At 37.9% G+C, this 57,671-nt stretch carries 57 protein-coding genes and 2 pseudogenes (1 of these 59 running past the window's edge); 11 read left to right on the top strand and 48 right to left on the bottom strand.

From position 1 onward, the window contains the following. On the top strand, positions 1 to 2,265 hold the 3' portion of the coding sequence (locus COE49_RS02155) for a putative bifunctional diguanylate cyclase/phosphodiesterase (RefSeq protein WP_098945678.1). 465 nt of this gene lie to the left of the window's left edge; only the last 2,265 of its 2,730 coding nucleotides appear in the window; the start codon falls outside the window, past its left edge; the stop codon is at positions 2,263 to 2,265. Positions 2,266 to 2,345: 80 nt separating this feature from the next. On the opposite strand, the gene COE49_RS02150 is transcribed toward COE49_RS02155, so the two are convergent. The 19 genes from COE49_RS02150 to COE49_RS02055 form a co-directional block, all read right to left on the bottom strand. Further along, positions 2,346 to 2,999: a DUF975 family protein gene (locus COE49_RS02150; RefSeq protein ID WP_088231985.1), complete on the bottom strand. Its 654-nt coding sequence runs from the start codon at positions 2,997 to 2,999 to the stop codon at positions 2,346 to 2,348. A 44-nt stretch (positions 3,000 to 3,043) separates the two neighbouring features. Continuing rightward, positions 3,044 to 3,829, bottom strand: coding sequence for a DUF975 family protein (locus COE49_RS02145; RefSeq protein ID WP_098252368.1), 786 nt, complete (start codon positions 3,827 to 3,829; stop codon positions 3,044 to 3,046). 131 nt (positions 3,830 to 3,960) lie between these two features. After that, a complete protein-coding gene (gene atpC, locus COE49_RS02140; protein ID WP_000847215.1) occupies positions 3,961 to 4,362 on the bottom strand; it encodes a F0F1 ATP synthase subunit epsilon in 402 nt (133 codons plus the stop codon). Positions 4,363 to 4,382: 20 nt separating this feature from the next. Beyond that, positions 4,383 to 5,792, bottom strand: a complete 1,410-nt coding sequence (gene atpD, locus COE49_RS02135) for a F0F1 ATP synthase subunit beta (RefSeq protein ID WP_001032589.1) — start codon at positions 5,790 to 5,792, stop codon at positions 4,383 to 4,385. A gap of 239 nt (positions 5,793 to 6,031) precedes the next feature. Continuing rightward, the gene (gene atpG, locus COE49_RS02130; RefSeq protein WP_088231983.1) at positions 6,032 to 6,892 is read right to left on the bottom strand and encodes a F0F1 ATP synthase subunit gamma; all 861 of its coding nucleotides are present in this window, start codon (positions 6,890 to 6,892) and stop codon (positions 6,032 to 6,034) included. Positions 6,893 to 7,182: 290 nt separating this feature from the next. Beyond that, positions 7,183 to 8,691, bottom strand: a complete 1,509-nt coding sequence (gene atpA, locus COE49_RS02125; RefSeq protein ID WP_000027521.1) for a F0F1 ATP synthase subunit alpha — start codon at positions 8,689 to 8,691, stop codon at positions 7,183 to 7,185. Positions 8,692 to 8,702: 11 nt separating this feature from the next. Further along, positions 8,703 to 9,245, bottom strand: a complete 543-nt coding sequence (atpH, locus tag COE49_RS02120) for a F0F1 ATP synthase subunit delta (RefSeq protein ID WP_088231982.1) — start codon at positions 9,243 to 9,245, stop codon at positions 8,703 to 8,705. Beyond that, the gene (gene atpF / locus COE49_RS02115; protein ID WP_001142625.1) at positions 9,242 to 9,748 is read right to left on the bottom strand and encodes a F0F1 ATP synthase subunit B; all 507 of its coding nucleotides are present in this window, start codon (positions 9,746 to 9,748) and stop codon (positions 9,242 to 9,244) included. Before atpF ends, atpH begins: the two co-directional genes overlap by 4 nt. 128 nt (positions 9,749 to 9,876) lie before the next feature. Beyond that, entirely contained in the window at positions 9,877 to 10,095 is a 219-nt protein-coding gene (gene atpE / locus COE49_RS02110) for a F0F1 ATP synthase subunit C (RefSeq protein WP_000052064.1), read from the bottom strand. 56 nt (positions 10,096 to 10,151) lie between these two features. Then, a complete protein-coding gene (gene atpB, locus COE49_RS02105; protein WP_088231980.1) occupies positions 10,152 to 10,871 on the bottom strand; it encodes a F0F1 ATP synthase subunit A in 720 nt (239 codons plus the stop codon). Between the two features lie 7 nt (positions 10,872 to 10,878). After that, on the bottom strand, positions 10,879 to 11,271 hold the full coding sequence (locus COE49_RS02100; RefSeq protein ID WP_000567600.1) for an ATP synthase subunit I: 393 nt from the start codon (positions 11,269 to 11,271) through the stop codon (positions 10,879 to 10,881). After that, positions 11,271 to 11,495, bottom strand: a complete 225-nt coding sequence (locus tag COE49_RS02095; RefSeq protein ID WP_140417439.1) for an AtpZ/AtpI family protein — start codon at positions 11,493 to 11,495, stop codon at positions 11,271 to 11,273. Before COE49_RS02095 ends, COE49_RS02100 begins: the two co-directional genes overlap by 1 nt. A 26-nt stretch (positions 11,496 to 11,521) precedes the next feature. Beyond that, a complete protein-coding gene (locus COE49_RS02090; RefSeq protein ID WP_000232963.1) occupies positions 11,522 to 11,635 on the bottom strand; it encodes a DUF4024 domain-containing protein in 114 nt (37 codons plus the stop codon). A gap of 379 nt (positions 11,636 to 12,014) precedes the next feature. After that, positions 12,015 to 12,644 carry a uracil phosphoribosyltransferase gene (gene upp / locus COE49_RS02085; RefSeq protein WP_000517536.1) on the bottom strand — a complete coding sequence of 210 codons (630 nt, stop codon included), beginning with the start codon at positions 12,642 to 12,644 and terminating at the stop codon, positions 12,015 to 12,017. Positions 12,645 to 12,916: 272 nt separating this feature from the next. Then, positions 12,917 to 14,158 carry a serine hydroxymethyltransferase gene (glyA, locus tag COE49_RS02080; RefSeq protein WP_140417438.1) on the bottom strand — a complete coding sequence of 414 codons (1,242 nt, stop codon included), beginning with the start codon at positions 14,156 to 14,158 and terminating at the stop codon, positions 12,917 to 12,919. A gap of 215 nt (positions 14,159 to 14,373) precedes the next feature. Further along, positions 14,374 to 14,964: a TIGR01440 family protein gene (locus COE49_RS02075; RefSeq protein ID WP_098252369.1), complete on the bottom strand. Its 591-nt coding sequence runs from the start codon at positions 14,962 to 14,964 to the stop codon at positions 14,374 to 14,376. 48 nt (positions 14,965 to 15,012) lie between these two features. Further along, a complete protein-coding gene (gene rpiB / locus COE49_RS02070) occupies positions 15,013 to 15,456 on the bottom strand; it encodes a ribose 5-phosphate isomerase B (protein WP_000869917.1) in 444 nt (147 codons plus the stop codon). A 97-nt stretch (positions 15,457 to 15,553) separates the two neighbouring features. After that, positions 15,554 to 15,994 (bottom strand): low molecular weight protein arginine phosphatase, encoded by a 441-nt coding sequence (locus COE49_RS02065; RefSeq protein ID WP_088231976.1) that lies wholly within the window; start codon positions 15,992 to 15,994, stop codon positions 15,554 to 15,556. A 237-nt stretch (positions 15,995 to 16,231) separates the two neighbouring features. Then, positions 16,232 to 16,729 carry a PTS sugar transporter subunit IIA gene (locus COE49_RS02055; RefSeq protein WP_000473664.1) on the bottom strand — a complete coding sequence of 166 codons (498 nt, stop codon included), beginning with the start codon at positions 16,727 to 16,729 and terminating at the stop codon, positions 16,232 to 16,234. A 386-nt stretch (positions 16,730 to 17,115) separates the two neighbouring features. On the opposite strand from COE49_RS02055, the gene COE49_RS02050 reads away from it, so the two are divergent. Beyond that, entirely contained in the window at positions 17,116 to 17,502 is a 387-nt protein-coding gene (locus tag COE49_RS02050) for a DoxX family protein (RefSeq protein WP_088231975.1), read from the top strand. A gap of 159 nt (positions 17,503 to 17,661) precedes the next feature. Beyond that, positions 17,662 to 18,273, top strand: coding sequence for a flavin reductase family protein (locus COE49_RS02045; RefSeq protein WP_088231974.1), 612 nt, complete (start codon positions 17,662 to 17,664; stop codon positions 18,271 to 18,273). A 275-nt stretch (positions 18,274 to 18,548) separates the two neighbouring features. Here COE49_RS02045 and COE49_RS02035 read toward each other — a convergent pair whose 3' ends face one another. The 14 genes from COE49_RS02035 to spo0F form a co-directional block, all read right to left on the bottom strand. Next, positions 18,549 to 18,824, bottom strand: a complete 276-nt coding sequence (locus COE49_RS02035; protein ID WP_088231972.1) for a DUF3935 domain-containing protein — start codon at positions 18,822 to 18,824, stop codon at positions 18,549 to 18,551. A gap of 165 nt (positions 18,825 to 18,989) precedes the next feature. Further along, complete coding sequence (locus COE49_RS02030) at positions 18,990 to 19,538, bottom strand: manganese efflux pump MntP (protein ID WP_088231971.1); 549 nt, start codon at positions 19,536 to 19,538, stop codon at positions 18,990 to 18,992. A gap of 77 nt (positions 19,539 to 19,615) precedes the next feature. Further along, complete coding sequence (locus COE49_RS02025) at positions 19,616 to 20,656, bottom strand: L-threonylcarbamoyladenylate synthase (RefSeq protein WP_088231970.1); 1,041 nt, start codon at positions 20,654 to 20,656, stop codon at positions 19,616 to 19,618. Between the two features lie 108 nt (positions 20,657 to 20,764). Beyond that, positions 20,765 to 21,223 carry a GNAT family N-acetyltransferase gene (locus tag COE49_RS02020; protein ID WP_088231969.1) on the bottom strand — a complete coding sequence of 153 codons (459 nt, stop codon included), beginning with the start codon at positions 21,221 to 21,223 and terminating at the stop codon, positions 20,765 to 20,767. Between the two features lie 49 nt (positions 21,224 to 21,272). After that, complete coding sequence (gene spoIIR / locus COE49_RS02015; protein WP_088232020.1) at positions 21,273 to 22,136, bottom strand: stage II sporulation protein R; 864 nt, start codon at positions 22,134 to 22,136, stop codon at positions 21,273 to 21,275. Between the two features lie 111 nt (positions 22,137 to 22,247). After that, on the bottom strand, positions 22,248 to 23,099 hold the full coding sequence (gene prmC, locus COE49_RS02010) for a peptide chain release factor N(5)-glutamine methyltransferase (protein WP_098252374.1): 852 nt from the start codon (positions 23,097 to 23,099) through the stop codon (positions 22,248 to 22,250). Continuing rightward, positions 23,099 to 24,166 carry a peptide chain release factor 1 gene (prfA, locus tag COE49_RS02005; protein WP_140417442.1) on the bottom strand — a complete coding sequence of 356 codons (1,068 nt, stop codon included), beginning with the start codon at positions 24,164 to 24,166 and terminating at the stop codon, positions 23,099 to 23,101. Before prfA ends, prmC begins: the two co-directional genes overlap by 1 nt. 644 nt (positions 24,167 to 24,810) lie before the next feature. Next, positions 24,811 to 25,398, bottom strand: coding sequence for a thymidine kinase (locus COE49_RS02000; protein WP_088231965.1), 588 nt, complete (start codon positions 25,396 to 25,398; stop codon positions 24,811 to 24,813). A 108-nt stretch (positions 25,399 to 25,506) separates the two neighbouring features. Continuing rightward, positions 25,507 to 25,752, bottom strand: coding sequence for a type B 50S ribosomal protein L31 (locus COE49_RS01995; protein ID WP_000643433.1), 246 nt, complete (start codon positions 25,750 to 25,752; stop codon positions 25,507 to 25,509). Between the two features lie 564 nt (positions 25,753 to 26,316). Beyond that, entirely contained in the window at positions 26,317 to 27,588 is a 1,272-nt protein-coding gene (gene rho, locus COE49_RS01985; protein WP_001053898.1) for a transcription termination factor Rho, read from the bottom strand. A gap of 528 nt (positions 27,589 to 28,116) precedes the next feature. Continuing rightward, complete coding sequence (gene glpX / locus COE49_RS01980) at positions 28,117 to 29,082, bottom strand: class II fructose-bisphosphatase (RefSeq protein WP_098252376.1); 966 nt, start codon at positions 29,080 to 29,082, stop codon at positions 28,117 to 28,119. A 122-nt stretch (positions 29,083 to 29,204) separates the two neighbouring features. Continuing rightward, the gene (gene murA / locus COE49_RS01975; RefSeq protein WP_088231962.1) at positions 29,205 to 30,494 is read right to left on the bottom strand and encodes a UDP-N-acetylglucosamine 1-carboxyvinyltransferase; all 1,290 of its coding nucleotides are present in this window, start codon (positions 30,492 to 30,494) and stop codon (positions 29,205 to 29,207) included. A 315-nt stretch (positions 30,495 to 30,809) separates the two neighbouring features. Then, positions 30,810 to 31,667 carry a class II fructose-bisphosphate aldolase gene (locus COE49_RS01970; RefSeq protein WP_088231961.1) on the bottom strand — a complete coding sequence of 286 codons (858 nt, stop codon included), beginning with the start codon at positions 31,665 to 31,667 and terminating at the stop codon, positions 30,810 to 30,812. A gap of 210 nt (positions 31,668 to 31,877) precedes the next feature. After that, a complete protein-coding gene (spo0F, locus tag COE49_RS01965; RefSeq protein WP_000398594.1) occupies positions 31,878 to 32,246 on the bottom strand; it encodes a sporulation initiation phosphotransferase Spo0F in 369 nt (122 codons plus the stop codon). A 201-nt stretch (positions 32,247 to 32,447) separates the two neighbouring features. On the opposite strand from spo0F, the gene COE49_RS01960 reads away from it, so the two are divergent. Continuing rightward, complete coding sequence (locus tag COE49_RS01960) at positions 32,448 to 32,972, top strand: DUF2529 domain-containing protein (RefSeq protein ID WP_098252377.1); 525 nt, start codon at positions 32,448 to 32,450, stop codon at positions 32,970 to 32,972. Between the two features lie 32 nt (positions 32,973 to 33,004). On the opposite strand, the gene pyrG is transcribed toward COE49_RS01960, so the two are convergent. The 8 genes from pyrG to COE49_RS01920 form a co-directional block, all read right to left on the bottom strand. Continuing rightward, on the bottom strand, positions 33,005 to 34,612 hold the full coding sequence (pyrG, locus tag COE49_RS01955) for a CTP synthase (protein WP_088231959.1): 1,608 nt from the start codon (positions 34,610 to 34,612) through the stop codon (positions 33,005 to 33,007). Positions 34,613 to 34,869: 257 nt separating this feature from the next. Beyond that, a complete protein-coding gene (gene rpoE / locus COE49_RS01950) occupies positions 34,870 to 35,406 on the bottom strand; it encodes a DNA-directed RNA polymerase subunit delta (protein WP_088231958.1) in 537 nt (178 codons plus the stop codon). A 300-nt stretch (positions 35,407 to 35,706) separates the two neighbouring features. Next, on the bottom strand, positions 35,707 to 36,336 hold the full coding sequence (locus COE49_RS01945) for a TetR/AcrR family transcriptional regulator (RefSeq protein ID WP_088231957.1): 630 nt from the start codon (positions 36,334 to 36,336) through the stop codon (positions 35,707 to 35,709). Between the two features lie 66 nt (positions 36,337 to 36,402). Continuing rightward, positions 36,403 to 37,542: an acyl-CoA dehydrogenase AcdA gene (acdA, locus tag COE49_RS01940; protein ID WP_088231956.1), complete on the bottom strand. Its 1,140-nt coding sequence runs from the start codon at positions 37,540 to 37,542 to the stop codon at positions 36,403 to 36,405. A 21-nt stretch (positions 37,543 to 37,563) separates the two neighbouring features. After that, positions 37,564 to 38,694 carry an acyl-CoA dehydrogenase gene (locus COE49_RS01935; RefSeq protein ID WP_088231955.1) on the bottom strand — a complete coding sequence of 377 codons (1,131 nt, stop codon included), beginning with the start codon at positions 38,692 to 38,694 and terminating at the stop codon, positions 37,564 to 37,566. 72 nt (positions 38,695 to 38,766) lie between these two features. Beyond that, positions 38,767 to 39,618 carry a 3-hydroxybutyryl-CoA dehydrogenase gene (locus COE49_RS01930; RefSeq protein WP_071710803.1) on the bottom strand — a complete coding sequence of 284 codons (852 nt, stop codon included), beginning with the start codon at positions 39,616 to 39,618 and terminating at the stop codon, positions 38,767 to 38,769. Between the two features lie 46 nt (positions 39,619 to 39,664). Then, positions 39,665 to 40,948: an acetyl-CoA C-acetyltransferase gene (locus COE49_RS01925; RefSeq protein WP_098945677.1), complete on the bottom strand. Its 1,284-nt coding sequence runs from the start codon at positions 40,946 to 40,948 to the stop codon at positions 39,665 to 39,667. Positions 40,949 to 40,957: 9 nt separating this feature from the next. Continuing rightward, complete coding sequence (locus COE49_RS01920) at positions 40,958 to 43,069, bottom strand: (Fe-S)-binding protein (RefSeq protein WP_098252379.1); 2,112 nt, start codon at positions 43,067 to 43,069, stop codon at positions 40,958 to 40,960. Positions 43,070 to 43,419: 350 nt separating this feature from the next. On the opposite strand from COE49_RS01920, the gene cls reads away from it, so the two are divergent. From cls to COE49_RS01905, 3 genes are all read left to right on the top strand, one after another. Then, on the top strand, positions 43,420 to 44,613 hold the full coding sequence (gene cls / locus COE49_RS01915) for a cardiolipin synthase (protein WP_098945676.1): 1,194 nt from the start codon (positions 43,420 to 43,422) through the stop codon (positions 44,611 to 44,613). 32 nt (positions 44,614 to 44,645) lie between these two features. Then, complete coding sequence (gene uvsE / locus COE49_RS01910; RefSeq protein WP_088231951.1) at positions 44,646 to 45,599, top strand: UV DNA damage repair endonuclease UvsE; 954 nt, start codon at positions 44,646 to 44,648, stop codon at positions 45,597 to 45,599. A gap of 129 nt (positions 45,600 to 45,728) precedes the next feature. After that, positions 45,729 to 48,407 carry a DUF4084 domain-containing protein gene (locus COE49_RS01905; protein WP_098252380.1) on the top strand — a complete coding sequence of 893 codons (2,679 nt, stop codon included), beginning with the start codon at positions 45,729 to 45,731 and terminating at the stop codon, positions 48,405 to 48,407. 16 nt (positions 48,408 to 48,423) lie between these two features. Here COE49_RS01905 and COE49_RS01900 read toward each other — a convergent pair whose 3' ends face one another. Further along, a complete protein-coding gene (locus COE49_RS01900; RefSeq protein WP_088231949.1) occupies positions 48,424 to 48,570 on the bottom strand; it encodes a quorum-sensing peptide PapR in 147 nt (48 codons plus the stop codon). Between the two features lie 88 nt (positions 48,571 to 48,658). Then, positions 48,659 to 49,516, bottom strand: a complete 858-nt coding sequence (locus COE49_RS01895) for a helix-turn-helix domain-containing protein (RefSeq protein ID WP_088231948.1) — start codon at positions 49,514 to 49,516, stop codon at positions 48,659 to 48,661. Positions 49,517 to 49,708: 192 nt separating this feature from the next. Here COE49_RS01895 and COE49_RS01890 point away from each other — a divergent pair. Then, a pseudogene (locus COE49_RS01890) lies at positions 49,709 to 49,905 on the top strand (bacillolysin); the annotation flags it as partial. 104 nt (positions 49,906 to 50,009) lie between these two features. On the opposite strand, the gene COE49_RS01885 reads toward COE49_RS01890, so the two are convergent. From COE49_RS01885 to COE49_RS01870, 4 genes are read right to left on the bottom strand one after another with little or no spacing between them, the layout of a single operon-like run. Then, complete coding sequence (locus COE49_RS01885; RefSeq protein WP_000619248.1) at positions 50,010 to 50,612, bottom strand: response regulator transcription factor; 603 nt, start codon at positions 50,610 to 50,612, stop codon at positions 50,010 to 50,012. Then, the gene (locus tag COE49_RS01880; protein ID WP_098357073.1) at positions 50,609 to 51,739 is read right to left on the bottom strand and encodes a sensor histidine kinase; all 1,131 of its coding nucleotides are present in this window, start codon (positions 51,737 to 51,739) and stop codon (positions 50,609 to 50,611) included. The genes COE49_RS01885 and COE49_RS01880 overlap by 4 nt, the downstream gene beginning before the upstream one ends. Continuing rightward, entirely contained in the window at positions 51,740 to 52,474 is a 735-nt protein-coding gene (locus COE49_RS01875; RefSeq protein WP_098357074.1) for an ABC transporter permease, read from the bottom strand. Further along, positions 52,471 to 53,373: an ABC transporter ATP-binding protein gene (locus COE49_RS01870; RefSeq protein WP_098357075.1), complete on the bottom strand. Its 903-nt coding sequence runs from the start codon at positions 53,371 to 53,373 to the stop codon at positions 52,471 to 52,473. The genes COE49_RS01875 and COE49_RS01870 overlap by 4 nt, the downstream gene beginning before the upstream one ends. Before the next feature lie 205 nt (positions 53,374 to 53,578). On the opposite strand from COE49_RS01870, the gene map reads away from it, so the two are divergent. The 3 genes and pseudogenes from map to COE49_RS27890 form a co-directional block, all read left to right on the top strand. Then, the gene (map, locus tag COE49_RS01865) at positions 53,579 to 54,325 is read left to right on the top strand and encodes a type I methionyl aminopeptidase (RefSeq protein ID WP_088231944.1); all 747 of its coding nucleotides are present in this window, start codon (positions 53,579 to 53,581) and stop codon (positions 54,323 to 54,325) included. 518 nt (positions 54,326 to 54,843) lie between these two features. After that, entirely contained in the window at positions 54,844 to 56,241 is a 1,398-nt protein-coding gene (locus COE49_RS01855) for a M28 family metallopeptidase (RefSeq protein ID WP_098357076.1), read from the top strand. 380 nt (positions 56,242 to 56,621) lie between these two features. Next, positions 56,622 to 56,800: pseudogene (locus COE49_RS27890) on the top strand (type I methionyl aminopeptidase); the annotation flags it as partial. 187 nt (positions 56,801 to 56,987) lie between these two features. On the opposite strand, the gene COE49_RS01850 reads toward COE49_RS27890, so the two are convergent. Next, positions 56,988 to 57,671: Cna B-type domain-containing protein (locus COE49_RS01850; RefSeq protein ID WP_141556603.1), on the bottom strand; the 684-nt coding region annotated here is incomplete at its 5' end.

The raw sequence follows: 57,671 nt of genomic DNA, 5'->3' as shown, positions 1-57,671 counted from the left end.
CGAACCATTCACATTTTTACAACATCCTATATCGATATATTCGTTCAACTTACCTATCCAATGGTTGATTTACTCTTTCTTTTAATAGGAATCAATCTTTTATTTAGACCATTATCCTTATTACCAAAACGGGTTGGTGCACTTCTTGGCAGTGCTTTAATTTTATATGCTACTACCGATGCTATTTATGCTTATATAAAATATTTCACACCAGAGTATTCTATGTTTATAGTTACTCCACTCTATCAAGTGATCTTAGTGCTAGTAGCAATCTCCTGTATTCTTCATACAAAAGAGCCTGAAGAACAAGAACAAGTATTACTAACACCTAGAATTGGTGAATCCATCCGATTATCATTACCTTATGTTTCAGTGGTAATGCTTATTGTTTTTATATTGGTCGAAAATGTTTTTGCACCTATTGTAGTAATCGGGCTTATGATTACTTTCTCTTTCGTTCTCATACGCCATAGTTTAGTTCGAAAACAAAATAAAATATTATTACTATATCAAATGCAATTTAACTTAGAACTCGAGAAACAAATTGAACTACGCACAGAAGATTTAGTGAAACAAAAAAACGAGTTATACCATAACCAACAAATGTTTAAATCTTTATACGAGCATCATCCAGATCCAATCTTCACACTAGATTTGTACGGTAATTTTCTCAAAGTGAATAACGCTGGTACTACGTTACTCGGTTATCAAACGAATGAATTATTAAATCAGCCCTATTACTCACTCATATACGAGGGAGATTTAGAAAAAATTATTAATGCTTTTCATCATGTGAAAAATGGAAGTTCTATTTCTTTAGAAATACGGGCATATCACAAAAACAGAGATATTTACTACTTGCATGTTACAGCTGTTCCCATCTTTTTAAAGGAGCACATTTCTGGAGTCTATTTAATGATTAAAGATATTACGGAAAGCAAACAGCAACAAGAACAAATTAATTTCCTGGCATATCATGATACGTTAACGGAGCTGGCAAATCGCCGTTCCTTTCATCAATATTTAGAAGAAGCGATTGCACAAGCAAAAATAACGAAAAGACCTTTTGCTGTTATGTTTCTCGACCTAGACCGCTTTAAAGTAATTAATGATACCCTCGGCCACCGGGTAGGAGATCTCCTTTTAATTGCAGTAGCAAGAAGGCTCGAACAAGTATCAACACCAAATATGAAACTTGCTCGACTAGCCGGGGATGAATTCACAATCCTCATCGAAAATTATAAAAAAAAGCCAGATGTACAAAAAATAGCTGATATGATTGTAGCTGCCATGAACAAACCATTTGAAATCGAAAATCAACATTTACAAATTTCACCGAGTATCGGAATTGCGATATATCCTGAAGCAGGTGAAGATCCTTTGTCTATTTTGCAGCATGCTGATATGGCCATGTACGAAGCAAAAAACAGAGGGAAAAATAGGAGCTCTCTTTACACGAAAGAACTGTATAAAAAAATAGAACGAAAAGCTCGAATCGAAAAAGATTTGCCACTCGCTTTAGTAAATAAAGAGTTCTATCTCGTGTATCAACCACAAATTGATATTACAACAAAAAAAATTATTGGTGCTGAAGCATTAATACGTTGGAAACACCCACTACTAGGCGACATTCCGCCACATGAGTTCATTCCTATTGTAGAAGAGACTCCTCAAGTCATCCCGCTTGGACACTGGGTGCTAAAAGAGTCCTGTTACCAATTAAAAATATGGCACATGCTTGGTTACACAGATTTAAAAATGAGTGTGAATTTATCAGCAAAAGAGTTTCAGCAAAATCAGTTAATCGAAAATATTTCCCAAATACTACAAGAAGTCAATGTTCATCCTAAATCTGTAACACTCGAGCTAACCGAGAGAATTGCGATGATCAATGAACAGGAAACATTATTGAGACTCAAACAATTAAAAGAATATGGTATTCACACATCTATTGACGACTTCGGTACCGGTTACTCTTCTCTTGCATATTTGTCAATTTTCCCTATCGATACATTAAAAATACCGAGGGAATTCACACAACTAGCCGATCATCGACCTGAAGAAAGAGCCATCGTTTCAACCATTCTTTCTCTTGCAAATACTTTAAATCTTTCAGTCGTTGCCGAAGGAATTGAAACAGAAAAACAGCTGAAATTTTTACAAAAAAACAACTGTAAATATATGCAAGGTTACTATTTCAGTAAACCTCTAACAAGTAAACAATTTATAAGATTTCTACAAAAAACACCCAGTATGAACAAATAGTTCACACTGGGTGTTTTTATCCCGCTATTTACGGGCAGTAAATAGCGGGGGGATGGCTCTAGACTGATTACAATTTCACTTTATATTGTTGGAATTTTTTTCTCATAATATTCTTCTGCAATCTCTTCGTAAAAAGCTGCAGCTGTTGTATAGAAATATGGAATTAACCATAGGAATCCAATCCCGAGTGTAATACAACTTAATATGAACCAACCAATAAAGCTTAAACATAAAAGGAAATACTCCATTTTATGCCCATCCATCATACGACGGCTTTCTGTAATAGCTTGGTTCAATGAATACTCAGGATGATCGTTTATAATAAAATATGTCATCGCATAAGAAAACGATTTAATAATGCCTGGAATAATGAGAAGTAACGTCCATAAAAAAAGATAAAGATTCACTAATAAATATACTAAAAATGATTTTAGAAATCTTTTCCCAGCCGTAAACCAAATAAATATATTACCGATGCTAGCTTGTTTTTCACGAATGATATTTAAAGCAAGATAATATCCACCTAAAGTTAATGGTCCAGTAACAAAAAATGTAAGAAAATTCACTGAAAGTGAACCCCCTATTTCTTGTCGATCTAAAACAGCAGAAACTCCCCAATCAACACTAAAACTAAAAGCCGTAATAAGAATGGAAATGAGTAGTGTTGCCCCAACTGCTAAGCCCCATTTTCCTTCAAGCGAGTCTAGCGCTTCTCCTTTTAAATCACTAATCATAACTTTCCTCCTATACGTAATAATTCTATTAGTATAGCATGTTCCTACTGCAATTCACCTTTTGAAATGTAGCGATAAAAATGTGCTGTCGTTGTATTCATATACGGACTAACCCAAAGGAAGCCTATTCCGAGTGTAAGAAGTGCTAAAATAGCCCACCCTATAAAACTAAGCCATAAAAGAAACAAATCTAACTTATGTCCCTTCATAAGATGCTTACTTTCTTTCATTGCCTGTGAAACACTATATTCTGGATTTTCAATCATCACATAGTACGTCATCGTATAAGAAAAATACATCACAATTATACCAACAATTGAAATAGCTAATAGTACGAAGAAAGCAATTGTAAACGACGTATTCCCTTCTTCACCTAAGAATATGAATAAACCTGTTAACAATATCGGAATCCATGTACCTGTATATAATAAAATCGCAAGCATTGCCCACATTGTTTTCATCATTCTCTTAAAGCCACGAAATCCTTCGAATAAGTGATCTATTTTAGCACCTTCTCGTTTACTAACCTGTAGAAACACATTCGTATAACCATATGACGTAATACCATAAGATGCATTACTCAAAATGATCATTATGCAATACAAAATTCCAAATGTAATACCTGCTCCAATTGACATTGTTTCCTCTTCAATTGAACCTGTTAAACCAGCAAATAAGAAAAATATAATAACTCCCGGAATAAAAAGTATAAACATTGCAGCCATTGCAACAACATAGCTTAAAATAAAATATAAAATTGTTGCTCCAACACCTAGTCCCCATTTTCCCTTTAAAGAGTGCAATGCTTCTCGTTTCATTTCACCAATCATGTGTTCATCCCCTTTATAAATTGTTGTACATTCTCTACTTATACGAGCATCAATACAATTATACCATTTTTGTAAAATTATCCATAAACTACAATAAAAAAATCCGTAAAGGCAAAGCCTTTACGGATTTTTTATTTCATATCGGAAACGTTTAAACGGTTCACAGCACGTTGTAATGCCATTTCTGCACGTCTAAAGTCAACGTGAGCTTGTTTATCTTGCATACGTTGCTCAGCGCGACGCTTCGCTTCATTTGCACGATGGATATCGATATGGTTTGCTTCTTCAGCAGATGATGATAATACAGTTACTTTATCTGGACGAACTTCGATAAAGCCACCGCTTACTGCTACATAATCAGTGTGTCCACCATTTTTCAGACGAACTGCACTAATTTTTAATGGTGCAACAGTTGGAATGTGACCTGGTAAGATCCCCATTTCCCCACTCTCTGCTTTTACACTTACCATTTCTACTTCTTTTTCGTAAACCGGTCCATCAGGAGTTACAATACTGACTGGAAATGTCTTCATACTTCGTCCCTCCTAAGGCCTTACGCCATCATTTTCTTCGCGTTCTCAATAACTTCTTCAATGCCACCAACTAAGCGGAATGCATCTTCTGGAAGGTCATCATATTTTCCTTCTAGAATTTCTTTGAAGCCACTAACTGTATTTTTTACAGGTACGTAAGAACCTTTTTGACCTGTAAACTGTTCAGCTACGTGGAAGTTTTGAGATAAGAAGAATTGAATACGACGAGCACGATGTACAACTAACTTATCTTCTTCAGATAACTCATCCATACCTAAGATAGCGATGATATCTTGAAGCTCTTTGTAACGTTGTAAAGTTTGTTGCACTTGACGTGCTACTTCATAATGCTCTTCTCCTACGATTTCCGGAGAAAGCGCACGAGATGTAGATGCTAATGGATCTACCGCTGGGTAAATACCCATTTGTGTTAAACGACGCTCTAAGTTTGTTGTTGCATCTAAGTGAGCGAACGTTGTAGCTGGTGCTGGATCAGTATAGTCATCGGCTGGTACATATACCGCTTGGATAGACGTGATAGACCCTTTATTTGTAGATGTAATACGCTCTTGTAATTGACCCATTTCTGTCGCAAGAGTTGGTTGGTAACCTACCGCAGATGGCATACGACCAAGAAGGGCAGATACTTCAGAACCTGCTTGCGTGAAACGGAAGATGTTATCGATGAACAATAGTACGTCTTGTCCTTGCTCATCACGGAAATGCTCAGCCATTGTTAAACCTGTTAATGCAACACGTTGACGTGCTCCAGGTGGCTCGTTCATTTGTCCGAATACCATCGCAGTTTTCTTGATTACGCCAGAATCGCTCATTTCGTGGTATAAGTCATTACCCTCACGAGTACGCTCACCTACACCAGCGAATACAGAGATACCACCGTGCTCTTGTGCGATGTTGTTAATTAATTCCTGAATTAATACTGTTTTACCTACACCGGCACCACCGAATAGACCGATTTTACCACCCTTAATGTAAGGAGCAAGTAAGTCTACTACTTTAATACCAGTTTCAAGAATTTCTACTTTAGTAGATAGTTCTTCAAATGCAGGTGCTTGACGGTGAATTGGATCACGACGTACATCCGCAGGAACATCACCATCTAAGTCAATTGCATCACCTAATACGTTGAATACACGACCAAGTGTTGCATCACCAACTGGTACAGAGATTGCTTTACCAGTATCTTCTACTTCTGTGCCACGAACAAGTCCATCTGTGGAAGACATCGCAACTGTACGAACTGTATCATCACCTAAATGAAGTGCAACTTCAAATGTTAAGTTAATGCTTGCTCCGTTTTCGTTGCTTTGTTTTACCGTAAGGGCGTTGTAGATTTCTGGTAGCTTTCCGCCATCAAACTTAACGTCTACAACCGGACCCATGATTTGCGTAACGCGCCCTTTATTCATCGGGTTCCCTCCTAGCTTTCTTTTAATTAGCCAACTTTCTAAAAGAAGTCGGCTTTTAATTTTTTTATTAGTTTAGCTTACGCGACTCTTTTGACAGAGCCGCTTCCGCTTTTTATTGAATCTAGCTCCAGCGGTTAGAATGTTCGGTGCTTCGCATTTTCCTACGAGGCACAAATCGCCTCTACGTCAAAAGCTCCATCCCCCTCTCATTCTGAACGAACCGCTTCCGCCTTTTATTACTACTCTAACGCTGCTGCTCCACCAACGATTTCCGTAATTTCTTGCGTAATCGCTGCTTGACGCGCACGGTTGAATGAAAGTGTAAGTGAATCGATAACTTCCATTGCGTTGTCTGTAGCACTCTTCATTGCTGTCATACGCGCTGCGTGCTCACTTGCTTTACCGTCTAGTAATGCACCGTACACTAAGCTTTCTGCGTATTGTGGCAATAATACTTTTAAAATTTCTTCTTCAGAAGGTTCGAATTCATAAGATGTCGTCGGTTTGTCAGACGCCACATCAGTAAGCGGTAAAATTTTATTTTCCGTTACTTCTTGTGAAATTTTACTTACGTAATGGTTGTAGTAAATGTACAGCTCATCATAAGCACCATCTGCAAACATCGCAATTGCTCGAGAAGCAAGATCTTTAATATCAGTAAATGATGGGTGGTCAGATAGTCCAACTACTTCATCAATGATGTTAAAGCCGCGACGTTTTAAATAATCACGTCCTAGTCGTCCAAGCACAATAATAGAATATTGGTTTGAATCCATATTATGACGTTCACGAATTACGTTACTAACTGTACGTAATACGTTACTGTTATAACCACCTGCTAGTCCGCGATCCGATGTAATAACGATGTATCCTGTACGCTTTACAGGACGCGCATTTAGCATTGGATGATTAATCCCTTTGCTTCCTTGCGCAATGCTCGCTACTACTTCTTGAATCTTTTCCATATACGGAACGAAAGATTTAGCATTTTGCTCTGCACGGTTTAACTTAGATGCAGATACCATCTCCATCGCTTTCGTAATTTGACTCGTTTTCTTTGTCGAGGTAATCTTCGCTTTTATATCGCGTAAAGATGCCACAGGTTTTCACCACCTTTTTTCCGGAAGTTGGCACGATTAGTAAGAATCCTCTTCCTAATCTACGTTGCAAGATATTCTTGCTCATGATTGAAGGAAAAGAATAGGTGCACCTACTCTTTTCCTTTACATGACCTTTAGCAATCTCAGAGCCCGAGATGCCTTTTATATATACTATCTAGCTCCAGCGGCTTGAATGTTCGGTGGCTTCACTTCTTCCTACGAGGCAAAGACCGCCTCTTCGTCAGAAGCTCCATCCCCCTCACATTCAGAACGAGCCGCTTCCGCTTTTATTATTCAGAAGCTACGAATACTTTTTTAAATCCGTTAATTGCTGCTGCAAATTTATCGTCATCCGCAAGTTTCTTAGTTGTGCGGATTTCTTCTAATAAGTCAGTCGCATTTGAATCTAACCAAGCATGGAATTCTTCTTCGAAACGAGTGATATCTACTACTGGGATATCATCTAGGAATCCACGTGTTAAAGCGTAAAGAATGATAACTTGTTTCTCTACACGTAACGGTTTGTGTAATCCTTGTTTTAGTACTTCAACAGTACGAGCACCACGGTTTAATTTCGCTTGTGTTGCTTTATCAAGGTCAGAACCGAACTGAGCGAACGCTTCTAACTCACGGTAAGATGCAAGGTCAAGACGAAGTGTACCTGATACTTTACTCATCGCTTTAATCTGAGCAGATCCACCAACACGAGATACTGAAGTACCCGCATCGATCGCTGGACGTACGCCAGAGAAGAATAGGTCAGATTGTAAGAAGATTTGTCCATCCGTAATCGAGATTACGTTTGTTGGGATGTAAGCTGATACGTCCCCTGCTTGTGTTTCGATGAAAGGTAGTGCAGTTAAAGAACCGCCGCCTCTTGCATCACTTAATTTTGCTGCACGCTCTAATAAGCGAGAATGTAAGTAGAATACATCCCCTGGGTAAGCTTCACGACCTGGAGGACGACGTAATAGTAATGACAGCTCACGGTAAGCCGCTGCTTGTTTTGATAAGTCATCATATACTACTAATACGTGTTTACCATTGTACATGAACTCTTCACCCATTGTTACACCAGCATAAGGAGCTAAGTATAATAATGGAGCTGGTTGAGAAGCAGATGCAGTTACAACGATTGTGTACTCTAATGCACCGTGCTTACGTAGTGTTTCTACTACGTTACGTACAGTTGATTCTTTTTGTCCGATAGCTACATAGATACAAATCATATCTTCATCTTTTTGGTTAATGATTGTATCAAGTGCAACTGCTGTTTTACCTGTTTGGCGGTCACCGATGATTAACTCACGTTGACCACGGCCAATTGGTACAAGAGCATCGATCGCTTTAATACCTGTTTGAAGTGGTTCATGAACAGATTTACGATCCATTACACCTGGTGCTGGACTTTCGATTGGACGAGTGTTTGTTGTATTGATTGGGCCTAAACCATCAACTGGTTGACCTAATGGGTTTACAACACGACCGATTAGTTCTTTACCTACTGGTACTTGCATGATGCGACCAGTACGACGAACTTCGTCACCTTCACGGATTTCTGTGTAAGGTCCTAAAATAATAATACCTACGTTGTTTTCTTCTAAGTTTTGTGCTAGTCCCATAACGCCGTTAGAGAACTCTACAAGTTCACCAGCCATAACGTTATCAAGACCATGAGCACGCGCGATACCGTCACCAACTTGGATAACTGTACCAACATCACTAACTTCGATTTCAGACTGATAGTTCTCGATTTGTTGCTTTATCAGTGCGCTAATTTCTTCAGCTCTGATGCTCATGTGCTTCACCCCTATCTATTCTTCATTAATTCACGCTGAATACGTGCTAATTTTCCTTGTAAACTTCCGTCATAAATGCGATTTCCAATACGTACTTTAATTCCGCCTAGTAAATCTTCATCTACAACATTTTTCACGCGAATAGCATCTTTTCCCGTTCTCTTTGCAAATGCTTCTGCAATGTTAAGCTTCTCTTCTTCAGATAGAAGACGAATAGAATATACAGTTGCATCCGCTACGTTACGTTCTTCATTAGCAAGAACAACATATTCATTTGCAATTTCAGGTAAGATTTCAATACGCTTGTTATCAATTAAAATATATAACGTATTTAAAATAGATTCAGAAACAGATCCGAATACGTTTGCAAGAAACGTTTTCTTCTGCTCTTTTGAAATGTTCGGTTGCGTTAAAAAGCTATGTAGTTCTCCGTTTTTCACATAAACGTTTTGTACAAGGCGTAATTCTTCTTCAAACATTTCTAATACGTGTTTTTCTTTTGCAATTTTAAAAAGAGCGACAGCATAACGTTTTGCTACAATCCCATTGCTCATCGCGCTTCTCCTACTTCTTTAATATAATCGCGAATTAACTTCACTTGATCTTCTTCTTTTAATTCTTTTTCAATTACTTTAGAAGCAATTTGAACAGATAAAGAAGCAACTTGTTCTTGTAAAGCAGCAATCGCTTGCTCTTTTTCGCGTTGAATTTCTTGTACAGCAGATGCTTTAATTGATTCTGCTTCTTCTTTCGCAGCAGCAACAATAACATCTTTTTGATCTACAGCTTGTTTTTTCGCTCTTTCGATTAACTCTTGTGCTTCAACACGCGATTGTTTTAACATTTCACGTTGTTCTTCTACTAACTTCTTCGCTTCAGCGTTACTTCTTTCTGCAGCATCGATTTCATTAGTAACATGCTCTTCACGTTCTTTCATAATTCCCATTAAAGGACCCCACGCAAATTTGCGTAGCATTACTAATAGAAGTAAGAAAATGAACAATGTGTAAGCAATCGTTCCAAATGGAATGGAAGCCCCTAATAATAAAGTTGGCACAAGGATTCACTCCCTTCAAAATATCTAAATTGATCATATGAAAAAAAAAGACATACGTTTCGTTCATAAAGCAATGGCGAAGAAAGTTCAAAAAACACTCTTCGCCATCTATGTAAGGGGAGTCTCCCTTATTTGTTCATTACGATGAAAGCAATAACTACACCGATGATTGGAAGTGCCTCAACTAAAGCAACCCCGATGAACATAATTGTTTGAAGTGCGCCTTTTAATTCTGGTTGACGAGCAACACCTTCGATTGTACGTGATACGATAAGACCGTTACCAATACCTGCACCTAATGCTGATAAACCAATTGCAATTGCAGCTGCGATTACACCTAAACTCATTTAATTTGTCCTCCTTTGTATTATAAAAAAATAAATTTTTTCTTACTTAAATTATATTAATGGTCATGGCTTACTTTATGAGCCATATAAACCATCGTTAACATAACGAAAATAAATGACTGGATTGATCCAACGAATACACTGAATCCCATCCATGCTAACATCGGTACAAGTGCACCTAATGCGCCAAGAACTGATGCTCCGCCCAACTTAGCAAGTAATCCTAATAAGATCTCCCCTGCATAAATGTTACCGAATAAACGAAGACCTAACGTTAATGTGTTAGCAAACTCCTCAATAACCTTTAATGGGAATAAGAATTTCATAGGTTGGAAATAACCTTTAATGTATTCTTTCGTACCCTTCATCTTAATTCCATAATAATGGGTGAGGGTAACTACCATCACGGCTAATGTTAATGTAACTGCTGGATCAGACGTTGGTGATCTCCACCATGCAATATGTTCGCCAGCCTCAACTGTTGAATACATGAATGGTAAACCAAGGAAGTTCGATACGATGATAAACATGATAAGCGTAACGCCAAGCGTTAAGAAACGTCCACCTGTTTTCCAGTCCATCGTACTATTGATAATCCCTTTCACGAAGTCAAACACCCATTCCATGAAGTTTTGCATCCCGGTTGGGCGAAGGGCTAAGCTGCGAGTTCCGATAACAGCGATTAAGAAAACAATAACTGCTGCTACAGTAACCATCATAACTGATGACAAATCGAACGTTAAACCTAGAAATTCAACTAATTTACCGTGTTCCACTAGTAATTCACCTCTCTTCCCTGCTCTTATACTCTAAATAAAGAAAATCTATGATCATGACAAGGTATCCTGTCAGCAATCCTACACCTAAGCCCCACATCGCAATTAACTCTTGATATTTGGCTGCAAATAAAATTAATAACCCAATCGTGGCAAACCTTGAATATGTACTTACCGCTGTTGCCTTAAACTTCACGTTTTCTCCATTTGTTACGCGATCTAACAGCTTGTCTGTTCTACGTGCAATGATGCGCAAACTAAGAAAACTGAAAATCGTTCCGATAATCAGCCCAAGAAATACATCCTTGTAAGAGGTAAAGCCCCATCCTAGCACTAGAAGCGCAAGCAAGTAGTACATATATTTCTTTTGTCTTTGGACAAGTCCATGTACGTCTATCATCATTGCTCTCCCGAATAGTAATGTCGAATGAGTCGAATCATTGCGTATACCCCTGTTCCTAACCCGAGTAATAACCCTACAATAAGAAACAATGGAAACGTTCCAACCTTATTATCAATCCACTGCCCACCAAAGATTCCAACAAGAATAGAACCGACTAACTGAGCAAGAATTCCTGACATTAAAGCATATGCTTTTATATGGCTGCGATCGTTTTTTTGCAAGGATTCATCCCTCCAATATGTAACCCTCATTCACGATGTGTTAATAATAACTCATTTTTCTGCATAAATTCTATACAAAATAAAAAGTTTACATTTTCGTCACGGAATAGATGCATTTTTGTCACTGAAAGCCCTACCATCTATCCCCGTTGTTAGCATACAATAGGGTATTAACAGTGTCAACGAGAAATCGTAAAAAATCAAAAAATTTGAGTATTAGTCATTTCCTCCCAAAAATGAAAACGTTCCCCTTCTAAATACTGGTTAGAGATATGCAATTTCTAACAGTATTCTCTTTATAATAGAAGAAAATGTTCACAACTTTGTCACTATTACGTTTTTTAAACATAGCGCTTCCCTTCCATAATATAGTGTTCCCAAGACGTAAGACTTCTATATTATATGTGATACGTATGCTACTTATGTTGTATATACGATGTATATTTATCCTCCCCTCCCCCACTTGCTTCTGGCCAAAAAAAAGACGAGCTAGGGAATCTCCCCTTCTCGTCAGTTGTCTTACTTCGTTCCGAATAAACGGTCACCAGCATCACCAAGACCTGGCACTACATATCCGTGATCATTTAATTTCTCATCTAATGCTGCAACATAAATATCCACATCAGGATGCTCTTCTTGTACTACTTTCACGCCTTCTGGAGCAGCTACGATACACATTAATTTAATTTGTTTCGCACCGCGCTTTTTCAGAGAGTTAATTGCTTCAGCTGCAGAACCACCTGTTGCTAACATCGGATCTAGTACGATGAAGTCACGCTCTTCTACATCTGTTGGAAGTTTCACATAGTATTCTACCGGTTGCAATGTTTCAGGGTCACGGTATAAACCAACGTGTCCTACTTTTGCTGCTGGAATTAATTTCAGAATTCCATCAACCATTCCTAAACCTGCACGTAAAATCGGAATTAAACCAAGTTTTTTACCAGCGATCACTTTTGTTGTCGCTTTGCTTACAGGTGTTTCAATCTCAATGTCTTTAAGTGGAAGATCGCGAGTAATTTCGAAAGCCATTAAGCTTGCTACTTCATCCACTAATTCACGAAAATCTTTCGTACCTGTATTCTTATCGCGAATATATGTAATCTTATGTTGAATTAACGGGTGATCAAATACATACAGTTTTCCCATGTGAATCTCTCCTTTAGATGATATTCATGCGTTTGCACGCTTTTTTACACTATTTACGATTGTAAAGAAAACGCTACTAATATTCAAGGGCAAATTTGGTAAAGTCATGATTTTGCACGAATCTATCTAGTATCTTTACCAATTATGGGAGCTGTATCCTTCATTATATCGCCAAAATTTATTCATCATTTGTATACATACTTTATAAGTGATATATGTCCATGAAAAAAGACTGCCGAAACAATTACATTTCAACAGTCTTTTTCAATCTTTTATAGATTTGGATACATTGGGAATTTGCTCGTTAACGCTTCTACACGCTTACGTGCTTCTTCTAATGCAGCCTCATTCTCATGATTTTTTAATGTATAAGCAATAAGTGACGCAATTTCATCCATTTCTTCTAAACCGAAACCACGAGATGTTACAGCTGCTGTACCGATACGTACGCCGCTCGTTACAAATGGGCTCGCTGTTTCAAATGGAATTGTATTTTTGTTCACTGTAATGCCAACTTCATCTAATACGTGCTCTGCTACTTTACCTGTAATTTCTAGGTTACGAACATCAATTAAGATTAAGTGATTATCTGTTCCACCAGAAACAAGTGTAAGTCCTTCTTTTTGAAGGCCTTCAGCTAAGCGATTCGCATTGTTAATAATATTTTGTGCATATGCTTTAAAGTCATCTTGAAGTGCCTCACCAAACGCAACAGCTTTCGCAGCAATTACGTGCATAAGTGGGCCACCTTGAATACCAGGGAAGATTGATTTATCAATTTGTTTTGCAAATTGCTCTTCACATAAAATCATACCACCACGTGGGCCACGTAATGTTTTATGTGTTGTCGTTGTAACGAAATGTGCATGTGGTACTGGGTTTGGATGTAAACCAGCTGCTACTAAACCAGCGATATGAGCCATATCAACCATTAAGTATGCGCCCACTTCATCTGCAATCTCACGGAATCGTTTGAAATCGATAACACGAGGGTATGCACTTGCACCTGCAACGATTAATTTTGGTTTATGTTCTTTCGCTTTTGCTAATACATCATCGTAATTAATACGGTGAGATTCAGCATCCACGCCATATTCTACGAAATTATATTGTACTCCACTGAAGTTAACAGGGCTTCCGTGTGTTAAATGACCACCATGAGATAAATTCATGCCAAGTACTGTATCGCCTTGTTCTAAAATTGTGAAGTATACTGCCATGTTCGCTTGTGCACCAGAATGCGGTTGAACATTTACGTGCTCTGCGCCGAAAATTTCTTTTACGCGGTCACGTGCGATATCTTCTACTACGTCTACGTGTTCACAGCCACCATAGTAACGTTTCCCAGGATATCCTTCAGCATACTTATTCGTTAAAACAGAACCTTGCGCCTCCATTACCGCTTCACTTACGAAGTTTTCTGAAGCAATTAACTCAATCTTTGAACGCTGTCTACCTAGTTCTGCCTCAATTGCAGCAAATACCTTTTCATCTTGACGTTTTAAATGATCCACCAAAATCCCCCTTTTCTGAACGAATTACATCGATTCCCAATAGTTTTTTCTTTTTTATCCAGAAAAAACGAAAATTCAGGTTGTAATTCTTTCGAACCTTCATGTTTTCAACTACATTCTAACATGACTTTCTATATCATAAAAGAAAAAAAAGACCGAAAATCGGTCTTTTCTTTCTTCTATTATAAAGTCAGACAACATACCTTCTATCATATTTACCGGCAAGTGATAGTTTCTTCCTCTGCCGCATAGACAGCACGCGCTCCACCAATTAGTTTTCCACGTGTTTTTGCCATCGTTACATGTGCACTCCCAATTTCCTTCACACTTGTACGAACCGGGACGGCTACATGCTTTAAATGCATACCGATAAATGTATCACCAATATCCATTCCTGCATCCGCCTTAATAAACTCAATTACTACCGGATCTTTCAAATTGTGATATGCATATGTTGCTAATGCACCACCTGCTGATCTAACAGGCGTAACTGTTACAATTTCAAATTGATATTTTATCGCCACATCTCTCTCAACTACTAAAGCACGATTTAAATGCTCACAACATTGAAAAGCCAATTCGATACCTGTTTGCTCTTGAAATTGTTTTAACTCAGAAAAAATCGCTTCTGCCACTTCCATCGTTCCCGATGTTCCAATTCTTTCTCCTAGCACCTCGCTCGTGCTACACCCCACTACAAAAATTTGACCACTTTGTAATGAAGCTTGTTCTTGGAAATCAGAAAGCGACATTTGCAGCTGTTCTCTTACCTTTACGATTTCTGTCATTACGCCTCTTCCTTTCACAGGTTGGTTCACCAAATTATATTTCATACTGCTTCTAGTTAGAATCTATTACTTTGTTTCGTATGTTTTAATTTTTCCTACGCGGTTTTCGTGACGGCCACCTTCATAGTCAGTTGTTAACCAAATTTTTGCGATATCACGCGCTAAACCAGCACCAATTACACGCTCACCCATCGCTAGCATGTTAGTGTCATTATGCTCTCTCGTTGCTTTCGCGCTGAAAGTATCATGAACTAACGCACAACGGATACCGTTTACTTTGTTTGCTGCAATTGACATACCAATGCCTGTCCCACAAACTAAAATACCACGATCCACTTCACCATTCGCTACCATCTCTGCTGCAGGAAATGCAAAATCAGGGTAATCAACAGAACCAGCTTCACATTCACAACCTAAATCAATATATTCAATATTTAATTCTTCTAATAAACTTACAAGTTCTTTACGGATATTCATACCGCCGTGATCAGATGCTACTACTACTTTCATTTTTACCCCTCCAAAGTTTCAATCCATTATCTTCATTGCTCACTCCACTACCTTAATAGTAGGAAATGCTCTCCAATATCGTATTATACACGAAACATTAATCCTCTGAATGTTTTTTCAATAAAGTTTGCACAAGGGCTTCCATCTCTTTTAACGTCTCCTTATAAACAGAAAGAGAGCCTCCAAACGGATCGGAAATATCCTTACTTACACCTTCAGTTAATCCATATAGTGTATACACTTTTTCTTCATTATTAGGATAATGCCCAAGTATAATTCCCTTATGATTTTCTGTCATTGCTATTACAATATCCGCCCAATCAAGCAACGTTTCATTTATTTGCTTTGAAGCATGATCGATGGAAATTCCTTTTTCAATAAGTGCTTCTTTCGCATAAACCGACGCATCGCTCCCAGGATAGGCGAAAACACCAGCAGATTGCACTTCAAACTTACCTTCTCCATGATGACGAAGTAACGCCTCAGCCATCGGACTACGGCATGTATTTCCAGTGCAAACAAATAATACTCGTTTCATCCCAACCCACCCCTTATATTGTATCTTCTCCCTTTAATAATAGCTTACATTAGGATAGAACAAAAGAAATGTGAATATACGAAAGGCGCATTTTTTCTGAGAAAAAATGCGCCTTATCCACATATATGTGAAACCCTATTTCCAAGTGCCCAAAGTATTTTACCATACATAACGTGCACACTACAAAACAAAATAAGGAATCCATTTCATACGAAACAGATTCCTTTTATACAAGCATTATTTCATTGTAACTTTCATTACTTCTGTTGAACCTTTTGTAGCTGTTACGCCTATAGTTGTCTTAATAGACTCAGCTGCATCTGTGTTTGTAATAACGATTGGAGTAATTGTACTTTTCGCTTTTTCACGGATTAATTCTAAGTCGAATGAGATTAATTTATCTCCAGCTTTTACAGCTTGGCCTTCAGAAACGTGAGCTTCGAAACCTTCGCCTTCCATTTTTACAGTTTCTAATCCAACGTGGATTAAGATTTCTGTACCGTTTTTCGCTTTAATTCCAATAGCATGTTTTGTGTGGAATAATTGTACGATTTCACCATCAACTGGAGATACAACTACACCTTCAGTAGGATCAATTGCAACACCATCACCCATCATACGACCAGCGAATACTGGATCTGGTACTTCTTCAATATTTTTCACTGCTCCAGTTAATGGAGCTACGATTGTTTCTTCATTTGTTTTTGAACCAAGACCGAATAATTTTTTAAACATAGGATAGTCCTCCTTATAATTTACCTAAAAGTTTATAGGGCAATCCCTAGTAAAGATCGGGATACATGTAAGACTTCATACTTCGAATATTATATTGTAAAAACGCTTTCGAAATAAATTACGTCATTACTAATAGACTCTTATTGTAGCGCTTCACAAAATTCCAGTCAATTCTGATTGTCTGAATAACAATAAGAAGTTAACTTCTATTTATATTTTCTCTTTTTTTATCTAACTTGTCTAGAGGTCTTTACTACATTTTATTTTTTGTTGTTAATTTGTAAAATTTATTTCATAATTTCTTCAAAATGCACTTGACTAAAGTAAGTAACTATTTTATTATTACTTACATAAGATAAGTTAATAACTTTTAGGAGGTTTTAAAAATGATGGATATCGGTCTTCTTATTATTCGTCTTGTTGTAGGAATTACATTCATGGGTCACGGTGCTCAAAAATTATTTGGTTGGTTTGGTGGCTACGGTCTGAAAGGAACAGGCGGCTGGATGGAATCAATCGGTTTACGCCCTGGTGTATTTATGGCATTTATGGCGGGTGCAACTGAACTATTAGGTGGCTTCTTATTCGCATCAGGTATTTTCACTGCAATTGGTGCATTATTTATCGTCGGAACAATGTTAATGGCAATCTTCACTGTTCATGGAAAAAATGGTTACTGGGTAACCCAAAATGGATATGAATATAACTTAATGTTAATCGCTGTTGCTGTTGGTGTAGCTTTAATCGGCCCTGGCGCATACGTTTTACTTTAAAATTTATCTCAATTTCGAGATTTTTCAAAAGGAACTTACTTCATCACGATTGAAGTAAGTTCCTTTTTATATAACAAAAATATTATTTTCAGCAGGAGATTCCCATTGATATCTTGTAAACAAACAATGAGTCTTCATATTTAGAAAGGGGATCACAACATGTTATCCATTAATCCAAACGAACAAACCGAAAAAGATAATTACAAATTACTAACAGGAAGTATCATTCCACGTCCTGTTGCATTCGTTACTTCTGTAACAAAAGACGGCGTATTGAACGGTGCACCATATAGTTATTTCAATATCGTCGCTGCCAATCCACCGCTTATTTCAGTTTCCGTACAACGAAAAGAAGGAGAACGAAAGGACACTTCCCGAAACGCAATCGAAAAGGGCGAATTTGTCGTACACATTTCTGATGAATCTTACGTAGAAGCAATTAACGAAACAGCAGCCAACCTACCTCCTAACGAAAGTGAAATCGAATTAGCAAAACTAACACCGATTGACAGCGATGTCATCTCAGTACCAGGTGTAAAAGAAGCAAACATTCGAATGGAATGCGTATTAGAACAAGCAATTCCTCTTGGTGGAACAGAAGACGCACCCGCTTGCGACCTACTAATCGGACGCGTCGTTCGTTTCCACATCGCAGAACACCTATACGAAAACGGCCGCATCCACGCCGAAGAACTAAAACCAATAAGCCGCCTAGCAGGACACAACTACGCAAAACTAGGAGAACAATTTGAATTAGTGAGGCCAATCTAAAAGCGGAAGCGGCTCGTTTAGCTCTGACCAGCTAAGGTTCTCTCGCACAAAAGGTGCTTTTTACCTTTAGTGCGGGAGGTTCTTAGATGCGAAGAGCTGGCCACTGGAGCTGGATACCACCTAAAGGCGGAAGCGGCTCGCTCAGAATCGCATGACACTTCAAGCTCTCGACCTTGAAGCGCTTTTTGCTTCATGAGAGAGAGTGAAATGACCGGAGATTCTAGCCGCTCTACTACATCATCCAAAAAATCCCCCGCTTAAAGCGGGGGATTTTTTTATAATTCTTCCTTATTTTCCTCTAAAGTAGGCATCTTCTCTTTTTTCGGTTTCCCAAGCTTAATTACTAAGAAGTATAGGGAAAGCAATGTAATAAGAAAAACAATTAAAAACGGGTATGGAGAATAAAAAGTACGCGCTGCCTCCGTTTTCCCCGCAACAAATTTCAATGACTCAATATCTAAAAACTCAGCAAACATTTGTACACCGAGCATACTAAACCAGAAAACAAAAAAACTAATAATAATACCAAAAACTTGCTTCAATCTCGTCATCCATCTCATCCTTTCTATATCTGTAATTTTTTAGTGCGATCAATATAGTACAAACAAAACTATGCACAGAAAGGAACTATCTTATCATTCGCGAATTAACTTAATCCAACCTAAAATCGAATATACCATTCCAATACCCTGTTCATAACGTCCTCCTCCTCAAAATTATATAGGGAAAAGGAGATATAATCCAAATCCAACTAGAATGATACCACCTACTATTTCACCATATGTACCGAGCATATCTTTCGCATGTCTACCAATTAATAAACCAATCCAAGCTAATAACATGCTAACAAATCCAAAAAGTAATATCGTAATAATCGTCTGTGCCCCGTAAATTCCAAGACTAAGTCCTACTGAAAAACTATCTATACTAACGCCGAATGCAAATACGAATAAACTAATTCCAATAGGGGCAATCCTAGCCTCTTCATTCTCCAAAATAGATGAATATACAATATAGAATCCTAGTCCAATTAATAAAATAGCACCTGCAAAATGTGCAATGTCTCCATACTTCTCTGATAAAAAACGACCTAATACCATTCCTATAAATGGCATGATAATATGAAAAATCCCTATCGTCATACCGATATACAGGATTTGTCTTAACTTTAAGGTCATCATCCCCATACCAAGACTCACCGAGAACGCATCCATCCCTAAGGCGAATGCCATAATTATTAAAGGTATTATCTGTTCAAACGTCATTCATGTCCCTCCTCGGACGTGCTACTTCAAAATATGCTTATCCGAGGAGAAATATTCTGTTTGCTAATCACACCTTATCATTCAGTAATAATATGATGTCCTGCTGCTTTTGTTAAACGATTCATAATGGCATTGCCTATTCCTTCATTTGGGAACGACTCACTAAAAATAACATCTACTTCACTTGCATCAAATGTTCTAAGTACATCATATAATTTAGCCGCAACACTATCTAAATCACTTCGAACACCACAAGATAATATAACATCTGCACTATATACATGCTGATACTCTTCTGTCGTTAATACACCTACTTTGAATCCTTCTTCCTTCTTCTTATCCACCATAAGCTGAATAAACTCACGTGATCCTTCAACAATACTAAGTGGCGCTTTCGGTGCATAATGTGTATATTTCATTCCAGGTGATTTCGGCTTTTCCTTCTCATCCTTTAAAGCTGGATCTAAAGAAACAGTACCTATCACCGCTTCCAACTGTTCCTTCGTAATGCCACCTGGACGTAGAATCGTTGGAACTGTGCTCGTACAATCAATTACAGTCGATTCAACACCTACCCCCGTTGCACCACCATCTACAATACCCGCGATTTTCTCATTTAAATCTTCATATACGTGAGACGCTAACGTTGGACTTGGACGACCTGAACGATTTGCACTTGGTGCCGCAACAGGTACATTTGCCTCCTCAATAAGAGCAAGCGCCACTGGATGATCAGGCATTCTTACTCCAACCGTATCAAGCCCTGCCGTCACCTTCTCTGAAATACCTTCTTTTCTAGGTAAAATAATTGTTAACGGTCCTGGCCAAAAGTGTTCCATTAACTTCTCCGCAACTGGCGGAATTTCCGTCACAATCCCATCTAACTGAGATTTCGTGCCTATGTGGACAATAAGTGGATTATCACTCGGTCTTCCTTTCGCTTCAAAAATCTTCGCGATTGCTTCATCATTCATCGCATTTGCACCTAGTCCATATACCGTTTCTGTAGGGAAGGCAATTGCTTCATTTTCCCTTAATAATTTTGCTGCTTCTTGTAACTGTGGATAATATTTTTTTCTTTCCACAACATTATCCACAACCCACATATTTGTATGCATTTTTTCCCACGTCCTTTTCTACCATGAAATACTTGTCTATTTTTAGTTTACTATGAGATTTATCCAAAAGACAAACAAGGTTTATCCACAAAATGTGGATAAACCTAATTAATCCGTGGATAACTTTGTGAATAGCTGACAATTTAGTATTATTGCATTTGGCTCTTTTATATTTTTACAAAAGTGTTCTAACTGTCGAATTCCCTTTGGCACGTTTTCTTTTTCTATAGTGACAAAGTCAAAAAACTGAAAGATTGTTATAGATTGTGGATGATTTGTTAATAAGTACAATTGTCGAATATTTTTTTCTTTCATATACTGCAAAAACATTTCAAAAAAATACAAGAAAGTTTGTTTATCCACATTAGGTGTGAATAAACAAGAACGAATTAGTACATCTTCCCCACTTTGTTCATAACCAATTACAGCCCGTATTTCTTCCGCCTCTTCCAAAATCATAAATTGTGCGTACAACTCATTTATTTTATCATCTTTTTTATTAGCTTGTCCGAAAAAAGAATGTAATCTTTCCACATCTGCTTTCGTAGCAAAATACACCTTCTTCATAGTAAATCCCTCCTCTTTTTTATATATGAGGAAGGACTTGTTAATAGTACTATTTAGAAAATAAAGATGTAAAAGCTTCTACAATAAATAACTTAACTTCTGGCTTTTCTTCTTCCTCCTGTACTTTTACATACTCATTTTGTTTTTCTTGTTTTTGTTCCACAGGTTTCTCCACTTTTTCCACAGTTTTTGTTTCTTCTTTACTTACAGGTTGTTCTTCTACTTTCGTTTCATTTTTTACTACTTTCTTTTCAGAAGCTGTTACTTTTTTTGCGACTTCCTGCTTTACAACTTTCTTTTCTTTTACCTCATCCTCTTTGTTCTCTTGTGTATCTACTACTTCCTCATCTAGTTGTTTTACCTGCTTCTCTTCAGGAGATTCAGCCTTCACAACATGTTCTTCTTTCCTTACAGCTGTACCACTTGAAAAATCTAAGAAACACATCGGTGGAAATAATACACACCACCAGTTCGCCCCTTCACCTTCTCCGATTGTAATCAATACTGCTTCATATTCCCCTGCTGGATAAATAAAATTCCCATATACCTTTGTAGGAAACTTTACATTCTTGCTAAACTTTACTTGAAATGACTCTTTGCTACCTTCTCTTTTTAACGTATTTGCCACTGTTTTCTCGATTTCTGGAATATGACTTTGAATGACTTTTCGCGCCTCTTCAAATGAAGTTAAATCTGCTACCCATCCATCAATTTGCGCTTTTACTTCATCACGTACTTTACGCTTTAACGCCTGATCTTTATCTGAATCGCTATTTGCTAAAATTCGTAATCGAACGGCCTCTTTCGGAATAACTGAAGGCCCTTTCGCATCAGCTTTCATATATCCAAACTGCACAAGTAACTGTGCACCAATTAATAATAGAAGAAGATAAGCAATAACTTGTTTTTTCATTTCCTCCACCGTCCCTTCTACAAACAGTGTGGACAGACTTTCATCTTTCTAAACTATTAAATTCAAAATCTATATAAATTTCTCCACAAAAAATAGAGTAAGGCGTGAACCTTACTCCATCTCTGCAAATACCATACGGTCTTTTCCGTTAATATCAAAAACAACTTCAACATGAGCATGTGGAAAAGCATTTTGTAACAGTCCCTTTACATCCTCACCTTGTCCTACTCCAATTTCAAACGCCACAATCGCTTTCTTCTGCAACACATTTGGCAATTCTTCCATAAAACGGCGATAGAAATCTAATCCATCTTCACCACCAACAAGCGCTCTCTTCGGCTCATGCTCTTTCACAACAGGAGAAAGGCCACGCCAATCCTCTTCTGGTATATATGGAGGATTTGAAACAACAACATCTAACTTTTGACCTGTTTCATAAAATGGTGACAATAAATCACCGTGATAGAACGTTACTTCTGCGCCCAAAGTTTTTGCATTTTCTTTTGCAACTTCAATCGACTCCTGGGCAATATCTACCGTATACACATGAAGATTTTTATTTTCTAAAGCAAGCGTAATAGAAATCGCTCCACTACCGGTACCGATATCTGCTACATGCAGTTTCTCATTACCAAAATGGCGCTCGATTCTTTCTAACACTCCGACTATAAGCTCTTCTGTTTCTGGCCTTGGTATTAATACTTCTTCATTCACAAAGAACGATCGCCCATAAAACATTTCATAACCAATCATATATTGAATCGGAATACCTTCTACATGCTTGTTAATAACTTCTGTGAAACTCTTCTCTTGTTCCTCAGTTATTTCTTCACGCATATTCATAAGTAACCCTGTTCTGTTCGTCTTTAATACATGACAAAGGACAATTTCTCCCGCATTTTTATCTCGTCCATTTTCCTGTAAAAAAGAAGAAGCCCATTTCAGGGCTTCATAGACACGCATTACTCAGCTGCCTCCATCTTTTGAGCCTGATCTTCCATAACTAAGGCATTGATGAAATCATCTAACTTACCTTGTAAGATTTGATCTAGCTTTTGAATCGTTAAACCGATTCGATGGTCTGTAACACGGTTTTGCGGGAAGTTATACGTACGAATACGCTCTGAACGATCACCCGTACCAACTGCTTGTTTACGGTTTTGATCATACTCAGCTTGTGCTTCTTGTCTAAACTTATCATAAACACGTGCGCGTAATACTTTCATCGCTTTTTCTTTATTCTTAATTTGTGATTTCTCATCCTGACAAGATACAACTACACCAGTCGGTAAATGCGTTAAGCGTACCGCTGACATCGTTGTATTAACGCTCTGTCCACCAGGACCACTAGAAGCGAATGTATCAACACGAACATCTTTCTCATGAATGTCGATTTCTACTTCTTCTGCCTCTGGTAATACAGCTACAGTTGCTGTAGATGTATGAATACGTCCACCAGATTCCGTTTCAGGAACACGTTGTACACGGTGAGCACCATTCTCGAATTTTAGCTTCGCGAACGCACCTTTACCGTTAATCATAAAGATAATCTCTTTATATCCACCTAATTCTGTATAGCTAGCCTCGATAATTTCAGTTTTCCAACCTTGCACCTCAGCATAACGGCTATACATACGATATAAGTCACCAGCAAATAAAGCCGCCTCATCACCGCCAGCAGCTCCACGAACCTCAACGATAACGTTCTTATCATCGTTAGGGTCTTTTGGAACAAGTAATATTTTCAGACGCTCTGACAATTCTTTATCTTGTCCTTCTAATTCAGAAACCTCTTCTTTTACCATGTCACGCATTTCTGCGTCTAACTTATCTTCTAACATTGCTTTCGCATCTTTTAACTGCTCACGAACATCCTTATACTCACGATACACTTCTACCGTCTCTTGTATATCAGATTGTTCCTTTGAATACTCACGAAGCTTATTTGTATCACTAATAATCTCTGGGTCACTTAACAATTCATTTAACTTCTCATAACGATCTTCTACAGCTTGCAAACGATCTAACACATCATTCACCTCTACATCCTAGTATCTAATACAAATAGTATATGGTACTTACTCAAAAAAACGCAAATTATATTTAAAAGCGCAAGCGGCTCGCTCAGAATCGCAGGATATTGGAACTCTCGATCTTGAAGCGCTCTTTGCTTCGAGTGAGAGAGTGAAATAGCCGGAGATTCTAGCCGCTGGAGCTAGATAATATATTTAAAAGTGGAGGTGGCTTGCTCAGCTCTGACTGGCTAAGGTTCTCTCGCACAGAAGACGCTTTTTGTCTTCTCGTGCGGGAGGTTCTTAGACATGAAGAGCTAGCCACCGGAACTAGATATCACAATTTAAAAGCGCAAGCGGCTCGCTCAGAATCGCAGGATATTTGAACTCTCGATCTTGAAGCGCTCTTCGCTTCGAGTGAGAGAGTGAAATAGCCGGAGATTCTAGCCGCTGGAGCTAGATAATATATTTAAAAGCGGAGCCGACTACTTAGGTCCAGTGGCTAAGGTTCTCTCGCACAGAAGACGCTTTTTGTCTTCTCGTGCGGGAGGTTCTTACACGCAAGGACCTAGGAGGCGGAGCTAGATAATATCTAAAAGCGCAAGCGGCTTACACCACTCATTCTCTCTATTTCGAAAAAAACCCGCCTTGCGCAGCGAGTTTTACTGATCTTTGTTTGTAGGAACTGCATGACAATGACGACAGCGCGGTTCATACGATTCTGAAGCCCCAACTAAAATAATTGGATCATCAAATGCCGCTGGTTCCCCATTAATTAATCGTTGTGTACGACTTGCTGGAGATCCACATGCAGAACATACTGCTTGCAATTTTGTTACATGTTCAGCAATCGCCATCAGCTGAGGAACTTGTCCAAATGGTAGACCACGGAAATCTTGGTCTAAACCAGCTACAATGACACGATAGCCACGATTTGCCAATACTTGCACCACTTCCACAATGTCCCCATCAAAAAACTGTACCTCATCGATTGCAATAACATCCATATCTTCTGTTATATGATCAAATATATCTTTTGAGGCAGCAACAGGAACTGCTTTCACCTTTAATCCGTTATGTGATACAACATCTTCTTCGCTATAACGATTATCAATACATGGTTTAAATACAATTGCATGTTGTTTCGCAAATTGCGTACGACGCACACGGCGGATAAGCTCTTCTGATTTACCAGAAAACATACTACCGCAAATCACTTCAATCCAGCCATTTTGATTTATTAAGTACATGAAGCTCTCCTTTCATCTACTTTTTAGTTAAAAGTAGGGTAAAGGTATAATATTTTCGCAAAAAAAACAGACAAGCGAATACATACACTTGCCTGTTTTATGTTTTTATTACTTAAGACCGTATTTCTTATTGAAGCGGTCAACGCGTCCGTCTGCAGTAGCAAACTTCTGACGTCCAGTGTAGAATGGGTGAGAATCAGAACTGATCTCAACTTTTAGTAATGGATAAGTGTTACCATCTTCCCACTCAACAGTTTCGTTAGATCCTTTAGTAGATCCGCTTAAGAATTTGAAGCCTGTGTTTGTGTCCATGAATACAACTTTCTTGTAATCTGGGTGAATTCCTGCTTTCATTCTTTTCATCTCCTTCCGCCCTGAATCATTTTCGAAACAGAGTTTTTCATCTTCAGCTGCATACACAACTATATTGATGAAACACATATGATGAAATTATAACAAGGCTAACTTCATTTTGCAACTACCTGTTTTTGTCTTTTTAAATTTAAAAGCAGAAGCGGCTCGTTCAGAATGGGAGGAGGATGGAGCTTCTGACGCAGAGGCGCTTTTTGCCTCGTAGGAAGACGCGAAGCCACCGACCATTCTAGCCGCTGGAGCTGGATACCATTTAAAAGCGCAAGCGGCTCGTTCAGAATCGCAGGGCATTGGAGCTCTCGACCAAGAAGCGCTTTTTGCTTCGACCGAGAGAGCGAAATGACCGGAGATTCTAGCCGCTGGAGCTGGATACCATATTAAAGTGAAGACGTCTCATCCAACCCTGAATAACTAACATCCTTTCACCCAAAATCTAATTCCTAGCCAAAAAACAACTACCTTTCCATATACAACCATCTCTATTATTCCCTTATCAACATAAAAAACTCGCTTACTATAAAATAAGCGAGTCCCAATCTTTTCCCTTTACTTAGTTGTTACATATCTTTTCGAGTCTGCAACAATGTTTTGTAAAAACTCTTCATTTGTCTTTGTTTGACGAAGCTTACGTAAGAAACCTTCAACAAAGTCTGGTGTATCGCGCATTGTTTTACGAATACCCCATAGCTTGTCTAAATGTTCTTTCGGAATTAATAAATCTTCTTTACGTGTACCAGAACGACGAATATCAATCGCCGGGAAGATACGACGCTCAGCTAATGAACGATCTAAGTGAAGTTCCATGTTTCCAGTTCCTTTAAACTCCTCGTAAATTACATCGTCCATACGAGATCCTGTATCGACAAGCGCTGTCGCTAAAATAGTTAAGCTACCGCCTTCTTCAATATTACGTGCAGCTCCAAAGAAGCGCTTCGGTCTATGGAAGGCAGCTGGGTCGATACCACCCGATAATGTTCTACCACTTGGCGGAATAACAAGGTTGTAAGCTCGCGCTAAACGGGTAATACTATCCATTAAAATGATAACATCTTTTTTGTGCTCTACAAGACGCATCGCACGTTCTAACACAAGTTCAGCTACTTTAATATGATTTTCTGGTACTTCATCAAAAGTAGAACTTACAACATCTCCCTTAACAGAACGTTCAATGTCTGTTACTTCCTCTGGACGCTCATCAATTAAAAGTACAATTAATTCTGCTTCCGGATGATTTGTTGTAACACTGTGTGCGATTTCTTTTAATAGACTCGTCTTACCAGCCTTTGGAGGCGCGACAATTAAACCACGTTGTCCAAATCCAACTGGTGCGATTAAATCCATGATACGTGTCGGTAACTTTTTCGGTTCCGTTTCCAATTTCATTTGGCGATCTGGGTATAATGGTGTTAATGCAGGGAAATGCACACGCTCTTTTGCTGACTCTGGATCATCTCCGTTTACAGCTTCAACTTGTAACAATCCAAAATAGCGCTCATTTTCTTTCGGAGGTCGTACTTTACCAGAAACCTTATCTCCATTACGCAAATCGAAACGACGAATTTGCGAAGCTGAGATATAAATATCTTCTGAGCTTGGAGAATAGTTGATAGGACGTAGGAATCCAAATCCTTCTGATTGAATAATTTCTAATACGCCTTCCATGAAAAAGAAACCTTCTTTTTCTGCTCGAGCTTTTAAAATAGCGAAGATTAACTCTTTTTTCGTTAACTTGCTATAATACGAAATCTTAAATTCTTTCGCAAGCTCATATAACTCTTTTAATTTCATGTTTTCTAATGCTGCAATTGACAAATTCATTCAGACACCACACTTTAACGTTATTCTCTTTTCAAATGGGTAAAGGGAAAAAATACGGAAGGCAAATAATTAATAATGAAAGGCAATAAGTTCAAGTAGGGTAATATTCACTATTGTAACCCTTTTATCTAGTTTTAATCAATACGTTGGAACACAAATACAAGAAGCGAAGACAAGAAAATTTGTCTTCGCTTTTTACTATTTCTTGTTTTTTTCTACTTACCTTATTTTAAGGAAGGATACATAAGCCGTTTATGCCTTCTGGGCAAGCTGCTTACGCTTTTTATTGAAATCCAGCTCCAGCGGCTAGAATCTCCGGTCATTTCACTCTCTCACTCGAAGCAAAGAGCGCTTCAAGGTCGAGAGTTTGAAGTGTCCTGGATTCTAAACGAGCCGCTTACGCTTTTTATTTAATCCAGCTCCAGTGGCTAGAAGGGTCAGTCATTTCACCCCTTCCTACGAGGCAAAAAACGCCTCTTCGTCAGGAGCTCCAATGCCTTCCCCTTCTGAGCAAGCCACCTCCGCTTTTTATTTAATAACCAAGTTTGGTTTTTTATTTAAGCTATGGCGTCCGTCTACGAAGCGTAATGTACCTGATTTCGCACGCATAACAAGAGAGTGCGTTGTTCCTACACTACCTTTAAATTGAACACCGCGTAATAATTCTCCATCTGTTACGCCTGTTGCTGCAAAGATTGCATCGTCGCCTTTTACTAAGTCTTCCATACGAAGGATGCGATTTATATCTTCAATGCCCATTCTTTTACAACGTTCTAATTCAGCTTCGTCTTGTGGCAATAATTTCCCCTGAATTTCTCCACCTAAGCATTTTAACGCAACCGCAGCTAATACACCTTCAGGAGCTCCACCAGAACCGAATAAAATATCTACACCTGTACGGTCAAATGCTGTATTGATTGCTCCAGCTACGTCTCCATCATTAATCAATTTAATACGAGCACCCGCTTTACGAATTTCTTCGATAATCGCTTGATGACGTGGACGATTTAAAACTGTCGCTACAACATCTTCAATATCTTTATTCTTCGCTTTTGCAACTGCACGTAAGTTATCGATAATAGGTGCATCAATATCAACTGCCCCAACTGCTTCTGGGCCAACCGCAATTTTATCCATGTACATGTCAGGAGCATGTAACAAATTACCGTGGTCTGCAATTGCGATAACAGCAAGTGCATTCCACCCGCCAGCTGCTACGATGTTTGTCCCTTCTAAAGGATCAACTGCAACGTCTACACGTGGACCATATCCTGTACCTAATTTCTCTCCGATATACAGCATTGGCGCTTCATCCATTTCACCTTCACCAATTACAACTGTACCTTTCATCGGAATTGTATCAAATACATCACGCATAGCTGATGTTGCTGCACCGTCTGCTTCATCCTTTTTCCCGCGTCCCATCCAACGCGCTGATGATAATGCTGCAGCCTCTGTTACACGTACTAACTCCATAGATAAACTTCTTTCCACAATAATCCCTCTCCTTTAAGTCTGTAATATTTCTGCCGTATTTTTGTGAACGGTGTTTTTCTATATAGTGCACTTCCGCTAATGATGATTCTTCGCTCCCCATTAACGGAAGTATCACCAATTTAAGCGTTCTTCAATTCTTCAATCTCTTGCTTTGTCATTTGTTCTCGCCAAATGTTTGCACCAAGCCCTTTAAGCTTGTCTACTATATTTTCGTAACCTCGATCAATATGCTCAAGTCCGGTTACTTCTGTAATTCCATCTGCCATTAACCCCGCAATAACAAGCGCAGCTCCAGCTCGCAAATCACTCGCCTTCACTTTTGCACCTTGCAATAAAACAGGGCCAGTTACAATCGCCGAACGACCTTCTACTTTAATTTGCGCATTCATACGACGTAGTTCGTCAATATGTTTGAAACGTGCACCATAAATTGTATCAGTAACAACACCCGTCCCATGCGCTTTTGTTAAAAGCGTTGTGAATGGCTGTTGTAGATCTGTTGGGAATCCTGGATATACAAGCGTTTTTATATCGACTACCTTTAACCTTCTATTACCGTTCACTGTAATTTGGTCATCGTTCGTTTCAACTTGCACACCAGCTTCTCTTAGCTTCGCAGTAACTGACTCTAAATGCTGAGGAATAACATTATCAACTGTTACTTCTCCTCCTGATGCAGCTCCTAAAATCATATACGTACCAGCTTCAATACGATCTGGAATGATCGTGTGGTGACAACCATGCAGTGAATCCACACCATCAATTCGGATTACATCTGTACCAGCACCTTTAATACGTGCTCCCATGCTCGTCAACAATGTAGCTACATCAATAATCTCAGGTTCTTTCGCTGCATTTTCAATAACAGTTCTACCTTTCGCTCGTACAGCTGCTAACATAATATTAATCGTAGCCCCTACACTAACAACGTCTAAATAAATACGTGCCCCGCGCAATTCATCTGCTCTTAAGTAGATAGCACCCTGTTCATTTGTAACTTGTGCACCTAGCGCTTCAAAACCTTTAATATGCTGATCAATCGGTCTTGGTCCTAAATGACATCCACCTGGAAGCCCAATAACAGCTTTTTTAAAACGGCCAAGCATCGCACCCATTAAATAATAAGAAGCACGCAATTTTTTCACTTTTCCACTTGGCAAAGGCATCGCAACCATATTAGAAGGATCAACTACCATCTCTTCCTCCTGTCCATAAGTTACTTTCCCTCCAATTTCCTCTAGTAAGTCTCCTAACATTTTTACGTCTGAAATATTAGGAACACCACCAATAGTTACTGGAGTATCTGCTAAAATTGTCGCTGGAATCAGTGCAACGGCGCTGTTCTTTGCACCACTCACGCGAATTGTTCCATTTAAAGCTCTTCCGCCTTCAATTAGCAATTTTTCCATATTGAGCTCCCTTCTTGTGAATGTATTTACTTTCTATTTTTTTATAGAAAGCTCCCCCTTAAGAATCTCAAATACTCTTTCCACCCTAAAAACCATCACCTACAGTTCCCCTATAGTATAAATAGGTGACGGTTAACTATTGAATTATAAATCAGATACTTATCACATTTATTAATAGGACTATGCACATTATTTTCTATATTTAAAGATTTAAAAATTCACTTTATAAAATCTTTCGACTTGTTCACGCTTTCATTATACAACGAAAGGAAACCGTCTAAAAGACTAGACGGTTTCCAAAACGGGATTTTATTCTTACGCTTTACCGTTAGAACCGAATTCGCGAATTTTACCAGCAACAGTTGCTTTGATAGCGTCGCGGCCAGGTCCAATAAATTTACGAGGATCGTAAACTTCTTGGTCTTTGTTTAATACTTCACGAACAGCTTTTGTAAACTCGATTTGGTTCTCAGTGTTTACGTTAATTTTTGAAGTACCTAAAGAGATAGCTTTTACGATATCAGCAGTTGGGATACCAGTACCACCATGTAATACTAAAGGTACACCAGTGAAGTCACGAACTTGTTCCATTTCAGCGAATCCTAAGTTAGGCTCACCTTTGTAAGGACCGTGTACAGAACCTAAAGCTGGAGCTAGGCAGTCGATGCCAGTTGCTTCAACAAGGTGTTTACACTCTGCAGGATCAGCGTAAATTACGCCTTCAGCGATTACGTCGTCTTCTTGTCCGCCAACTGTTCCAAGCTCAGCTTCAACAGATACGTTACGAGCGTGTGCATATTCTACTACTTTTTTAGTAGTTTCAACGTTTTCTTCGAATGGGTGGTGAGAAGCGTCGATCATTACAGATGTGAAACCTGCATCGATTGCTTCTTTACATTTTTCAAAGCTTGAACCATGGTCAAGGTGAATCGCTACAGGAACAGAAATGTTCATTTCTTCGATTAAAGCTTTAACCATAGCTACAACTGTTTTGAAACCAGTCATATGACGAGCTGCACCCTCAGATACACCTAGGATTACAGGAGATTTTTCTTCTTCCGCAGCAGCTAAGATAGCTTGAGTCCACTCTAAGTTGTTCATGTTGAATTGACCAACTGCGTATTTTCCTTCAAGTGCTTTGTTTAGCATTTCTTTCATAGAAACTAAAGGCATGGTGAATCCTCCTAAAAAACGTTTTTTGTATCCGATAAGTTCTTATCGCTGGTAGTATGACCAGGACAAGGTAAAATATGTATATCTACATACCGGACTTTTTTCTACACTCAATAGGATAACAACTTGTACTCAAAAACTCAACCGTATTCACCTGCACAATAGTCCATGTAAACGCTTTTTTCCATATTTTTTATAAAAAATTCATTTTTATGCCTCTACAGCAAGCTCATTTCTCACCGCTTGACGAATTTCATCAATATCAAATGGTTTAGCAAAGTGCATTAAAGCTCCTAAATCTTTTGCTTCTTGGATCATATCAAGCTCTCCATAAGCAGTCATTAAAATTACTTTAATACTCTCATCGATTTCTTTTACATGCTTTAAAATCTCTATACCATCCATACCTGGAATTTTCATATCTAACACGACTAAATCTGGATTATCCTTTTTCACGATATCTAAAGCTTGAAAACCATTCGCTGCTTGGAACGTCTGATAACCTTCTTTTTGGAACACTTCATGTAATAACACACGAATGCCATATTGATCATCAACGATTAAAATTTTCCCTTCCATAACTCCCAACCTTTCTGTGTAAGTACAAGATTTACAGCTTCTTATATCTTATCGATTTATTTTCGCTATTCTTTGGCAAATTCCTTCCTATTCTTTCTTATTTTACCGTTTCCTATTTCGTTACGCCACCCTACGATTTCACCTTTCTAAAAAAATAAACTATAATGAAAACCGGCAAACACGTACGAAAGGAGTAACATTATGTTAAAAATTTTTTCAACTCAATTAAGTGGTTATTTCTCCAAAATTTCCCAAAAAGAGGAAATGAATATAGAGGATAGTGCTCGTCTACTTGCTCAAGCATTAATTGGTGATGGCTTCATTTATTTACATGGTACAAATGAAATGGAGGGCGTTGTTGTTGAAGCACTATTCGGTGCTGAATCGATGAAGCAAGCAAAACGCTTTTTCGAAAATGGTAAAGAAGCAACAGTAACTTCTGCAGATCGCGTACTTCTTATTAGCCGTTTTTCAACAGATGAAGAAAATATAAAAATTGCAAAAAAACTTCAAGAAGAAGGTCACTCTATCGTTGGAATCTCTGCCATTCAAGAAGGTGCTGAATCACTGGAACAATATACAGATGTACATATTGATACAAAGCTATTAAAAGGTCTTATTCCAGACGACGAAGGTAACCGCTACGGATTCCCAAGTTTAATTGTAACTTTATTTGCTTATCACGGATTAAAGTTTACAATTGATGAAATGTTAAACGAATATTAAAAAAAGCGCCCTATTTCAGGCGCTTTTTTTTATTACTTGCTCTCTTTATTCGTAATAGAAGCACTTACGAAATCATGGAACAACGGTTGTGGACGGTTTGGACGAGATACAAGTTCTGGGTGGAACTGTGCTGCCACGAACCAAGGATGGTCTTTTAATTCAATGATTTCAACTAGACGGCCGTCTGGGCTTGTACCAGAGAATACAAATCCTGCTTTTTCCATATCCGGGCGGAATTGATTGTTGAACTCATAACGATGACGATGACGCTCATATACAACCGGCTCATGGTAAGCTCTGTAAGCATTTGTTTCTTCAGCAAGCTTACATGGATATAGACCAAGACGAAGTGTACCACCTAAGTCTTCTACATCTTTTTGTTCTGGTAATAAGTCGATGATTGCATAAGGTGTGTCAGGATTAATTTCAGAAGAGTTAGCTCCTTCTAATCCTAATACGTTACGTGCGAATTCGATTGATGCAAGTTGCATACCTAAACAAATTCCTAAGAATGGAACTTTATTTTCACGAGCATATTGAATTGCAACGATTTTACCTTCTACACCACGATCGCCGAAGCCACCTGGTACAAGGATACCATCTGTGTCTCCTACTAATTCTTGTACATTTTCTGCTGTTACGTGCTCAGCATTTACCCATTTCACTTCTACATCTGTATCGAAAGAGTAACCTGCATGGCGAAGTGCTTCTACAACAGAAATGTATGCATCTTGAAGTTCTACATACTTACCAACAAGAGCGATTTTTGTTTTCTTAGAAAGATTACGTACTTTCTCAACTAGCGCAGTCCACTCTGTCATATCTGCAGCTGGATTGTCTAATTTTAAGTGATCACAAACGATTTGGTCCATGTTTTGCTCTTGAAGAGATAATGGAACTGCATATAAAGTATCTGCATCGCGTGCTTCAATAACAGCTTTTGTATCAATGTCACAGAATAGTGCAAGCTTGTCTTTCATATCTTGAGAAACAGGCATTTCTGTACGAACAACGATGATGTTTGGTTGAATACCTAAGCTACGAAGTTCTTTAACACTATGTTGTGTTGGCTTTGTTTTCATTTCGCCTGCTGCTTTTAAGTATGGAATTAATGTACAGTGAATGTACATTACATTGTCACGACCGATGTCGCTCTTAATTTGACGGATTGCTTCTAAGAATGGTAGAGACTCGATATCACCAACAGTTCCACCGATTTCTGTAATAACAACGTCCGCGTTTGTTTCGCGACCAGAACGGTATACACGTTCTTTAATTTCATTCGTAATGTGAGGAATAACTTGAACTGTTCCTCCTAGGTATTCACCACGACGCTCTTTTTGAAGAACTGAAGAGTAAATTTTACCTGTTGTTACGTTGCTGTATTTGTTTAAGTTGATGTCGATGAAACGCTCATAGTGACCAAGATCTAAGTCAGTTTCTGCGCCATCATCTGTTACGAATACCTCACCGTGTTGGTACGGGCTCATAGTCCCTGGGTCTACGTTAATGTATGGATCAAACTTTTGAATCGTTACGTTTAAACCACGGTTTTTTAATAGTCTTCCAAGAGATGCTGCTGTAATACCTTTACCTAAAGACGATACTACACCGCCTGTTACAAAAATATACTTAGTCATGAAAAAGCTCCCTTCTACTTCGCTGTTATATAATCACCGTTGCAAAGCGCAACGTATGTAGATAACACTGTATCCATCTTATTGTTAGACTCTTTTTATTTTCTAAACAAAAAACAAAAAAGAAAATTGCTCCCCTCATCACATAAAGTAATAAGTAGGGAGCAATTTTCTTTTATATTTACACTTTAAAAGTATTATCGTCCTTTTTTAAAGAGCCCAAAAATGATTCTACATGGACGATAATGAAAAGTCAAGAACTACAGCTCTTCCTCTTCTTCTTCTTCAGTTTCATCGTACTCAAGTTCTTCTTCAGCGAAGTCATCTTCATCTTCGTCTAAATCATCAAGATCGTCGTCATCTCCGTCTTCGTCTTCAAGAACCTTGTCCAAATCTTCTACATCGTCTTCATCTTCATCTGCATTTCCGTCTGCATCGTCAAAGTCATCTTCATCTTCATCAATGTAGTCGTCAAAACCGTCTTCTTCAACTTTACGTTTCTTCTTCGGTTTTGGTTGCGGTAAGATTTCTTCATCAATTTGCTCATATGGGTACCAGCTACGTAATCCCCAACGATTTTCTCCTAAATTAATGAAACGTCCGTCGATGTTTAAATCTGTATAAAATTGTGCGAGTTTCGCATTAACTTGCTCTTGAGATAGTCCCAGCACTTGAGCGATTTCTTGAACCAACTCGTTGAATGTCGTTGCTTGTCTTTTATCCCCTAAAACGCTATGTACAACTTCAATCATTGAACATTCTTTTAGCTCTTCTGGTGAATATTGCTTAAAATCCACTTATGCGGCACTTCCTTTCATCAAATATAACCTTATATATAACGGTCTGCTTAAAAAAATCCATACTATTCATTATAAACAAAAGTCGCACAAATATGCTACAAAAAAAACGTGAAACTTTTATCCCGTTATTTGCGAGCAGTAAAACTCCCACCTCAAAATTCAGTTGGAGCGAAAAGTTAGGGGAGATCCATTGCCCATAAACGCCCGATTGGTGAAAGCTAATAATCAGTGGGTATCAACACCCCACTGATTAAAGTTTCACTTTATATAGTAATAAAATTATAATTTGTCCATTCCTTATTTCGGAAGCATATGCGCCCCCTGCAACACATACCTAATTTGCATTTCTGTATATTCTTCGAGCGTATATAATTTTTGCAAGGCCCAGCGTCTAAATCCCCACATTTGTCCTTGTATGAAAATATTATGTGCAAGAAGCTGTATTTCCTTTTTATTTAATATAAATGTTCCGTTTTCTGTACACTGTTCTAAAATATTTTCAAACATCCCTACCATTTGAAACTCTTTTTCTAATACGTATGGAAGAGATTCTTTCGGTAAAAAACGTACCTCTTGATACATAATTAATACTTCTTCTTGCAATTCGTCCATAACCTTAAAATAATTCGTTATCGCTATCTTTAAACTTTCTATACTTCCCTTCTCTGTACACACTACTTCCTCTAAGCGTTCTTTTACATGTTCATAAATACTATCACAAACTAAATATAAAACATCATCTTTTGTACGAATGTACTCATAAAGTGTTCCAATACTAAATCCAGCCGCTTTCGCAATTTCCCTCGTTGTTGTGCGCGGAAATCCTTTTTGCTTAAACAATTGCACCGCACCTTTAATCATTTGTTCACGCCTTAACGCAACTAGCTTTTCATCCTTTACTGATGCATGCACGTTATGTTTAACCATCCCCTTCACCTCTCTCTATTATTTTTTGGAAGGAAAAAGCGTAGGAAAATACCTACGCTTTCGTTCCTACTTCGTTAACATACGAGAAATTACAAGTCTTTGAATCTCTTGTGTTCCTTCATAAATCTGTGTAATCTTTGCATCTCGCATATAACGCTCTACTGGATAATCTTTCGTATAACCGTAACCACCAAATACTTGTACTGCTTCAGTCGTCACCTTCATCGCTGTATCACCTGCAAATACTTTTGACATCGCTGATTCTTTCCCATACGGAAGCCCTTCCGATTCAAGCCAAGCTGCTTGATATGTTAAAAGGCGCGCCGCCTCTATATCCGTTGCCATATCCGCAAGTTTAAAGCCAATCCCTTGCTGCGCCGCAATCGGTTTTCCAAATTGATGGCGCTCTCTTGCATATTCTACAGAAGCATCTAAAGCCCCTTGTGCAATACCAACTGCTTGCGCCGCAATGCCATTACGACCGCCATCTAATGTTTGCATCGCAATCTTAAATCCTTGCCCTTCCTCTCCAAGTAGGTTCTCTACAGGAATACGGCAATCTTCGAACATAATTTCAGTCGTTGGCGAAGAACGAATCCCTAGCTTGCTTTCCTTCTTCCCAACTGAAAATCCTGGTGTATCACTTTCTACGATAAACGCGCTCGTACCGCGCTGCTTCGATTCAGGATCTGTTAACGCAAAAACAACATAAATATCAGCAATGCCGCCATTTGTAATAAAGATTTTCGATCCATTTAATACGTAATGGTCTCCATCCCTTTTTGCAATTGTCTTCATTCCACCAGCGTCCGATCCAGATCCTGGTTCTGTTAAACCGTATGCACCAATTTTCGTCCCTTCAGCCATCGGTCGCAAAAACTTTTGCTTTTGCTCTTCTGTCCCGAATTTAAAAATCGGCCATCCAGCAAGTGAAGTATGCGCAGACAGTGTTACACCTGTAGAGGCACAAACGCGAGATAACTCTTCGATTGCAATTACGTACGCCAAGTAATCGCTTCCAATCCCACCATACTCTTCAGGCCATGGGATGCCTGTCAAACCAAGCTCTGCCATTTGATCAAATAACGCACGATCAAAGCTCTCTTCCTCATCACGCTGCGCTGCTGTTGGTGCTACTTCGTTTTTAGCAAAGTCTCGAACCATTTTTCTTATCATTTCATGTTCTTCTGATAGTTTAAAATGCATCTTTGTCTCCCCCTCGTCCTTTTATAAAGCACGGCTAATAACAAGTTTTTGTATCTCACTCGTTCCTTCATAAATTTGCGTGATCTTCGCATCACGGAAAAATCGTTCTACTGGATAATCTTTCGTATAACCGTAACCACCAAATACTTGCACCGCTTCAATCGAAACTTCAACCGCTGTCTTAGAAGCGAATAATTTCGCAATAGACGCTTCTTTCCCGCACGGTAATCCTTGTGCTCTAAGCGATGCAGCTCTATATACGAGTAATCGCGCAGCCTCCACATTTGTTGCCATATCTGCAAGTTTGAAGCCAATCCCTTGCTGCGCCGCAATCGGCTTCCCGAATTGCTCTCGTTCTTTTGCATAATCAATTGCACATGCAAGCGCCGCTTCAGCAATTCCTAACGCCTGTGCGCCGATTCCAATTCGTCCAACATCTAAATTCGCCATCGCCACCTTGAACCCTTGCCCTTCTTCCCCAAGTAAATTCTCAGCTGGCACTTTCATATCTTCAAACGTAAGTTGTACTGTACGAGAACCGAGAAGCCCCATCTTATGCTCATCTTTTCCTATGATTAAACCAGGCGTATCTTTCTCTACTATGAACGCGGAAATACCACTTTTTCCTGCCTCAGGATTTGTAGAAGCGAATACAATGTATGTATTTGCTTCACCACCATTTGTAATAAATACTTTCGATCCATTAATAATATAGTGGTCGCCTTTTTTTACAGCTCTTGATTTCAAACTTCCTGCATCTGATCCTGCATTCGGTTCTGTTAAAGCAAATGCGCCTAAATATTCACCAGTCGCAAGCTTAGAAACGTATTTCTCTTTTTGTTCTTCTGTTCCGAAATATAAAATCGGGTTCATGCCAACTGACGTATGTACAGCTAAAATTACACCAACTGTTGCGCTTACCTTTGAGATTTCTTCGATTGCTAAAATGTAAGAAATAAAATCCATTTCTGCGCCGCCGTATTTTGCAGGCGCTGGAATACCCATCAGTCCAAGCTCACCCATCTTTTGCAAAATCTCTTTCGGGAACACCCCTTGTTCCATACTAGGAACAAAGGGAGCTATTTCTTTTTGCGCAAAATCCCGAACCATTTTCCTCATCATTTGCTGCTCTTCAGTAAAATGAAAATTCATATACTCCGCCTCCATCTGCTATATATCCTTTTAACAATTTGGTAAGACCACTATTTTGTAACAAAGGGGAATTTATTCGTAAACGTAGAAACCACGGCCCGTTTTACGTCCTAACCATCCTGCATTTACGTACTTACGCAGTAATGGACATGGGCGATATTTACTATCTCCTAATCCTTCATGCAACACTTCCATAATGTATAAACATGTATCTAAGCCGATAAAGTCAGCTAGCGTTAGAGGTCCCATCGGATGATTCATACCGAGTTTCATTACTTCGTCAATCGCTTCTTTCGTCGCTACACCTTCATATAACGTGTAAATCGCTTCGTTAATCATCGGTAATAAAATACGGTTTGATACAAACCCTGGGAAATCATTTACTTCAACTGGCACTTTCCCAATTTTCTTCGTGATATCTTCAATCGTTTCGTATACCGCATCATCCGTAGCTAAACCACGAATAATTTCAACAAGCTTCATAACAGGGACTGGATTCATAAAGTGCATACCGATTACTTTTTCTGGACGTTTCGTTACCGCTGCAATTTCTGTAATCGGCAACGATGACGTATTCGTTGCTAAAATGGCATGATCAGGTGCGATTTCATCTAGATTCGCAAAAATTTTCTTTTTAATATCCATTTTCTCAACAGCCGCTTCAATAATAAGATCTGCTTCTTTCACACAATCTAAATCAAGCGTTACTGTAAGACGATTTAACGTTGCTTCCTTCTCTTCTTCCTTCATACGTCCTTTTTCTACTTGGCGTGCTAAGTTTTTCGTAATGATAGCCAGCCCTCTATCTAATTGTTCTTGTTTTAAATCTTGTACTTTCACGTCATATCCTGCCATTGCACACACTTGCGCGATTCCTGATCCCATTTGTCCTGCACCAATTACAACAATCTTCTGTACACCCATTTTTTTCTTCCCCCTTAATTGTTAATAAACTATATAACTTCTAAAATTAGTGAACTTCAATCATCACTGCGTCACCTTGACCGCCACCGCTACAAATCGAAGCAATTCCAATTCCGCCACCGCGCTGCTTTAATGCATGGATAAGTGTAACGATAATACGCGCTCCGCTTGCTCCAATCGGATGGCCCATCGCCACTGCGCCGCCATTTACATTCAATTTTTCTGGGTCAATCCCTGCAATCTCTGTACTTGCAATTGCTACTGCTGCAAAAGCTTCATTAATCTCAAATAAATCGATATCTTCAATTGTCTTGCCTGTTTTTTTCAACAATTCGTTAATTGCATAACCTGGTGTTCTTGGGAAATCTTTTGATTCTACCGCGATTGCCGTATGCGCTAAAATTGTCGCTAATGGCTTTCTTCCTTCTTGCTTCGCTCTGTCCTCGCTCATTAATACAAGTGCAGCACCGCCATCATTAAGTCCTGGGGCATTACCTGCTGTCACTGTTGACGTCTTATCAAATACAGGCTTTAATGTCGCTAATTTTTCAATCGTTGTATCCTCGCGTGGCGCCTCATCCTTTGCAACGACGATAGGATCTCCTTTTCTTTGCGGAATCGTTACTGGTACAATCTCCTCTTCAAAACGACCTTCCTTATGTGCTGAAACCGCACGTTGATGGCTACGGTATGCCCACTCATCTTGCGCTTCACGCGAGATTCCGTCTTCCTTTGCAACTTCTCCGCCATAAACACCCATGTGTATGCCTGAGAATGCGCACGTTAAACCATCGGCAACGTTTAAATCGATAACTTCATTGTTGCCCATTCTGTATCCCCATCTTGCCCCTCGTAAAATGTAAGGACTATTACTCATTGATTCCATGCCACCAGCTACAATAAGCGATTGGTCGCCAGTACGAATAATTTGATCCGCTAGCGTAACCGCACGAAGACCTGATGCACAAACTTTATTTACTGTTTCCGTCTGCACTTCCCAAGGTATTCCAGCAGCTCTCGCAGCTTGGCGAGATGGAATTTGTCCTTGTCCTCCTTGGATAACCGTTCCAAATATAACTTCTTCAACATCACTAGCAGAAACATTCGCTCTCTCAAGCGCCGCTTTAATTGCAATTCCTCCAAGTTCTATCGCTTTCACGTCTTTTAAAGTTCCTCCAAATTTTCCAACCGGTGTTCTTGCAGCACCTAAAATAACTGTTTTACTCATGTCTATTTCCCCCATTTTTTTTATTAGCGCTGAGCGCTCGCTCGGTATTCTTACATTGAGAAGAGGTGCACTGACTGCACCTCTTTCTAAAGTTGTATGCATTCCTACAAACTACATTGCTTCTTTCTTCTGTCCGATAACAGATCGTTCTAAAATCTCTGTTACATCAAGCGTTTGAACTTTCTCTTCTACTTCTTTCGCTTTCGTCCCATCACTAATCATCGTTAAGCAATATGGACAACCTGTACCGATAATGGATGGCTGCACAGCTAATGCTTGTTCTGTACGAGCAACGTTAATACGAGAACCTGTTGTCTCCTCCATCCACATTAAGCCACCACCTGCTCCACAGCACATTCCCGTTTCACGGTTACGTGCCATTTCTACAAGATTCACCCCAGGAATCGCTTTCAAAATATCACGTGGTGCTTCGTATACTTCGTTGTATCTTCCTAAGTAACAGGAATCATGATAAGTAACTGTCTCCTCAATAGCGTGAACAGGTTTTAAGCGCCCTTCTTTCACCCACTGAGCTAACAATTCTGTATGATGATAGACTTCCGCTTGCAAGCCAAAGTCCGGATACTCATTTTTAAATGTGTTATAAGCATGAGGATCAATCGTAACGATTTTCTTCACTCCTGCCTTTTCAAATTCTTCGATATTCTTTGTCGCCATCTCTTGGAATACAAATTCATTTCCAAGGCGGCGCGGTGTATCTCCAGAATTCTTTTCTTTATTACCGAGAATCGCGAATGAAATGCCTGCTTCGTTCATTAACTTCGCAAACGATATCGCAATCTTCTGACTACGATTGTCGTATGATCCCATTGAACCAACCCAGAATAAATACTCGAATTCCTCACCAGCTTTTGATTTTTCTTTTACCGTTGGCACTGTTACTTCGTCATCACCTTGGCGCCATGTTTCACGCTCTTTACGGTTCAGACCCCACGGATTTCCTTGACGTTCAATGTTTGTCATTGCGCGTTGTGCTTCCGCGTCCATTTTTCCTTCTGTTAAAACGAGATAGCGGCGTAAATCAATAATTTTGTCAACATGTTCATTCATAACTGGACATTGATCTTCACAGTTACGACACGTTGTACATGCCCAAATCTCTTCTTCTGTAATAACATCTCCGATTAAACTCGGATCGTAAGCGAGCGTTGTAGCTGCTGATTCTTGTTGCCCTTTCCCAGCTGCCATCATCGCTAACTGATTTCCTTGTGTATTATTAAAAGCAACGACTGGAACCCACGGTGCTTTTGATGTTACCGCAGCTCCTTTATCAGTTAAATGATCGCGAAGCTTTAAAATTAAGTCCATCGGCGATAACATTTTTCCTGTGCCTGTTGCTGGACACATATTTGTGCAGCGGCCACACTCTACGCAAGCGTATAAGTCAATAAGTTGATTTTGTCTAAAGTCTTCAATTTTACCAACACCAAATGTTTCTTGCGTTTCATCTTCAAAATCAATCTTTTCAAGCTTCCCTGGGTTTGAAAGACGACCGAAGAATACGTTAGCTGGTCCCGCAATTAAATGCGCATGTTTTGATTGTGGAACATATACTAAAAATGTTAACAAGATTAGTAAATGCACCCACCAAGAGAAATAGAACACTGAAATGGCTACGGTTTCATTTATCCCACCGAAAACGTAAGCGATTGCAGAAGCGATCGGTTCACTCCATGAAAGCTCCTCGCCATGCCATATAATTCCCATACCGTTACCAAGTAGCACAGAAACCATTAAGCCTCCGATAAAAATAAGAACAAGGCCTGATTTAAAATTACGTTTTAAACGAACAAGCTTTTCAACGTAGCGTCTATGAAAAGCCCAAAAGACTGCAATTAAAATTACGAGTGTGACAATTTCCTGGAAGAATGTAAATGCAGGATATAGTGGTCCAAGTGGAAGATGTGATCCTGGTGCGAGCCCTTTCCAAACGAAGTCGATTGCTCCAAATTGGACAAGAATAAATCCGTAAAAGAACATAACGTGAATAATGCCGCTCTTCTTATCTTTCAGCAGCTTTTTCTGACCGAAAACATTGACCTTAAGGAGATCCCAACGCTCTTTAAAACGGCGGTCAAATTCAATCTTTTTTCCTAACTGTATGTAGGCCATCCTCGTTCGTATAAGATATACAAACAAATATCCCGCATAAGCAATAACAGCAATGGCAGCCAGCCAATTAATGATCAGTAAGCTATTCATTTTTATGCTACCCCTCTCTTTGTAAGCCCTCTTTCTTTTTTAGAATCTTCAAAAACATATAATTTTCTGAATTTTATCCCCTATCTTCATTATATAATGAGTGAGCATTCAGTCAACAGTTTTTTGTTATACAACAACATATTTTTTAATAAAGCTGTTTATTTCGGTGAAACTATAAAGCGAAACTTTAATTAGTGGACTGTCCATTCCCCACTAATTATTAGCCTGCACCGATCGGGCTTTTACGGGCCATTGATCTCCCGCTCAACTTTTTTGAACTGGGAGTCTTACCGCCCGCAAATAGCAGGGAAAAGTGAAGGAGCAAAGAATGCAAAGGAGGGAATTCACTCATGTTCTTCTTATCTCTCTTGTTAATATGCGTTACGCTTTGGATCATAATTGATTTTTTATATGGGAGACACCTTCACTTACAACGTGTGCGCCCTCGCACTTTCCCTTTACGTCAAAGTGATTTTCACCTTTATACATACGGAAAAGACTTATATGATGCTTTATTTACTGATATAAAACAAGCGAAGCACCACGTACACGTTTTGTTCTTCATTGTAAAAAATGATAAGATCAGTCGTCAGTTTTTAAAGTTACTTATCGATAAAGCACAGGAAGGAATTGAAGTAAGACTTTTACTCGATCGATTTGGTAGCCATTATTTATCAAACGAAGCAATTCGTTCCCTACAAAAACACGGCGTCTCTTTTTCTTTTTGTCATAAAGTGAAACTCCCTTTCCCTTTCTTTTCTGCCAATCAAAGAAATCATAGAAAAATTACAGTCATTGATGGGAAAATTGGTTATATTGGAGGCTTTAATATCGGCGAGGAGTACTTGGGACATAATGAACAATTAGGACTGTGGCGAGACTATCATTTACGTCTTACAGGAGAAGGGGTTCAAGATTTACAGAAGCAATTTTTACATGACTGGTTAGATGATACAACCGAAAATTTACTGGAGGCTTCTCCTTATTTTCCGAAACAACAACCAGGTACCATCCTACATCAATTTGTTCCGACCGATGGAGCCTATTTACAACATACTTTTTTACACTTAATTGAAAAGGCAAAAAAAGAACTCTTTATCGGTACACCTTATTTCATTCCCGGTAAAAAAATTATGAGCGCTCTATTAAAAGCACGTGAAAGAGGGGTTCACGTAACAATTCTCGTTCCAGAAAAGGCCGATCACGCCCTTGTTCGAGAAGCAAAATTCCCGTACTGCCGAAAATTAATACAAGCTGGTTGTAATATTTACGCATTTCAACGAGGGTTTTTTCACGCTAAAATTATTATAGTAGACGATGAAATTTGTGATATCGGAACTGCAAACTTTGATATGAGAAGTTTATATAGTAACCATGAAATTAACTGCCTTTTATATAATAAACATTTCATACAAACAGTAAAAAATAAATTCCATGAAGATCTAGACAATGCATCATTGCTTTCCTTTGAAGATGTCAGCCCCCTTTCTCTTATCGATAGGGGAAAAGAGTGTCTAGGAACAATCCTTGCTTTCTTCCTATAGGAAAGGGAATAAATAAAAGAGGTATATCACATATGATTATAAGATTTGGATACGTCTCACATGCAATGGCATTGTGGGACTGTTCTCCTGCCAAAACAATGACGTTTACAAGCTTCAAAAAACTTAATAAACAAGAGCGCGAGGATAAATTGTACGATGTTACAAGACAAAATCTTGAAAACACAATACGTATCCTTCATTACAATATAGCGCATGAAATCCCACTATATCGCCTATCGTCTTCCATCGTCCCACTTGCAACACACCCTGAAGTTGAGTTTGATTACATTGAAGCATTTTCACCACTTTGGCGTAAAATAGGGACATTAATTCAAGAACACAATTTACGAGTAAGTTTTCATCCAAATCAATTTACATTATTCACAAGCGACAAGCCGCATATTACAACTAACGCTATTACAGATATGAACTATCATTACAAAGTATTAGATGCGATAGGAATTGCCGATTCTTCTTACATTAATATTCATGTTGGTGGGGCCTATGGAAATAAGGAAAAAGCAATTGAACGTTTCCATGAAAACATAAAAAAACTTCCTACACATATAAAAAAACAAATGACTCTTGAAAACGATGATAAAACATATACAACTTCTGAAACTTTATCTATTTGCCAAAAAGAAAATATTCCTTTTGTATTTGATTACCATCATCACATGGCCAATCTTTGCGAGGAACCGCTAGAAGAGCTACTACCTGCGATTTTTGAAACTTGGTCACACACAAACGTCCCACCAAAAGTTCACATTTCTTCTCCTAGATCAGAAAAAGAATTTAGGGCTCACGCTGCATATATTGATTTAGAGTTTATTAAACCGTTCTTACACATTGCAAAAAAAATCAATCATAATTTCGATATTATGATTGAAAGTAAACAGAAAGATTTAGCACTATTACAATTAATAGGTGAAATCTCTTCTATACGAGGCGTAAAAAGACAAAATGGTGCAACGTTACAGTGGTAAATTGTAACATTGCGCTATTTTTTTTCAAAAAAAGTAATTTTTATAGTAAAAAACACCCTATTTTATATGCTATTATTTAAATTAGCATTTTCCACCTGAGATTCAACTTTATTGAAACGGAGCCATAATATGATTAATCAAAAAAAGTATGTACAATTTGTCATAATGTATATAATTATATTTTCCCTTTGGATATTCCTTATTCCTAAGGACTTGACTATAAAAGAAATTGGGATTCTCTTCTTATTTTGTTTTGCTACACTCTTTTCTTGCTATTGCCTATATAAAGCAATTAAGAAAATGAAGCACGGCGACAAGCTATTTTGGGTTCTAGTATTATGCACTTGTATATGTGGATTAACTATGGAAATAACTTTATTTCTTCATTCACTTTCTATATATGATCAAGTCATATTCTCCTATAAGGCTTTGCCTTTTTTCATCGTACAATATATTTTGCTCTTTTCTGGCTTTACTATAAAGTTTATAAAACATTACTCTATTAGAGGTCTTGCTCAATTTTCATTCGATAGCCTCTTCATTATTATTATGAATATTTATTTCACTTTAACTTTTATTTTGGATCTCTCAAGCTTTCGTATGTTAACAACGGATATGTGGGTTTTAATTGGATACTTTATTGCACAATCATTAGTAATTTACGCCGTTATTAGCCTATATAGAAGAGAACGGTATTCTTCTAGTAGAATTTCGTTAATTATCGGCTTTACTATTATACTTGTATACGGATATGTACATCTGTTCCAATTAAATGCCGGGATGGACTCTTCTTCTGAGATCTCTTATTTAATACATACCGCTTCCATTCTACTGATAGGTTTATCGTCCATACTATACATTTTGGATAAACCAATACAACATGAAACGAAAATGAAATATTATCGATTCGATTATGTACGATTTATATTACCTTATTTTAGTATAATCATTACTTTTTCTTTTATTGTCCTTCAGCCTTGGGATGATCAGTTCATGCTAATCGGTCTAGTATTATCACTAATCTTATTATTCCTACGACAACTTTACATGTGGAAAGATAATCAAGCATTAATTGATACTTACGAAAAGTTGACTATACAACTAGAAGACGAGGTTGAAGAAGGTGCATCTGCATTATCAAAAAGTGAACAACGTTATAAATCTTTATTTGAAGATCACCCTGATGCCGTGTTCTCCTTAAATATGAATGGTATTTTTCAACGTTCTAATCAGGCATGTGAAAGTTTATTTACTGCTTACTATTGTGAAGTAGCTAGCTATTCTCTTCTACATTTCATTGATTCAAAAGACCATGAACTACTAAAGAAGGCTTTACAGCTTACAAAAGAAGGTAGACCACAAACTTTAGAAGTTCGTACAAAAGAAAAAGAAGGCTACTATTATTACCTTCATATTACGCTTATCCCCACGTTTATAAATAAAGAAGTTGTTGGGATGTTTGGAATAGCACGTGATATTACAACTTTATATGAAAAACAAAAGCAAGTAGAGCATTTAGCTTTTCATGATGCACTTACCGGGCTACCAAATCGCCGTAAGTTTGAAAAAGATTTAAAAGCTATTTTAAATACGGCACAAACTAGTGCAAATGACATTGCCGTCATGTTCCTTGATTTAGATCGATTCAAAAAAATTAATGATCGCCTTGGCCATGATGTTGGAGATTTACTATTAATCGAAGTAGCAAAAAGATTACGTGGGTGTTTGCGTTCTAAAGATATCGTTGCTCGTCAAGGTGGCGATGAGTTTACAATTCTATTACCGGATATGTACTCTGAAAAAGGTGCATCTTTCATCGCTGAACAAATTTTAACTATTTTAAACAAACCGTTCTTCATTCAAGACGAAGAACTATCTATTACACCAAGTATCGGAATTGCAATGTATCCTGATTATGGAACTACTGTAACCGAATTAATGAAAAATGCCGATATAGCTATGTATTGTGCGAAAGCAAATGGAAAAAACAGATTTGTTTTCTTCTCAAAAGAAATGAGCATTGCTCAAAATGAGAGCAACTTCCTAGAAGGCGAACTTTCAAAAGCATTACAACAAAATGAATTTTTCCTTGAATATCAACCGCAAGTACATACAAAAACAAAACAAATTATTGGTTTTGAAGCGTTAATTCGCTGGAAACATTCAAAACTCGGAATTGTATCACCTGCCCAGTTCATTCCTCTAGCAGAGGAAACGGGATTTATTATTGAACTTGGTAATTGGATTTTGCGTACAGCCTGCTTGGAAGCAAAAAAGTGGCATAACCAAGGCTTTTCTCATTTAAAAGTTGGTGTGAATTTATCTGTTGTGCAATTTAATCACCCAGACTTAATACCAACTATTTCAAAAGTCCTAGAAGAAACAAAATTAAAACCAGAAGCACTAGATATTGAGATTACGGAAAGTATCGCGATTAATCAAAATCATTCTGTAATCGCTAAACTCGAAGAACTTCAAAATCTTGGTATTCAAATTTCAATTGATGACTTCGGAACTGGTTATAGTTCTTTAGCCTATTTAACAAAATACCCAATCAACACATTAAAAATTGCCCGAGAATTTATTTGTGGCATTACAAATAGCCCTTTAGAAGAAGCAATTATTGCTTCCATTATTACGCTATCAAAAGAATTAAATTTAGAAGTTATTGCCGAAGGTGTAGAAACAGAAGAACAGTGGAATTTTTTACGCGCACAAAACTGTGATCATATTCAAGGTTTCTTCTTTAGCAAACCTGTTTCTAATACAGATGTTTGGATGTTACTCCACAAAAAAACAACCGTCTAAGTAAGACGGTTGTTTTTTAATATTCATAAGGCATATCTGAAGCTAATTGTACCTCTTGATCATTATGAGAAATCACTTGGCTTTTTTCTAAAGCTGTATCTGTTAATGAAATACCCCATGCCATCGCTAACGTTAATAGACTACCAATAAGTAGTTTTTTCATATTCCATCACCCACATTTTTTCTTTTAATATATCATGAAAATTTCTCCATACATTATGCAATTATGCATATTTCGTTTTCTGGTTGTTTTATTTCTTCATTTTCTTTATAAACTTTTCCTTATACGGATGCATTTCTAAAATATCGAAAAAGAAGCAAGCTTTTTCATAAGCCTCTTCAACCTCTGCCCTATCGTATTCTAGCTTTTCTAAGCACTCACCTTTTTGATAGTATAACTGTCCAATCAATGCCATACTATTAATTCGACAAGATATTTCAATAGCTTTATTTATTTGGTAAAGCGCTTCTTCATATTGATTATCTACGTATAATGTTTTTGCATAATTATGTCTTACTTTCACATCAAACTCTTTATTTTCAGGCAATGCTTCTAATTGCTTTAATATACCTTCAAATAATTCCAGACCCTTCTTAAGGTGACCATTTTCAGAATAAATATTTGCAATTGCATTTTCTATATAAAGATTTTGATATACGTCTATTCCAGCTAATTGTTGGTTTAACAAATTTTTTAATTCTAAAATACAATATTCGTAATCAATTTTCTTCAATATGTAAGCTGCTACATGATATTGCCATTGGAGAAACTGCTGAAATTCAGGATGATATTCTTCCTTTTTCAGCTCATTCCATACTTTATTATAAATTTCTTTATATTTCTTTTGCTTACAAAGCATAATGATTTGATCTTTTAACTGCTTTTTCCTCTCAATATCGGAATAAACGAGTACCTCATAAAAGTGAATAATGGGAACTTGTAATTTTGCTGCAATACCTTGCAATATATCCATACTTGGGTATACCGCGCCTGATTCAATTCGGCTCACTTCCGATTGATGACATATGTTCTCGGATAACTGTTTTTGTGTGAATCCCCTCATTACCCTAATCTTCTTAATTTCACTTCCTAATTTTTCTGCGTGCATACTTACTCACCATCCCATTAGAACAATCTAATTTGTTAAGTTGTCATACCACTACAATAATGTGAATTCGACAATTTTTGATATGAAATAATGCATAATATATATAAAATTCGGCGAATTCTTCATACAATTCACCTCACATACAGGAATAGCTTAGAAGGGTTATAGATGAATGATAGGAGAATTGCCAGTGATTTCATTGTAAAAGTAGATAAAAATGGAGTAATTACTACTATTAGTGGTAAGCTGTCCAACATTTAGAACAACAACCTAATCTTACTATAACAAATTTTTTGTCGAAAAATGAAGTAAAACCTACATTACGTAATACACTTCAAATTCCAAACGATGCGGTTGAAACAGAATTCTCTAACAAAACCGTTGTTTATCCCGATTGGTGAAGACTAATAACCAGAGAGGGATGGACACCCCCATTGATTAAAGTTTCATTTTATAAGAAAAAGAAGTTTACCTCTCACAGGTAAACTTCTTTTTATATCCATCCCTTTTCTTCCGCAATTGTAATTGCTTCAATTCTATTTTTTGCATCGAGTTTCGTTAATACTTCAGAAATGTAATTACGTACTGTACCAGGTGACAGATAAAGTGCCTTCGCAATTTCATTTGCCGTCTTTCCTTCTTTCGCGAGCAACAGTACTTCTTTTTCACGGTCTGATAACGGATTTTGCTCTTGCCATAATCCGAACATTAAATCTTGAGAGATCTCCCGCTTTCCTTTCATTACATTACGAATTGCTGCCGCTAAATCTTCACTTGGGCTATCCTTTAATAAATAACCGTGCACACCAGCTTTCATTGCTCGTTCAAAATACCCCGGCCTTGCAAATGTTGTTAAAATCATTACTTTGCATGCTGATTTTTCTTTCTTTAAAGTTTCAGCAACATCTAATCCACTTTGAATTGGCATTTCAATATCCATAATACTTATATCAGGTTTTAGCGATTCGATTAACTTCAACGCTTCTTCCCCATTTGCAGCTTGCCCAATTACTTCAATATCATCTTCTAGATCAAGAAGGGCTCCTAATGCACCACGAAGCATCCGTTGATCTTCTGCAATAATAATTCGAATCATGCCCTCACCTCATCTTTTCCTGTTCTAATGACAACTGGAACTTTTACTGTTAATAGTGTCCCTGGATTTATCGTATCCAGTTCAACAAATCCATCAATAAGAGCAATTCGCTCTTTCATACCACGAATACCATTTCCATCGTGATTTTGATCCACTAAACCGATACCATTGTCTTCTACTTTTAAAATTAATTCACCCTGTGATTCCAATACAGAAACTGTACACCGCGACGCCTTACTATGCTTTACAACATTCGTAACAGCCTCACGTAAACACATCCCGACAATATTTTGTTCAATCGGTGATAACGAACTTGAACTTGCTTCTTGCTTTACTTCTAATTCAATATTAGCAGCTTGTAAAATTGCCTTTATTTGCTCTAATTCTTCTTCCACCGTAATCATACGCATATCAGAAATTAACTCTCTTAACTGCTTTAAAGCTGTACGAGATGTTTGTGTAATTTCCTTCGCTTCCATACTTGCACGCTCTGGATTTTTCACAATTAACTTCTCCACGAGCTGGCTTTTTAAAGTAATAAGAGATAACGTATGCCCTAACGTGTCATGAAGATCCCTTGCGATTCGCTGCCGTTCTTCACGTTTTACTAAGTCTTTAATTTGTTCATTTGCTTCGTTTAATTGATTTTTTAACATCTTTTTTTGATTAAAATTACGCATCCCAAATGGCGTAAGAAGCATTAAAATAAACATCGGAACGATATTCACTAAACTTGCAGTTGTTAACTGATTCTTATATACAAATACAAAAGCCCCAAGCATTACAACTAATAAACATAACAACACTCGAAACGCTTTCTTACTTGGCGTAAATCCCATCGCACTTGCTGTGAAAAACCCAAAAAATATCATGAAAGGGTTGTAAAATAAAGCAAATAAAAAAATGAGTACCATCTGAATACACGCCCATAAAATGAACGTCTTCTGAACAAAATAAAGTTGACGGTATGTGACAATGAAAACTATCAACATACCGATTCCTAACACAAGCTTCCACCCCGATGCTTGTGTTAAATGGTAAATTGGAAATAACAGATACACGAACCACATATACGGGAAGAAACCCATATGTTTCGGAAAAATCTCAATCCTCTTCTTTTCTATCATTTATACCGCTTCCTGTCTTTTTCTTATATATATTGATACTACAACAAATATAAGGAAATAACCTCCTAGTACCGCGATATTTTCCCAACCAATTGATTTTCCAGCTACAATATCCCATGCTCCGCTTCCGAAATGATATGTCGGTGTCCACTCACCAATCGTTCTTAATATTTTGGGGAATACTTCAATTGGCATCCATAGACCACCAAGAATTGCTAAACACATATTTAAAATATTTGCTAAGCCCGCAGCTGCATCCGCCTTTTTAATGGAACCTATTACTGTTCCGAGCGCTAAAAATGGTGTCACACCTAACAACAACCATAATCCGGCGCCAATCCACTGCCCTACCGTTAACTCGACATGATTAATTAATATTCCTGCGATAAAGATAACTAAGATTGAAAAAGCATTTACTACTGTTTGAGCGATAATTTTTGCTGTTAAATATGCCCCCTCTGGAAGTGGTGTAATTTTTAAAAGATGTGTCCATCCTTGCCCTTTTTCCTGAGAAATTCTAACACCGAAACTAAAAAGTGCCGTCCCTACAATACTGAAAGTTGCCATCGAAATTAAATAGTGTGCTTTCCACGCATCCCCGTTTTGTGGCACTTGAACGACATTTGTGAAAATGTAGTAAAACATAACTGGCATTAATAATGAGAAAAAGATAAATAATTTATTACGAAACGTACGTAAAATTTCTATTTTGCATTGCATCCATAAAGCCTTCATGCGATTTCCCCCTTTTGATTTGCGACAAATTGTTCAAATGCTTCATCAAGACTTCCGCGTTCAACTGAAACGTCTGTTACAGGTAAATTCCTTTGATAAATTGCTTGTAAAGTTGCGTCCGTATCCTCAGTTGTTAACGTGAAGCGTCCTTCCTTTACCTGTACGTCTGTCACGTGCGGCAATTCCTTTAATAAATTCTTAGGAATTTTTTCTTTCGAATAAAACGAGATTGTTTTTCGAGAAATCGTCGCTTTCATCTCGTCAGGCGTGCCATCTGCGATAACCTTTCCATTCGCAAATAATAAAATACGATTCGCTAAAGCATCCGCTTCTTCTAAGTAGTGCGTCGTTAAAATAATCGTTTTCCCTTCACTTGCTAACTTTCGAATCGTTTCCCAAAACGTTCTTCGAGACGTAATATCCATTCCAACTGTCGGCTCATCTAAAAATAGCAAATCTGGATTCCCTGCAAGCGCGAGCGCAAAGTTTAACCTTCTTTTTTGTCCCCCTGATAATTTCTCACATCTTTGCTTTCGCTCTGATTCTAAATTTGATAATTGTAGTAATGTTTCTTTCGCTACCGGGTTCGTATAGTAACTGCGGAATAACTCGATTGCTTCTTCCACCGAAATGCTATCAATGACACTTACTTCTTGTAGCATTGCACCGAGGCTATTCCGAACAGCTCTATGCTTTGGACTCTTCCCAAATACAGAAACCGTTCCTTCTGCCGGATCCTTTAATCCAAGCATCATAGAAATCATCGTTGTTTTACCGGCACCATTCGGGCCAAGTAACGCTACTATTTCTCCTTTATCCACATGAAATGAAACATTATTTACTGCTTTTTTATGTTTAAATGTTTTAGAAACACCATTTACTTCAATAATCCTTTCCATCTCTCCACCCCCGCTGTTTCTTATATTTACATTGTATTAATTGGAAGACTTAGGAAACAGTATGATGCGTCATAACATCGATATGACAATTGTCATGTATTCCACATGAGACGAATCAACCCGCATACCGCAAGCGAGTAGCAGGACGAAAATAAACATGATACAATCGGATAAGATATATATTCGAGGAAGGACAGTGGTTTTCATGATTATTCGTAATGAACAAGATTTAGAAGGTTTACGAAAAATCGGTCGCATCGTTGCGCTTGCACGTGAAGAAATGAAAAAACAAGCAAAGCCAGGCATGACAACGAAAGAACTTGATTTAATCGGTAAAAAAGTATTAGATGAGCATGGTGCTATTTCTGCACCTGAAAAAGAATATGATTTCCCTGGTGTAACTTGTATCAGTGTAAATGAAGAAGTTGCTCACGGTATTCCAGGAGATCGTGTATTAAAAGAAGGCGACTTAGTAAATGTCGACGTATCTGCTGCACTTGGTGGTTATTATGCAGATACAGGTATTTCATTTGTACTTGGGGAAGATGAAGCAAAAGAAAAGCTTTGCCAAGCAGCCGTTGATGCATTTTGGGCAGCAATGAAAAAGGTGAAGGCTGGTTCAAAACAAAATCAAATCGGTCGCGCTGTTTCAAACTTCGCACATAAAAATGGATACAACGTTATTCAAAACTTAACTGGTCACGGCATTGGTCTTAGCTTGCATGAAGCACCAAACCATATTTTAAGCTATTATGATCCAATGGATAATGCGCTTCTAAAAGACGGCCTTGTTATCGCTGTAGAGCCATTCATTTCTATGAAAGCTGATCACATTATCGAGCGCGGTGACGATGGTTGGACATTCGTTACACCTGACAAAAGCCTTGTTGCACAATGTGAACATACAGTTGTCGTAACACGCGGCGAACCGATAATCTTAACAGAAATATAAAAAAACAGCCGTTTTGGTAGATTTCTGCTACTAAAACGGCTGTTTTTTATTATTTTTAGGTATGTAAAAGTTTATATAAATAAAAGGTGGTGCATCAGGGCACCACCTTTTTAACGGGGTGAGGCTGCCCAACAGTACGGAAAACTCTTGAACAGCCTCGTATTTTCATATGGATGCCTTACATATATCACTGATGATAATTATGAAATGCGGAAACATATTTACCATCACATGATTCAAACATGAGAAAAGAAACCATATAATAGTCCCTTTTCCCTACATAATCTAAAGTTTGGGTACACTAGATTCATGCAATGTAGGAGCCTTCTGAGCAGAAAGCGAACCTTCATCTAAAATGATAGCATACATATCTTCGCCAAAAATATGCAAATATACATATAGCGTTTTTTATTTCTCAACAACAAAATATTGAAAATTCAGTCTTTCAAAGATAAAATAAAGTCGTTAACCGTCTTCTTTTGTCAGTCAGAGAGAATAGAAGAATGGGAGAGGAAAAAATGAGAAAATCACTGAAACAAAAAATAGTAAGCTCCTTGCTTGCTGTATCACTCGCCGTTAGCTTAGCTCCAATTGGACAAGTAAAAGCTGATTCCACGTCAGAAATCACACAAACCCCACCTATTACAAAACAAGTTGATGCAAGCCGTGCCATCGAACATATCCGATTTTTATCCGAAACAATCGGTCCCCGTCCTGGTGGGACAAAATCAGAAGAATGGGCTTCTCGCTATATTGGTATGCAGCTCAAATCAATGGGCTACGAGGTAGAATATCAGCCATTTCAAGTACCAGATCAGTACGTTGGATTTATCGAATCACCATTATCGACAAAGCGTAATTGGCAAGCTGGTGCTGCTCCTAACGCTCTAATTTCTACAGAAGCTGTTACAGCTCCCCTTATCTTTGTTCAAGGTGGAACAAAATTAGAAGATATTCCAAATGAGGTAAACGGAAAAATTGTTTTATTTGAAAGAGGAACAACAGTAGCAGACTACAATAAACAAGTCGAAAATGCTGTTAGCAAAGGAGCAAAAGGTGTTCTTTTATACAGTTTAATTGGCGGCCGTGGAAACTACGGACAAACTTTCAACCCTCGCTTAACGAAAAAGCAATCTGTACCAGTTTTTGGCCTTGCTTACGCGCAAGGAAATGCGTTTAAAGAAGAAATCGCTAAGAAAGGAACAACAATTCTTTCCTTAAAAGCGAGACATGAATCTAATTTAACATCCCTAAATGTCATCGCTAAAAAGAAACCAAAAAATAGTACAGGTAATGAAAAAGCTGTCGTTGTAAGTTCACACTACGATAGCGTTGTTGGGGCACCTGGAGCAAATGACAATGCTTCTGGTACAGGTTTAGTATTAGAGTTAGCTCGTGCTTTTCAAAATGTAGAAACGGATAAAGAAATTCGTTTTATTGCTTTCGGTTCTGAAGAAATCGGATTACTTGGCTCTGATTATTATGTGAATAGTCTGTCCCAAAAAGAACGTGATCGAATTTTAGGTGTCTTTAATGCAGACATGGTTGCAACAAATTATGATAAGGCAAAGAATTTATACGCAATGACTCCTGATGGCTCAACAAACCTTGTAACAGATGCTGCCTTACAAGCAGGTAAACAATTAAATAATGATCTCGTTCTTCAAGGAAAATTTGGCTCTAGTGATCACGTACCATTTGCTGAAGTGGGTATTCCTTCTGCACTATTTATTTGGATGGGTGTCGATAGTTGGAATCCATTAATCTATCATATCGAAAAGGTATATCACACACCTCAAGATAACCTATTTGAGAACATTTCATCAGAACGTATGAAAATGGCATTAGAGGTCATTGGTACAGGTGTCTATAATAGCCTTCAACCTACCGTGAAAACAGGACAAAAAGCTGCTTAATACTATTTCAAGCCACCGATTAATCGGTGGTTTTTTATTAAGAAAAAATAAATATGTATATCAGTATATTTATTACATGGCGTTATTACCCGAAAAAAATAAATTAATTAATTAAAGTATATTAATCATAAGTTTTATTGTGTATAATATAAAACGTAATATATTGATTTAGTTTAATCATTGGATGGTATTACCATGTAAAATAAAAATTGTAATAATAGTAATTACATTTAATAAAGAAGGCTTTCTACTATAAAAAAATTATTCTTGCAGTTATGTTAGCTTTAACGGTTATTTCAGGAACTAATGCTTTTATTCCTGAAACAAACACTGATGCAGCTACTCACGAGCAAAGTTTTACAAAATACTATTTCTAAATTAGCCATAAAAATGGCTATGCATTCATCCAAAACTTAACGGAACATGGTCATTGATCTTAAATTATATGAGATACCACACCACATTCTAAGCTTATGGTCCAATGGATAATCGACTTATCGAAAACGGTTTCTTTGTTACTTTAGAGCCACTTATCTCTATGAAAGCCGACCATATTATTCGGCCGGTGATTGAGTCCAACCTGAAACTGTTCTCTTTTTTCTAAAAAACCCTTCAGGTTGCATTCTTGCCTTCACTTTATCGTGAAGTGTTTTTGAATACTTACCTAAAGGGCGTAATATCAATAGTAATTTTTTATTTGTCTGCTACTCAGATTACAGTGTAATCAATAATCTAAATCTTTTTTATTATTTTATTCGCTGACGAGCGAGTAGGATTCCACCTAAAAGTAACAATACCATACCTCCAAGAATTGAACTCATTCCTGCTGATGTTCCTCCTGTGTTAGGAAGTAATGTTGGCTTATCATTTTCTGTAGTAGGTGGAACTTTTGAATCGCTATTTTTGTCTGCATTTGTGCTTGAATCTTTTGGATCTGTGCTTGGATCTTTTGGATCTGTGCTTGAATCTTTTGGATCTGTGCTTGGATCTTTTGGATCTACATTGGGTTCGTCCTTGATTTTTGTATTTGTGATGTCATAACCATTTACTTCGGATTTGTATCCCGCTACTGGTTGTTCTTTCACTTCATACTTGTACGCTAACCCGTTTGCATCATATACTTGTAGTTTTTCAAACGTGTACTTCCAGTTTGTTGCCACACTTACTTCTTTCGTGTCAATAACTTTTCCATTTTGTAATAAGTCTACTTTGATGGATACTGGACGATCTATTGCGTTGTTATCATCCCAGACTTTCTTACCACTTACTTCTGTTGTTTCTGTATTCTTGTAAATATTTGTAATCGTTGTTCCTTCTACCTTTGTTTCGTAGCCATCAACTTTTACTTCATTTACTGTATACGTGTACGCATTTCCTTGTTCATCGTACTTTGGTAGTTCTTTGAAGTCGAAACTCCAGTTACCATCCTT

Origin of the sequence: Bacillus sp. AFS029637 (genome assembly GCF_002584985.1) — a bacterium.
Taxonomy (GTDB): domain Bacteria; phylum Bacillota; class Bacilli; order Bacillales; family Bacillaceae_G; genus Bacillus_A.
Note: the sequence above shows the minus strand (reverse complement) of the source record. Positions and strands in the feature narration are given on the sequence as shown.

What these genes read in the sequence shown, in the direction of transcription:
- COE49_RS02150 (WP_088231985.1), bottom strand. Translation starts at nt 2,999, where the DNA reads ATGATTAGTGATTTAAAAGGAGAAGCGCTAGACTCGCTTGAAGGAAAA.
- COE49_RS02145 (WP_098252368.1), bottom strand. Translation starts at nt 3,829, where the DNA reads ATGATTGGTGAAATGAAACGAGAAGCATTGCACTCTTTAAAGGGAAAA.
- atpC (WP_000847215.1), bottom strand. Translation starts at nt 4,362, where the DNA reads ATGAAGACATTTCCAGTCAGTATTGTAACTCCTGATGGACCGGTTTAC.
- atpD (WP_001032589.1), bottom strand. Translation starts at nt 5,792, where the DNA reads ATGAATAAAGGGCGCGTTACGCAAATCATGGGTCCGGTTGTAGACGTT.
- atpA (WP_000027521.1), bottom strand. Translation starts at nt 8,691, where the DNA reads ATGAGCATCAGAGCTGAAGAAATTAGCGCACTGATAAAGCAACAAATC.
- atpH (WP_088231982.1), bottom strand. Translation starts at nt 9,245, where the DNA reads ATGAGCAATGGGATTGTAGCAAAACGTTATGCTGTCGCTCTTTTTAAA.
- atpE (WP_000052064.1), bottom strand. Translation starts at nt 10,095, where the DNA reads ATGAGTTTAGGTGTAATCGCAGCTGCAATTGCAATTGGTTTATCAGCA.
- COE49_RS02100 (WP_000567600.1), bottom strand. Translation starts at nt 11,271, where the DNA reads ATGATAGACGTACATGGACTTGTCCAAAGACAAAAGAAATATATGTAC.
- COE49_RS02090 (WP_000232963.1), bottom strand. Translation starts at nt 11,635, where the DNA reads ATGGTAGGGCTTTCAGTGACAAAAATGCATCTATTCCGTGACGAAAAT.
- upp (WP_000517536.1), bottom strand. Translation starts at nt 12,644, where the DNA reads ATGGGAAAACTGTATGTATTTGATCACCCGTTAATTCAACATAAGATT.
- rpiB (WP_000869917.1), bottom strand. Translation starts at nt 15,456, where the DNA reads ATGAAAGTAGTAGTAGCATCTGATCACGGCGGTATGAATATCCGTAAA.
- COE49_RS02065 (WP_088231976.1), bottom strand. Translation starts at nt 15,994, where the DNA reads ATGAAACGAGTATTATTTGTTTGCACTGGAAATACATGCCGTAGTCCG.
- COE49_RS02055 (WP_000473664.1), bottom strand. Translation starts at nt 16,729, where the DNA reads ATGTTTAAAAAATTATTCGGTCTTGGTTCAAAAACAAATGAAGAAACA.
- COE49_RS02050 (WP_088231975.1), top strand. Translation starts at nt 17,116, where the DNA reads ATGATGGATATCGGTCTTCTTATTATTCGTCTTGTTGTAGGAATTACA.
- COE49_RS02045 (WP_088231974.1), top strand. Translation starts at nt 17,662, where the DNA reads ATGTTATCCATTAATCCAAACGAACAAACCGAAAAAGATAATTACAAA.
- COE49_RS02035 (WP_088231972.1), bottom strand. Translation starts at nt 18,824, where the DNA reads ATGACGAGATTGAAGCAAGTTTTTGGTATTATTATTAGTTTTTTTGTT.
- COE49_RS02030 (WP_088231971.1), bottom strand. Translation starts at nt 19,538, where the DNA reads ATGACGTTTGAACAGATAATACCTTTAATAATTATGGCATTCGCCTTA.
- COE49_RS02025 (WP_088231970.1), bottom strand. Translation starts at nt 20,656, where the DNA reads ATGCATACAAATATGTGGGTTGTGGATAATGTTGTGGAAAGAAAAAAA.
- COE49_RS02020 (WP_088231969.1), bottom strand. Translation starts at nt 21,223, where the DNA reads ATGAAGAAGGTGTATTTTGCTACGAAAGCAGATGTGGAAAGATTACAT.
- spoIIR (WP_088232020.1), bottom strand. Translation starts at nt 22,136, where the DNA reads ATGAAAAAACAAGTTATTGCTTATCTTCTTCTATTATTAATTGGTGCA.
- prmC (WP_098252374.1), bottom strand. Translation starts at nt 23,099, where the DNA reads ATGCGTGTCTATGAAGCCCTGAAATGGGCTTCTTCTTTTTTACAGGAA.
- COE49_RS02000 (WP_088231965.1), bottom strand. Translation starts at nt 25,398, where the DNA reads ATGTACTTAATAAATCAAAATGGCTGGATTGAAGTGATTTGCGGTAGT.
- COE49_RS01995 (WP_000643433.1), bottom strand. Translation starts at nt 25,752, where the DNA reads ATGAAAGCAGGAATTCACCCAGATTACAAGAAAGTTGTATTCATGGAC.
- rho (WP_001053898.1), bottom strand. Translation starts at nt 27,588, where the DNA reads ATGAATTTGTCAATTGCAGCATTAGAAAACATGAAATTAAAAGAGTTA.
- murA (WP_088231962.1), bottom strand. Translation starts at nt 30,494, where the DNA reads ATGGAAAAATTGCTAATTGAAGGCGGAAGAGCTTTAAATGGAACAATT.
- COE49_RS01970 (WP_088231961.1), bottom strand. Translation starts at nt 31,667, where the DNA reads ATGCCTTTAGTTTCTATGAAAGAAATGCTAAACAAAGCACTTGAAGGA.
- spo0F (WP_000398594.1), bottom strand. Translation starts at nt 32,246, where the DNA reads ATGGAAGGGAAAATTTTAATCGTTGATGATCAATATGGCATTCGTGTG.
- COE49_RS01960 (WP_098252377.1), top strand. Translation starts at nt 32,448, where the DNA reads ATGTTAAAAATTTTTTCAACTCAATTAAGTGGTTATTTCTCCAAAATT.
- pyrG (WP_088231959.1), bottom strand. Translation starts at nt 34,612, where the DNA reads ATGACTAAGTATATTTTTGTAACAGGCGGTGTAGTATCGTCTTTAGGT.
- COE49_RS01945 (WP_088231957.1), bottom strand. Translation starts at nt 36,336, where the DNA reads ATGGTTAAACATAACGTGCATGCATCAGTAAAGGATGAAAAGCTAGTT.
- acdA (WP_088231956.1), bottom strand. Translation starts at nt 37,542, where the DNA reads ATGCATTTTAAACTATCAGAAGAACATGAAATGATAAGAAAAATGGTT.
- COE49_RS01935 (WP_088231955.1), bottom strand. Translation starts at nt 38,694, where the DNA reads ATGAATTTTCATTTTACTGAAGAGCAGCAAATGATGAGGAAAATGGTT.
- COE49_RS01930 (WP_071710803.1), bottom strand. Translation starts at nt 39,618, where the DNA reads ATGGGTGTACAGAAGATTGTTGTAATTGGTGCAGGACAAATGGGATCA.
- COE49_RS01925 (WP_098945677.1), bottom strand. Translation starts at nt 40,948, where the DNA reads ATGCATACAACTTTAGAAAGAGGTGCAGTCAGTGCACCTCTTCTCAAT.
- COE49_RS01920 (WP_098252379.1), bottom strand. Translation starts at nt 43,069, where the DNA reads ATGAATAGCTTACTGATCATTAATTGGCTGGCTGCCATTGCTGTTATT.
- cls (WP_098945676.1), top strand. Translation starts at nt 43,420, where the DNA reads ATGTTCTTCTTATCTCTCTTGTTAATATGCGTTACGCTTTGGATCATA.
- uvsE (WP_088231951.1), top strand. Translation starts at nt 44,646, where the DNA reads ATGATTATAAGATTTGGATACGTCTCACATGCAATGGCATTGTGGGAC.
- COE49_RS01905 (WP_098252380.1), top strand. Translation starts at nt 45,729, where the DNA reads ATGATTAATCAAAAAAAGTATGTACAATTTGTCATAATGTATATAATT.
- COE49_RS01900 (WP_088231949.1), bottom strand. Translation starts at nt 48,570, where the DNA reads ATGAAAAAACTACTTATTGGTAGTCTATTAACGTTAGCGATGGCATGG.
- COE49_RS01895 (WP_088231948.1), bottom strand. Translation starts at nt 49,516, where the DNA reads ATGCACGCAGAAAAATTAGGAAGTGAAATTAAGAAGATTAGGGTAATG.
- COE49_RS01885 (WP_000619248.1), bottom strand. Translation starts at nt 50,612, where the DNA reads ATGATTCGAATTATTATTGCAGAAGATCAACGGATGCTTCGTGGTGCA.
- COE49_RS01880 (WP_098357073.1), bottom strand. Translation starts at nt 51,739, where the DNA reads ATGATAGAAAAGAAGAGGATTGAGATTTTTCCGAAACATATGGGTTTC.
- COE49_RS01875 (WP_098357074.1), bottom strand. Translation starts at nt 52,474, where the DNA reads ATGAAGGCTTTATGGATGCAATGCAAAATAGAAATTTTACGTACGTTT.
- COE49_RS01870 (WP_098357075.1), bottom strand. Translation starts at nt 53,373, where the DNA reads ATGGAAAGGATTATTGAAGTAAATGGTGTTTCTAAAACATTTAAACAT.
- map (WP_088231944.1), top strand. Translation starts at nt 53,579, where the DNA reads ATGATTATTCGTAATGAACAAGATTTAGAAGGTTTACGAAAAATCGGT.
- COE49_RS01855 (WP_098357076.1), top strand. Translation starts at nt 54,844, where the DNA reads ATGAGAAAATCACTGAAACAAAAAATAGTAAGCTCCTTGCTTGCTGTA.